A 52,830-nucleotide genomic window follows, 5' to 3' on the forward strand; every position below is an offset into this window, starting at 1 on the left:
TGGACGGTCGCGCCACAGAGGTAGATCGAGACACAGCCCGCTGTGAGCGGTACGAAGTCACGGATCTGCCGGGCGCTGGTGTCGTACAGGCGAATAGTCACGCCTCAAGGGTAGTGGGCGCGCACCAGTGCCCCGCGACCCCTTGGGGATCGCGGGGGAACAAGTTTGTCGCGGCGGGGTCCGTCAGATGCTTCCGACGACCTTGCGCGGGGTGATCCGGACGACCACGCGCTCGGCGTCGTCGACGGAGGCGGGGTTGAAGTCCGCGTACGCCTTGCCGGTGTACTTCCGGGACAGCTCGTCGATGAGTTCCTGGCCGCCCTCGGTGCTCAGAGCGGCGGTGCCGCGGATCTCGGCGTACGTGTACGGGGCGGCGAAGGGCTGCACGACGACGGTGACCCGCGGGTCGCGGCGCAGGTTCTTCTCCTTGCGGCGGCCGACCGTCGTCGAGATGAGCACGTCGTCGCCGTCGCGCCTGACCCAGACCGGGGAGACCTGGGGGCTGCCGTCGGGCTGGATGGTGGCGACGGTGACGAAGACGGGGGTGTCGAGAAGCGCCTTGAGTTCTTCGGAGAGTGCGGCGGTCATGGCGTACGTCCTCCAGTGGGATCGGTGGGTTCCTCTACCCGTACCCCAACCGCGTCCCGGCGCTCCCGCTTCCCGCCCCGATGTTGAAGGCGAACTGGGTGGCGGTGAGGAGGCGGAGGTGGGGGGTGCCTCTCGCGGTGGGGCCGGTGGCGGGTCCAGGGGCGGGGCCGGTGACGGGTCCGGTGGTCACGGGGTCACTGCGCCGGTCTTCCCGCGCGGCCGCGGACCGTCGCCGCCGTGAGGACGGCCAGCGCGCCCAGGGCGGCGAGCGCGGCGGCGGGGGGAAGCGGTCCGCGACCCACTGCGGATTGGGCGGCGCCTGGGGCCCGCGGTCGCGCACCGCGCCGGTGGCGACGATCTCGCCGTCGCCCTCGACGACCAGCAGGGTGCAGCGGTCCGGGCGCAGGTAGGCGGCCGCGGGGTCGATCATGTCGGCGTGCCAGCGCGGCACGTAACCGGACTTCAGGTCGCGGTAGACGGTGTCGAGCATCATGGCCCGCGCACCGCCGAGGTCGGCGGGAGTGGCGGTGCGCAGTACGTACCCGTCGGCTCCGGCCCGCACCGGCGCCACCGTCGTCGTGCTCATCGGCGAGCCCACCGTCCTCGTACGACGCATCGCTTGCCGCCCAGCGTACGTGCAATTGATGTGCAACAAGGTCGGGGCCCCGAAGGCCCCGGCAGGTCAGGGCCGTGCGGGCTCAGCCGGCGCGGTAGACCAGCGCGGTCGCGATCCCGGCGATGCCCTCGCCCCGGCCGGTGAAGCCGAGCCCGTCGGAGGTGGCCGCGGAGAGCGAGACGGGCGCTCCGACGGCGGCCGACAACACCTTCTGCGCCTCGTCGCGCCGCTTGCCGATCTTCGGCCGTACGCCGACGACCTGGACGGCGACATTGCCGATCTCGAAACCCCCGGCCCGCACGATCCGGGCCGCCTCGGTCAGCAGGGTCACCCCGGCGGCGCCGGACCACTCGGGCCGCCCGGTGCCGAAGTGCTGCCCGAGGTCGCCGAGCCCGGCGGCCGAGAAGAGCGCGTTGCACGCGGCGTGCGCGACGACATCGGCGTCGGAGTGCCCGGCCAGCCCCGGCCCCTCGCCCTCCCAGCGCAGCCCCGCGCACCACAGCTCGCGGCCCTCCTCGAAGGCGTGGATGTCGGTGCCGATCCCGACCTGCGGGATCACCGGCCCGGTCCGTTCCGCGGGAGCCGCCGCGGCTCCCGCGCGCCCCAACGTTTCCTCAGAAGCCATCGTTCGCCCTCCTGCGTGCGAGTACCGCCTCGGCCAGCACCAGATCCAGCGGCCGGGTCACCTTGAACGCCTCTTCGTGCCCGGGTACGACCACCACGGGCGCCCCGAGCTGCTCCACCATGCCCGCGTCGTCCGTCGCGCCCTCGCCGCTGACGGCGACGGTCCCGTGCGCCCGCACGAGCGTGTCGCGGTCGAAGCCCTGCGGGGTCTGCACGGCACGCAGCCTGGCCCGCACGGGCGTCCCGAGCACCGGCTCCGGCTCCCCCGGCGCACCGGGCTCGACCTCCTTGACGGTGTCGGCCAGCGGCAGCGCGGGGACGACGGCGGGCGCCCCGTCCCGTACCGCCTCGATCACCGCGTCCACCGTGTCGACGGGCACCAGCGGGCGCGCCGCGTCGTGGACCAGGACGACGGAGACGTCCTCGGGCAGCGCGTCCACGCCGAGCCGCACCGACTCCTGTCGGGTGCCGCCGCCGGGCACCACGAGGTAGTCGGTGCGCTCGGGCAGGGCGTGCTCGTCGAGCAGGTTCTTGACCTCGTGGGCGCCGTCCGGCGGCGCGACGACCACGACCAGGGAGACGGCACGGGACGCCGCCATGGCCCGTACCGCGTGGATGAGCATGGGTGTACCGCCCAGCGCGCGGAGCGCCTTGGGGGCGCCCGGACCGAGCCGTACGCCGCGGCCGGCTGCGGGAATCACGGCGGCCGTGCGGTACGGACGCGGTTGATCAGACATCGATTGCACTCCGGGGCTTCGGCATGTTTGTTTCCACAGCCGACGTGGGTATGGCCACAAGCGAGCCGGGCGCCGTGCCCTGACTCGACGGGGCCCTTTCCGTGACACCCGGTCGAAGTCGGACAAGCCGCACCGGCGCTCGGGGTCGGCTGCGCAAGATCGCGAGCAACGTATCGGGGGTATCACCGATGAAGCCAACGCATCGGTGCGTCGGGACGTAATCCGGACAGGTTGCGCCAGAAATTCGGCCACGCCGCGGCTGTATCCAGCCATGCGGTGGCTGAAACCGAACATGCCGCGGCGCCCGACGACATACCGTGAATACGGTTGTCAGCGGGCACCGCGGCACATTGATTACGACCGGCGCGAGCCGGTTCAGGACGCGAGAACCTCGTCGAGCAGAGCCTCGGCCTTGTCTTCGTTCGTGTTCTCCGCGAGAGCGAGCTCGCTCACCAGAATCTGGCGAGCCTTGGCGAGCATGCGCTTCTCACCTGCGGAGAGTCCACGCTCGCGCTCACGACGCCACAGGTCGCGGACCACTTCGGCGACCTTGATGACATCGCCGGAGGCGAGCTTCTCGAGATTTGCCTTGTAGCGCCGGGACCAGTTCGTCGGCTCTTCTGCGTACGGCGCGCGAAGCACCTCGAAGACCCGGTCCAGCCCCTCCTGCCCGACTACGTCGCGCACACCCACGAACTCCGCATTGTCCGCCGGCACACGAACCGTCAAGTCGCCCTGGGCGACCTTGAGCACCAAGTAGGTCTTGTCCACGCCTTTGATCTGGCGAGTTTCGATAGCCTCGATCAGCGCGGCCCCGTGATGGGGATAGACCACGGTGTCGCCAACCTTGAACGTCATGTGACAGGTACCCCTTCCGTGGCTATCAAGAGTAACACGAGAACTACTTCTCCTGAATGGCGTTTTCGCAGGTCAGGGCATATCTCGGGGCTTGACAACAGCGACACGCACGTGCTGCGGAAGGTTCACCGGGGGCGGAATTCGCAGGTCGGAGCCGTTGTGCGGGCGGGACGAAACACACACGACACGCACATCCGAACCACACTCCGAAGGTGACGAACATCCCGTTTTGTCGGGTTCCGGATGGTGAACTTTCCGTACTCCGTTCGGGGATCGATCACCCGTACGGAGGTAAGTGCCGTTGATCAATGGAATTGATCAACGGTGCGGCGTGATCGGTTATGCACACGGAATGCGCCACGCTCCATGAATTGATCACCGGCGATATGTGAACGGCATGTGACGGGCCGTTTCGGCGGCTGCCGGGCTCGCAAACCTTTGCCGGGACCGGGCCGCCGAACGGTATAGCCGCGGGAAGTGCCCGCGAGCGCCGGGGCCACCGGGATCGTCCTCAGGGGCGGGTCGGGTGCGGGGCCGGGCGGGCGGCTCGGTAGCCTAAGGCCGCTGACACACCCTTAGGGCGGCTTTACGTCGCTCCCCACCCGTCCGCAGTCCGAACGTTCAAGGAGTTGCCGCCGCCGTGAGCCGCAGCCTTCGACACGGCGCTCTCGCCGCCACAGCCATCGTGTTCTCGATCGCCTCGCTCGCCGCGTGCGGCGCGGGCAATGACGCCGCGACGCTCAAGGTCAGGCCGGACACTGCTGCCACCACCATCGGTGACATCAGCATCCAGAACGCGAACGTCGTCACCCAGCCCGAGCTCACCGCCCAGGGCCCGGCCGTCGTCGCCGCGACGCTGTTCAACAACGGCACGAAGCCGCAGACCCTGGAAGCCATCACGCTGCCTGGTTCGAGCGCCTCGGTCCAGCTGCACGCCGCCAAGGGCGCCGGCCCGGTCGTCGTCCCGGCCGGCGGCTCGGTGCTCCTGGGCGGCAAGGGCAACGCCTCCGCCGTCATCGAGAACGGCAGCGAGGCCGCCCAGGCGGGCAATGTGCAGCAGGTCGTCTTCAAGTTCAGCTCGGCGGGCGAGGTCCCGCTCGGCGCGTTCGTCGTGCCGGCGAAGAGCTACTTCACGGGCTACGGACCGAGCACGCTGCCCGAGACCCCGGAGAAGTCGGCGGGGGCCACGCCGACCGGTTCCGCCACGGCCCCCGCCGCCGGGTCGGAGGGCGACAGCGCCTCGGAGTCGGAGAACGGCGCGGACACGCAGACCGACTGACCTGCCGACCGCAGACCGACCGGCCTGTCGGCCACGTAACGACAGCGCCGCGCGGACACCCGCGAACGGAACGGCGGAGGGCGCCTCCCATCCGGGGGGCGCCCTCCGCCATCGGCGCATCAGGCGATCTACGGCTCGAACTTGTACCCCAGGCCGCGCACCGTCACCAGGAAGCGCGGGGCGCCCGGGTCCGGCTCGATCTTGGCGCGCAGGCGCTTGACGTGGACATCGAGGGTCTTGGTGTCCCCCACGTAGTCCGCGCCCCACACCCGGTCGATCAGCTGCATGCGGGTCAGCACCCGGCCCGCGTTGCGCAGCAGCATCTCCAGCAGGTCGAACTCCTTGAGCGGGAGGTCGACCTTGCCGCCGGCGACGGTGACGACGTGACGGTCCACGTCCATCCGCACCGGGCCTGCCTCCAGGGCGGCCGGGGTGACCTCCTCCGGCTCGCCGCGGCGGCGCAGCACCGCGCGGATGCGGGCGACCAGCTCCCGCGAGGAGAACGGCTTGGTCACGTAGTCGTCGGCTCCTATTTCCAGGCCGACCACCTTGTCGATCTCGCTGTCCTTCGCCGTGACCATGATCACGGGGACATTGGACCTGCTGCGCAGCTGACGGCAGACCTCCGTGCCGGGCAGGCCCGGCAGCATCAGGTCGAGCAGGACGAGGTCGGCGCCGTTGCGCTCGAACTCGTCAAGCCCGTCCGGGCCCGTGGCCGCGATGGCGACCTCGAAGCCTTCCTTGCGGAGCATGTAGGACAGGGCGTCGCTGAAGGATTCCTCATCCTCGACGACGAGCACTCGGGTCACGGAAGGACCTCCGGGGCAGGGAATGGTTCAAGGGTGTCGGCGTGGGCGGGTCCATGGGGGCCGCCCTCGTCGCCGTTGACGACGGGCGTTCCGCCCGAGCTGCGGTCCCGTTCCCGTACGGAGCCCGCTTCGGGCAGCCGCAGGGTGAAGGTGGAGCCCTGGCCCTCCGAGCTCCAGACCGTGACCTCCCCGCCGTGCGAGGCGGCCACGTGCTTGACGATGGCGAGGCCGAGGCCGGTGCCACCGGTGGCCCGTGAGCGGGCCGGGTCGACGCGGTAGAAGCGTTCGAAGACCCGCTCGCGGTCCTTCTCCGAGATGCCGATGCCCTGGTCGGTCACGGCTATCTCGATCTGGTCCCCGCCGGGCACGGACAGTCGCCTGGCGGCGATGCCCACTCGGGTGCGGGCGGGACTGTAGTTGACGGCGTTCTCGACGAGATTGCCGAGCGCCGCGGCGAGCTGGCCGCGGTTGCCCCAGATACGGAGCTCCGCGGTGCCGCCCGCCGCCATGGTGATCTGCTTGGAGCCGGCCTGCTGACGGCAGCGGTCGATGGCCTCGGCCACCAGCTCGTCCACCCGGACCGGTTCGGCGTCCTCCAGCGGGTCGTCGTTCTGCACCCGCGAGAGGTCGATGATCTCCTGGACGAGGTTGGTCAGCCGGGTCGCCTCGATCTGCATCCGGCCCGCGAATCGTTCCACCGCCTCCGGGTCGTCGGAGGCGTCCATCACGGCCTCGGAGAGCAGCGAGAGCGCGCCGACCGGGGTCTTGAGTTCATGGCTGACGTTGGCGACGAAGTCACGACGTACCGCCTCTATCCGGCGGGCCTCGGTGAGGTCCTCGACCAGCAGGAGCACCAGCCGGGAGCCGAGCGGGGCGACCCGGGCGGAGACCGCGAGGGCCTCGCCGCGGCCCGTACCGCGCCGCGGAAGGTCCAGTTCCACCTGCCGTATCTCGCCGTCGCGGCGGGTGTCCCTGGCCATGTTCAGCATCGCGTCGACGGCGAGCCGCCCGCCCCTGACCAGTCCCAGCGCATAGGCGGCGGAGCTGGCCTTGACCACGCTGTCGCTCTCGTCGAGCACGACCGCCGAGGAGCTGAGCACGGACAGGACCGTGTCCACTCCGGGCGGCAGGGGTGCGTTGCTGTCGGGCCGCATGGAGGTCCGCGTCGGCTTCTTCTGGTCGCGCTCGCTCCAGCGGAACGCAAGCATGGCGATCACGCCGGTACACGCACCGCCGATCGCCGCAGCTGCGGCGACTGCCGCGTTCACGTCCATACGTCAAGGTTATGCGGGTGTCGGAGCACTCTCCCAGCCATCCGAGTGCCTGTCCGAACACTCGTCGCCCAGAGTTCACCGAGGAGCAAGGGTTGGTTCACTTGGGCGGCCGGAAGCCGACGCGTACGCCACTCAGGGTGGCAGCGTGGGGTTCGAACCGTGCCCCGGCCTTACTCAGAGGACTGGAGAGGGACTTCCATGCGTGACGCGTACCACGAGGAACTCGACTCGATCGGAGAAGGGCTGGTCGAGATGGCCCGCCTCGTCGGGTCGGCGATCGGCCGGGCGACGACGTCCATGCTCGATGCCGATCTCAAGCTCGCGGAGAGCGTGATCGCCGCGGACCAGAAGGTCGACGACCTTCAGCACGACCTGGAGGCGCGGGCCATCGCCCTGCTCGCGCGGCAGCAGCCCGTGGCGACGGACCTGCGCATCGTGGTCACCTCCCTGCGGATGAGCGCCGACCTGGAGCGCTCCGGCGACCTCGCCCAGCACGTCGCCAAGCTGACCCGGCTGCGGTTCCCGCACTCGGCGGTCCCGAACGACCTGCACGCCACCATCCTGGAGATGGGGCAGCTGGCACAGCGCCTGATGGCCAAGGCCGCCGAGGTGATCATCACCAAGGACGTCGACCTCGCGCTCCAGCTGGAGCAGGACGACGACGAGATGGATCTGCTGCACCGCACGCTGTTCCAGCACCTGATGGACGACCGCTGGAAGCACGGCATCGAGACGGCCGTGGACGTGACGCTGCTCGGCCGCTACTACGAGCGCTTCGCGGACCACGCGGTGTCGGTCGCCAAGCGGGTCGTGTACCTGGTGACGGGCGAACACGCCGACGAGATCCAGCAGCAGACGCCGGTGGAAGGCGCGTGACGGAGGTGGCCGACCGAAGCGCGTGAGCGAGGCGCCTGACCGGAGCGCGCAGCCGGGGCGCGCACGGGCGTGCGCGGGCGCATCGGGTCGCACAAATGTTTCCGCGTGTGTGCGCCGTTGATGCGCCCGCCGGGTTGGGCATCCAATGGGGTGGGGCGGCACGCCTTGTCCGTACGCCCCGGTCGTACGCGCGCCTTCGCGCCGTACGGCCCTGTCGTACGCATTGAGGAGGAACCATGGCCGATTCCCCCACGACCGACCCTCAGCAGGAGGCGCCCGCCGAAGTGGTGCACCTGACCCTGCTCGGCGCCTGCGGCTGCGGCTCGGGCTGCGGCTGCGGCTGCCAGTCCGGGGCCCCGTGCCAGTGCGGTGGCTGCTGCGGCTGACCTGCTGCCACGCGATGCCGAGTACGCCCCGCGCGGAGACGGAACGCTCCGCGCGGGGTGCCGCGGTGCGCGGAGACGGAACGCTCCGCGCGGGGTGCCGCGGTGCGCGGCGTGAGACCGCCTCAGCCCATCCGCTCCACGGCGGGCTCGGTCTTCGTGCCCGTCGAGGAGCCCCCGCCGCTCCCTGCCACCCGGCTGCCGCCCTCGGGCGCAGGGGCCGCCCCTTCCGCCCCCGGCAGGTTCCGCATCAGCAGCCAGTAGCCCAGCGCGGCCCCGGTCCCCAGGACCGCGCACGCGCCCCACAGCCACTGCGCCCCGAAGCGGTCGATCACCAGGCCCGACATCAGCGGCGCGATCAGCGCGGCCGCTGACCACGACATCGTGTACATGCCCTGGTAGCGGCCCCGGCCCCGGGCGGGGGACAGCCGGACGACCAGGCTGCTCTGGATCGGCGAGTTGACGATCTCGGCGACCGTCCAGACGCAGATGGTCAGCGCGTAGACGGCCACCGACCCGGCGAACGCGGTCAGCCCGAATCCGTACCCCGCCAGCAGCGACGACACGACGAGCAGCCGGCGCGGGTCGCGGTGCTGGATGAAGCGGGTGACGGGGATCTGGAGCACCACGATCAGCACCCCGTTGACGGCGACCGCGGTACCGAAGTCGGAGCTGGAGAACCCGTCCGTCCCCATGGCCACCGGCAGCCCCACGTACCCCTGCTGAAAGATCAGCGCGATGACGAAGGACAGCCCGACGACGCTCATGAACCGGCCGTCGCGCAGCACGGTGGAGAGCCGGACCTCGTCCGCACCGTCGTCGACCGGGAGCCCGGCCACCACCGGCTTGTCCGGCCGTGACTCCGGCACCTTCAGGAAGACGACGACGGCGCAGAACAACGTCATCGCGGCCTCGCCGAGGAACCCGGCGAGATAGCTGTACTCGGCGACGAACCCGGCCCCGGCCGACGAGACGGCGAAGCCCATGTTGATGGCCCAGTAATTGAGCGAGAAGGCCCGCACCCGGTCCTCGGGCCGGACGATGTCGGCCATCATCGCCTGCACGGCGGGCCGCGACGCGTTGCTGGCCATGCCGACGAAGAAGGCGACCGCCGCGATCGCCACCGGGTGGACCATGAACCCGAGCACGGCCACGGACACGGCCGTCGAGGTCTGCGCGATGAGCATCGTGGGCCGGCGGCCGAGCCGGTCGGTCATCACCCCGGCCCCGAGCGAGGAGACCACCCCGCCGAGCCCGTGCAGCGCGGCGACCAGCCCGGCGTACGAGGCCGAGTAGCCCCGGTCCAGGGTCAGGTAGAGCGCCATGAACGTGGCGACGAACGCTCCGAGCCGGTTGACCAGCGTGCTCGTCCACAGCCACCAGAACTGCCTGGGGAGCCCGGACACGGATTCGTGTGCGGCCCGTCTGAGACCGGCGACAGACATGCGGCATCCCCCCAGGGACGTACGGAACGGACACCGCCGGTAAGAGTCCCGACGACTGTCCGAACATTACGAATCCCGGATTCCGGTACGCCAGTCAATTGACACCGACCGTCAATCGTCCCGCCCCACCCGCTGCCCTCTTCCCCTGCCGCCTCTCTGTCCGCCCACTGCCTGCCCCCTGTCCGCCCTGTGACCGGCCGCGCAGGGCTCGTACGGGTTCGATTACTCTCGGGCCCATGGCCGACGCACCGTACAAGCTGATCCTCCTCCGCCACGGCGAGAGCGAATGGAACGCGAAGAACCTGTTCACCGGCTGGGTGGACGTCAATCTCACGGAGAAGGGCGAGAAGGAGGCAGTCCGCGGCGGTGAGCTGCTCAAGGACGCCGGTCTGCTCCCCGATGTCCTGCACACCTCCCTCCAGAAGCGCGCCATCCGCACCGCGCAGCTCGCGCTGGAGTCCGCGGACCGCCACTGGATCCCGGTCCACCGCTCCTGGCGGCTGAACGAGCGCCACTACGGCGCGCTGCAGGGCAAGGACAAGGCCCAGACGCTCGCCGAGTTCGGCGAGGAGCAGTTCATGCTCTGGCGCCGCTCCTACGACACCCCGCCGCCCGCCCTCGAGGACGGCACCGAGTTCTCGCAGAGCGACGACCCGCGCTACGCGACGATCCCGCCGGAGCTGCGCCCGCGCACCGAGTGCCTCAAGGACGTCGTCACCCGCATGCTGCCGTACTGGTACGACGACATCGTGCCGGACCTGCTCGACGGCCGGACCGTCCTGATCGCCGCCCACGGCAACAGCCTCCGGGCCCTGGTCAAGCACCTCGACGGCATCTCCGACGCCGACATCGCGGGCCTGAACATCCCGACCGGCATCCCGCTCGTCTACGAGCTGGACGCCGATTTCCGCCCCGTGAAGCCGGGCGGCACGTACCTCGACCCGGACGCGGCGAAGGCCGCCATCGAGGCCGTGAAGAACCAGGGCAAGAAGAAGTAGGAAAAAGCGATCATGCCTCCCATCTGCACTTTCCGTGCTGGTGGGAGGCATTTTTCACGCCCCGGGTCCACTGTGGGCCCTCAGCGCGGCGGATGGCGGAGGCCACCTCCCCGTAAGGGAGTCACACACCCCACACCTCGATCACCTTCCGTAGTAGAGGCTATCGAGCGGCTACGCTCGGGAACCCCGCGATGCCGGGGCAGCGTCTACCGGGGAGCGAACTGCAAGGTGGCGACAGAGCTTTGGGGGCGGAGTGCAGCCGGACGGTGGACTAGGCGTTGGTCTCAGCCCGAGTGAGGCAGCCGCCCTCCTGTTGGACAAGATTCGGCAAGGTAACAGCTACGCCCGCGGTAAGAAGAAACGGTTCAGTCGAAGCGCCGCCGTCACCAAGGTGGCAACGCTTGTACTGTCCGCTGCGTCCACCGTCATCCTGGGCCTGCAGAATCTCAACGCGTGGGCTGGTCTGGCCTTGGCGTGTGTGGCGCTGGTGACGTTGCTAGGAGCCGTCGAACCGTTCTTCAATTGGCGCTCGCGGTGGGTTCTGATGGAGGAGGCGCAGTACCGGTTCCAGCGGCTTGCCGATGACCTCGAATACCTCGTGGCATCGACGGCCGCCGACGAGCTCACGTTCGATCAGCTGAGCGAGATCTTCGGTCGGTATCAGGTGATCTGGGACGACCTGAGCCGCACCTGGCTGGAGCATCGTCGGGAACCCACGCCGTCGGCCAATACCTAGAGGCACCTTCGAGCAAGCCGCGCCCGAAGCCGAGGCCCCCGTCCCGTCCCGTCCTTCCCCACGGAGACGGCCGGCGCGGCGGTCCGGAGCGGAAAAGCCCCCCGGCCGGGGCGCTGGGCCCTCTTTGGGACCTCCGAGAACGATCAACAGTGGCAGACCACGACAGGTAACGAGCACCCGGCGCTCACCCGCCCTGTTCGCCCCGGTCGCCGCACAGGCCGTCGAGCTCGGCGGCGAGGGCCGCGTCCCGCATGCCCGGCAGGGCGTAGCCCTCGTTCTCGTCCCAGGGGATGTCACTGTCGTCCATGTGGACGTGCCACTGCGCTCCCCCGACGGCGCGGCGCAACTCGGTGACGGAGTCGAGCACATGGGCTGTCACCGGCAGCCACCGGCCGGGGTCGCCCGACAGTTTCGTGGAGCCGGCGAGGATCTCGTCACCCTCGTCGTCGTCACCGCCGTACAGATACAGGCTCTCCTCGTCGTCGTACGGGAACGACTGAACGCGCGCGGCGACCACGCGCTCGACGGCGGCCGACTCGGTGGCCGTCAGCGGCTGTGCCCGGCGGGCGCTGTAGTAGATGGAAACGCTCATGGTCCGAGCGTAGGACAGGGGTGTGACAACACCGTCCCCGTCCTGCCGCCCCCCGACGCCTCCTCCACCCGCCCCGCGAGGCCGTCCCAGGGGCGGCACTCGACCACCGGAAGGCCGTGCCGGGCCGCCTGGCCGGCGAGCCAGTGCGAGTACGCGGCGCTGACCTGCGCGCGGTGGCGCTGTACACCGCTACCGGGCTCCCTGACCGCGTAGTTGGCGAGGATCTGTTCCGGATCCTGTTCGTGCAGGAACACCGCCCGCACCCGGCGGCCGGCCGACCGTCCCTCGCGGATCGCCTCCACCGCGGCGGCCGGGGTGAGGTAGTCGCCCTCGATCACGGCGGGGACGTCGACGGTCAGGCGGTTGCGGACCACGCCGAGCACCGCGGGTTCGAGGGCCCTGGCGGTGGCGATCTGGAGGTCCAGCACCTGGTCGACGGTGAGGCGCGCCGTTTCGGGGGCGGAGTCGAAGTGGTGGAGTGCAGGGTGGTGTTCGGGCGTCGTCATGGCCTCGACGGCGCTGACCACATCGTCGAACTCGACCAAGAACCCCTTCGACTCCGCCGATACACCGGCCAATTGGGCCGCCACCCGGCTCTTGCCGACGCCCGAAGCCCCACCGATCAGCAATATGTCCCATGTTGTCGCTGTCACGGGGCGACCGTATCGCGTGGGTTCCGTGTCCGCCGTCGGCGTCGGCGCTACCGTGACCCCGAGCACCGGCCCGCGCAAGGACGGAACCGACCGGACGGGCCGTGCGGAGGAAGCAAGGAGAGAGGGGAGAGCAACCATGGGCGAGCCCCTGAAAACCTTCGTCGGCGGTGCCGAGGTCGACGTGCCCAACAGCATTCCGGCCATCCGCGCCACGCTGCCCGAGGAGAGACGCGCGGAGTTCGACCGCGCCATCAACGAGGCGGGTGTGCACGAGATCCAGGCCGTGATGCGGCACTGGATGCTGGAGGCCGTACCCGATCCGGAGGCCGAGCGGATCCTGGACCGGCTGGCGCAGGACGAGGCCGAGAGGCGGAGCGTCGCTTGAGCTACCGCATCTCCTACGCACCGCCCGCCGACGACTCCCTGGCCAAGATGCGCGACGGGGAGACCTTCCGCACCGAGATGGCACGCACCCTGGGCCTCGACCCGTACGGACACGGGTCGTCGGCCGTCAAGAGCGAGCGCGACCGCCGCGAGGCGACGGTCGCCGGGGCGATCGTGCTCTATTACGTCTCCGGGACCGTCCTGATCGTCACCGTGGTGAGGCTCGTCCCGCTGCCCTGAACCGATGAGGGCCCGACTCCTAGGAACCGGCCGGGACTTCGATGATCCGGCCGTCCTTGTCCACGCTGTGGGTCCGCCAGTACACGTCCCACTTGTCGTCCACGTGCTCGGGGACCTTGCCCTTCGGGTACCGGACGTACCCCTTCGGCGGGTCCTCGTCCTCGGGCACGCAGGCCGATCCGGTGCCCCCGATCGTCATGACCGGGTACTCGCCGCCGCCGCAGATCGCGTCCTGCATCGAGCAGCCCGTGGTGAGCGCCGCCACGGTGGCGGCGGCCAGGGCGAGCCCGGCTGCGGAGCGGCTCAGGCGGCGCCCGCTCCTCGCGGACGCCACCCGGCCGAGTCTGCTGATCCCGTACATGTTCGCTCCTCGTTGCCGGACTGGTACTACCAGCCTGCCCGGGACACGAAACACCGATCATGAGTACGAATACTCACGCGTGGGGCAGCACGTACTCGTCAGCGCCAGGCCGCTACGCCAGCTTCGCGGCCTGCGCCTCGACCACCGCGGTCGGCAGCTCGAAGTCCTCGACCTCACCGGCGAGCACGGCCATGTTCATCGAGGAGAACGAGGCGAACGAGGTGCCCTGGCGCATGGCCACGAGCTTGACCTCGGCCTTCTCCCCGTCCTGTTCCAGCTGAACGGTCCAGGCCGCCGCCTCCTCGCCCCCCTTGACCTGCTCCTCGGTGATCTTGGTGACCTTCTGCTTCTCACCGGCTGCCGTGAACCCGAAGCCGCCGGCGCACTCGGTGGCAGCGGTGCGCAGCGCGGCCACCGACTCCTGCGCGCCCTTGCCGTCGTACGAACCGAGGGCCAGCTGCGTCGTCGTGATGTCGAACGCCGCCTTGAACGCATCCTCGGCGTCCCCGGCGTCCTGCTTCGCCAGGTCGCTCTTCTTCGGCTTGCTGACGACCGTGCGCTTGGTGAACGCGGCCGGTTCGCCGACCTGCGCGCCCATCAGCGCGTTGGTGAGCGGGGCACAGACCTCCTTCTCGGTCTTGATGTCGTCGACGGAGATCGTGTCCTTGGCCGCGGCCTTGGAGATCTCGTGCTCCTTGACGTCGCCCTGGGCCAGCGCGGCCTTCTCCAGCTCGGCGGCGCTCAGCGCCTTGACCGCGGGTGCGGCGGACGCGGACTCCTTGCCCTTGGCGTCCGCCCCCTTGTCACCGGAACCGGAGTCCGAGCCGCCACATGCGGTGGCGAACAGGGCCAGGGACACCGCGGTGGCGGCAACAGCGGTACGGCGTATGGCGGTGGAACGCATGGTCCAGTCCGTCTCTATGAGCAGGGTGTTCGGTTTTGCTCACTCTATGAGCGAAAAATGGTTTGATGATCAATCAAGTCGGGCAAGGGATGTGATCGTGACAGCGCTGTGATCATCCTGTGAATGCGCTGTCCTGCGAGGCGAGTTCACACCGGAACCGGAATCCGACACAGAGGTGCGATCACCCCATGCAGGCTGAGGGAACGACCCACGCCGTCCTCCGCTCCGTCGGCCTGACGGAGGACCGGATCGCCGCGTGCGAACCGCTCACCGGAGGCACGTTCAACACGGTCTCCCGGGTGACGCTCACGGACGGCAGCGACTGGGTGGTGAAGATACCGCCGCCCGCGACGCCCGGAACGCTGATGGGCTACGAGCGCGATCTGCTGGTCAACGAGGCCACGTTCCATGCCGTGGCGGACGGTTCGGCTCCAGTTCCCCGCGTCCTGCACAGCGAGCTCGACCCGGCCGCCCCCACCGGCCCGTACGTGATCATGTCGGCCTGTCCGGGCCGTCCCTGGAGCGAGTTCGCTCCCGGCTCGCTGTCCACCGCGGAGGAGCGCCGGCTCCGCGGCGACCTCGGGCGGATCGTCGCCCGGCTGCACGAGGTCACCCGCCCGGACGGATTCGGCTATCCCTCCCTGGCCCTGGGGCCGTTGGCCCCGACCTGGCGGCAGGCGTTCACCACGATGACCGACGCCGTCCTGGCCGACGCGGACACCTACCGGGCCCGGCTGCCACGTCCGACGTCCGCGATCCGTGCCCTGCTCGCCGCCGCGTCGCCGGTGCTCGACGACGTCGCACGGCCCGCCCTGGTCCACTTCGACCTGTGGCAGGGCAACCTACTCGTCGACGGTGGGCCGGAGGCGCGGCGCATCGGCGGGATCGTGGACGGCGAGCGGATGTTCTGGGGCGACCCGGTCGCCGACTTCGTATCGCTCGCCCTGTTCGAGGACATGGAGAAGGACGAGGACTTCCTCACCGGGTACGCGGAGGGCAGCGGGCGGCCGGTGGTGTTCGACGCGTCGGTACGGCTGCGGCTCGCGCTGTACCGCTGCTGTCTCTACCTGATCATGCTGGTGGAGACCGTCCCGCGCCGTGCTCCCCGGGTGGACCTGGACTGGGCGTGGACGCATGTCGCCCCGCAGCTCGAATCGGCCCTGGCGGACGTGGAGTCGGCGCTGCGGACCGGGGACTGAGCCACAACGCCGACCACCCCCCTTTGCCCGAGTCGGTCCTCAGCCGTCCAGGGCCCGCCGCGCCTCGTACAGATTGGGCGGCCACACCGCCTCCGGGGCGCCGTACGCCTCCAGCCAGGGGTGCAGGTCGCCGGTGAAGTCGGGCGACGTCGATCTGGTCGAACTCCGTCACCCCGCTGATGCCGACCGTCGCGCTGTACGGGGCGAGACCGTCGATCCGCATCAGGCCCGCCCGTCCGTTGGTGACCCGGATGCTCCAGTGCGTGAAGCGGGCGCCGAAGAGCGGCCCGGCGCCGGCGTCGCCGCCGTGCCGTCCGTTGTTCTCGACCGTGATGTCGGTGCGGACGTCGGCGAACGGCATCCCCCGGCGCGAGTCGAAGGTGCCCATCTCCATCACGCCGCGCGACCAGACGTTGTGGCGGACCCGCGCCTGCCGATGTTCCCCTTGCTCCCCCTTGTTCTCGATGAATCCGAGCGCCTTTCATTCATGTGAACGACGCTCATATCTGCGTCGGCGGTGAGCATGCCGTGCCGCTCCGGCGCACCGAAAGGGGCATGCACCGGAGGATCTTCAGGCATGTTCAGTGGGGATCTTCAGGCGGAGCAGGTCAGTTGGAGCCGGGGTGGCCGGAGCCCGGCCCACGGGTCATCCAGCCGGGCGCTGGGTCAGATGAGTGAACGCGTCCAGGTTCCGCGTCGATTCGCCGCGCGACACCCGCCACTCGTACTCCTTGCGGATCGCGCTCGCGAAACCCAGCTCCAGCAGCGTGTTGAAGGAACCGTCGGCAGCTTCGAGGACCGTGCCGAGCAGCCGGTCCAGCTCCTGCGGGGTGACCACGGAGAGCGGCAGCTTGCCGACCAGATAGATGTCGCCGAGCCCGTCGATCGCGTAACTCACGCCGAAGAGGCGGAGATTGCGCTCCAGCAGCCAGCGGTGGACAGCGGCGTCGTTCTCGTCCGGGTGGCGGACGACGAAGGCGTTGAGGGAGAGCGAGTGCCTGCCCACCCGCAGCGAGCAGGTGGTGGACAGTTTGCGCGTGCCGGGCAGCTTGACCACGTAATCGCCCGGCGCGGGGCTCTCCCATTCGAGCCCGGCGTCCTTCAGAGTCGCCTCGATGACCTGCGCGGCCCGTGCTGTCGCCGCTTGGGCCGGTGCCACTCCATCGGGTGCGTCGTCGGGTGCGTCAGCCATGGTGCGAGCGTACGCGACGGCGGTGTTCGTGCATCGCGGCCGTGTAGACGTCGGCCGTCGCGGACGCGGCGGTGTCCCAGCCGAAGCCCTGGGCGTGCGCGGCGGCCGCGGCGCCCATCCGGGCGACGAGTTCCGGCGCGTCGGCGAACCTGGCCAGCGCCTGCGCGTACGCCTGCGGGTCGTGCCCGGGTATCAGGAAGCCGCTGACCCCGTCCCGCACCGCCACCGGGAGACCGCCCACGGCCGCCGCGACGACGGGAGTGCCCGCCGCCTGCGCCTCTATGGCGACCAGGCCGAAGGACTCGCTGTGCGAGGGCATGACCAGCACGGAGGCGGCCCGGAACCAGTCGGCGAGCTGCTCCTGGCCGACCGGAGGCTGGAACCGTACGACGTCGGCGATGCCCAGCCGCGCCGCCAGCTTCTGCAGCCCCTCCGGCTTGGCGAGGCCGCTGCCGCTCGGGCCGCCGACGACCGGTACGACCATCCGGGAGCGCAGCGTCGGATCGCGGTCCAGCAGGACGGCGACCGCCCGCAGCAGCACGTCCGGGGCCTTCAGCGGCTGGATGCGCCCCGCGAAGAGCGGGATCAGGGCGTCCCTGGGCAGCCCGAGGCGCGCCCGTGCCGCGGCCCGCCCGTCGGCGGGGCTGAAGCGGCCCAGGTTGACCCCGGGATGGACGACGGCGACGGACCCGGGATCGGCGTCGTAGAAGCGGACCAGCTCGTCCGCCTCCCCGGTGGTGTTGGCGATCAGCCGGTCGGCCGCGCTGACGATCTGGGTCTCACCGATGACGCGGGCCGCCGGCTCGGGGGTGTCGCCCTCCGCGAGCGCCGCGTTCTTGACCTTCGCCATGGTGTGCATGGCGTGGACGAGCGGGACGCCCCAGCGCTGGGCGGCGAGCCAGCCGACATGGCCGGAGAGCCAGTAGTGGGAGTGGACGAGGTCGTAGTAGCCGGGGCGCTGACCGGCCCACGCCTGCATCACGCCGTGCGTGAAGGCGCAGAGCTGGGCGGGCAGTTCCTCCTTGGCCAGCCCCTCGTACGGTCCGGCGTCGACGTGCCGGACCAGGACGCCGGGGGCCAGTTCGACCACCGGGGGCAGCCCGCCGGTGGTGGACCGGGTGAAGATCTCGACCTCGACGCCGATCTCGGCGAGCCGCCTGGCCAGCTCCACGATGTAGACGTTCATGCCGCCCGCGTCGCCGGTGCCCGGCTGGTGCAGCGGTGAGGTGTGCACGGAGAGCATCGCGATGCGGCGGGGTTTGCGGTGGCCGCCGGGGAACGCGGCGGGGAACCTGAGGCGCGGTGCGACCCGGCTGCTGCCGAGCCGGGAGACGTACTGGCTCACGTCGTCCGGTCCTCCTCACTCAGGGCATGACGGCTGAGGGACCCGAGCCCCTGCGAACGGCTGCAACAGCGGAATCTCTCCTTTCATTTCCGCTTTACCAAATCATTACGGTGCGTGCGTCGCACCCGGGGCGCGTGCACCGGCGCGCGCCACCCGCCCGCCGGACCGCCACCGGACCGACCCCCGCGCCGCCTGCCGCCCCCCGCGAGATCGTTACGCTCGCTTCATGCGCCCCATCGGCACCGCGACCCGCGGGACCACCAACCCGAACCGGCTCCGCCGCATGGACCGCTGGATCGCCGCCACCCACGGCCCGGCCCTGCGCCGCGCCGCCCACCCCACCGCCGTCGACCTCGGATACGGCGCCGCACCCTGGACCGCCGTCGAACTGCTGCACCGGCTGCGCACCGCCGAGCCGCGCACGGCCGTGGTCGGCGTCGAGATCGATCCGGAGCGGGTCGCGGCGGCGAAACCGTACGAACGCGAGGGCCTGACCTTCCTGCACGGCGGGTTCGAGATCCCGCTCCCCGAGCGCCCCGACCTGATCCGCGCGGCGAACGTGCTGCGCCAGTACGACGAGGGCGAGGTCGCCGCGGTCTGGCGCCGGCTGTGCGCCCGTCTCGCGCCGGGCGGGCTCCTGGTGGAGGGCACCTGCGACGAGATCGGGCGACGGCACGTGTGGGTGGCGCTCGGCCCGGAGGGGCCGCGCACGGTCACGTTCGCGACCCGGCTCGCCTCCCTGGACCGCCCCTCCGACCTGGCGGAGCGCCTGCCCAAGGCCCTGATCCACCGCAATGTGCCGGGCGAACCGGTCCACGCGTTCCTGCGGGACTTCGACCGGGCTTGGGCCGCGGCGGCCCCGTACGCCTCGCTGGGCGTCCGGCAGCGCTGGATCACGGCGGTGCGGTCGCTGTCCGGCGACTGGCCGCTGGCCGACGGGGTGCGGCGGTGGCGCCAGGGCGAAGTCACGGTGAAATGGGCCGCCCTGCAGCCCAACCCGTGAGCCGACTCCCGCTGAACGGACGCGGCGGGGCCGGATCCGGGGAGGCGGACGGGAACGCGGACGGGGCATCGTTCGTCCAGAGAGAGGGGAGAGCGACCGTCGGACTGCGACCGTGCGCCTCTGTTGCTTTTCGGTACGGCATGGCACGATCTCGACATCGGCTAAAAGTTACTGACGGTAAATCAGATTCATTCGGGGGGATCTCGTGAACCGACGTCACTGTGCCTCAGCCGCGATCACTCTGGTCTGCGCGCTGTCCGTACTCATCACGCCGATCCAGGCCTTCGCCAAGCCCGTGCCACCATCCTCCTCCGATTCCGGTTCCGGGGCGCCGAAGAAGAGCCTCGAAGAGGTGCGCAAGGAGATCGACGCCCTCTACCGCAAGGCGGGGGCGGCCACCGACGCGTACAACCTCGCCGAGGAGAAGGCCGAGAAGCAGTCCGGCGAGATCGTGAAACTGGCCCGCGCCATAGTGGTGGGCCAGTCGAAGATCGCCGAGCTCAAGAGCCAGGCGGGCGCCCAGGCCCGCGAGCAGTACCGCACCGGCGGGCTGCCGCCCGGCGCCCAGTTCATGCTCAGCGACGACCCGCAGCTGTTCCTGGACGGGGTGAGCCGGGTCAGGGAGGGCCAGCAGGCCGCCCAGGGCGTGCTCGGCGAACTGACCAGGACCCAGCAGGACCTGGAGACGTACACCAAGGACGCGAGCACCAACTGGCAGAAGCTCGAAGCCAACCGGGTCAAGCAGGCCAAGGCCAAGAAGAAGATCAACGCGCAGATCGCCGCGGCGAAGAAGCTGGAGTCACAGCTCAAGAAGGAGGAGCGGGCCCGCCTGCTCAAGCTGGAGCAGGAGGCCGAGTACAAGCAGCAGACGGCCTGGCTCAGCTCCGGCGCCCTCAAGGAGATCAACCGCGAGGCGAGCGCGCGCGGCAAGAAGGCGGTGGCCTTCGCGACCGACCAGATCGGCAAGCCGTACGTCTGGGGCGCCGAGGGTCCCAAGTCGTACGACTGCTCGGGGCTCACGTCCCAGGCCTGGCTTGCGGCGGGCCGGCCGATCCCGCGCACCTCGCAGGAGCAATGGCGGCTGCTGCCGCACATAGCGATCAAGGACATGCGCCCCGGCGACCTGATCATCTACCACAGTGACGCCAGTCACGTGGGCATGTACATCGGCGACGGCGCGATCGTCCACGCCCCCCGCCCCGGCCGCAATGTCACGCTGGCGGGCGCGGGCTCGATGCAGATACTCGGGGTCGTACGCCCGGACAAGTAGGCGCGTGCCCCTCCGCACGGCATCCGCCCGGCAGCCACCCGGCATCCGCGCGGAGGGCTCCACGTCGCGTCCGCGGAGGCGCCGCCCGGAGCGCCTGAGCGCCTCCGTGGAGGTGCCCAGTGCCTTCGCGCGAGCGGCCCGGATCGCCCGTGCCCGCACGGGCGTGACCCGCGCCACCCGCCGCCCACCACCCGCGTGACCTTTGTCATGTCCCGATACCCACCCCGGGTCCGGCACATCTCGCCGGATCCGTGACCTGACGCGGCTTATGACTGTGCATATGCCGGAGGCCGATCGCGGAACGCCATTCCGTTCCACCGCCACAGCCCGCTATCGTCCCCGTCTGGCGGATCGTCGATCGTCGGTCCGCCGCGCCCTCGGGGGGAGGGAAGGAAACCGAACCGATGCCCGTACCCGTACCGCAGCAACGCTCCGATGCCGCTGCGGAGACCTCCCACGACGCCGTCCTCACACTCCTGGTGATCGAGGACGACCCGGCGGGCACCTTCACCGTCCCCGAGCTCCCGGCCGCGGCCGGCACGAGGGTGCGTATCCGCACCGCCCGCAACCTGACCGAGGCGGGCCGACTCCTCACGGACGACGTCGACTGCATACTGCTGGACCTGGCCCTGCCCACCGGCAGCGAGACCCGCACCTCCGGGGCCGGCGACACGGCCGGACCCGACGGGCTCGTCACCCTCGAACACGTCCTGCGGATCGCCCCGCGCCACGCCGTCCTCGCCCTCACGGCACAGGACGACACCGCGCTGGCCGTCGAGGCGGTACGGGTCGGCGCCCAGGACTACCTCTTCCGCGACGAACTCGACGGCCGGCTGCTCAGCCGCGCCATCCGGTACGCCGTCGAGCGCAAGCGCGCCGACGTCGCCCAGCGCCGGCTCACCGAGTCCACGCTGCGCGCCCAGGAGAACGCCCGCCTCGAACGCGGCCTGCTCCCGACGCCACTGCTCGAAGGCTCCGATCTGCGCTTCGCGGCCCGCTACCGCCCCGGCCGCAGCCGCGCGCTGCTCGGCGGGGACTTCTACGACACGGTCCGTACGCCCGACGGCACCGTCCACGCGATGATCGGCGACGTCTGCGGGCACGGCCCCGACGAGGCGGCGCTCGGCGTGGAACTGCGCATCGCGTGGCGGGCGTTGACCCTGGCCGGGCTCTGCGGCGACGAACTGCTCTCCACCCTCCAGCAGGTCCTGGAGCACGAGCGGGAGAGCGAGGAGATCTTCGCGACGCTCTGCACCGTAGACATCGCCCCCGACGGCCGGCGCGCCGGACTCTGCCTGGCCGGCCACCCCGCCCCGCTGATCGCCCGGCAGGGACAGGCCGCGCGCCTGCTCCCGTACGAGGACGGCGGTCCCGCCCTGGGGCTGCTGCCGCGCGCACGATGGCCGCGCCGGCACGTGGATCTCGGCTCCACCTGGAGCCTGATGATGTACACGGACGGGCTGATCGAGGGGCGCGTGGGCCCGGTCGGCTCTCAGCGGCTGGGCCAGGACGGCATGGTCGCGATGATCAACCAGCAACTGGCGCAGGGGCTCATCGGCGAGAACCTCCTGGAGGCCGCGGTCGCCCAGGTGCGGGAGCTGAACGGCGGCGAACTGACCGACGACGTCGCGGTCCTCCTGCTCGACCGCGACCAGGAGAGCGTCCGCCGCCGGACCCCGGACGGCGAACGGGGCCGGAGAATCCCCCGGCCCCGCAACGCGAACCCCGCGAGCGCTCAGCGCCCGCCGTTGTAGGGCCCGTACGGCCCGTCGCTGCTGGATCCGCCACGCCGGCCTCCGCCCGAGACCGCCCGCAGCGCGGGCCTCACGTCCACCAGGAAGACGATGGACGCGACCACGCCCGCGAGCTGCAGGAACAGCACCGACATGTAGAGGCTCAACAGGTTCACGGCGACAGCGATGCCGAGGATGATCAGCCAGAAGGACTTCTTCTGCTTGTCCGCGGCCGGGTAGGCGTCCTCACGGGCCAACGCCGCCATGACCAGCGCGACCACCGCCAGCACCATCATGGCCACGTAGAGCAGCAGGACGAATGTGCTGAAGCCTGTGAGCAACATGGTGTGCACCGCCTAATAAATGGATGAGCGCCTCGCGGCCAAGGTACCGGGACAACGGGCCGGGCTCCCCTGATGGTGCCCGGCCCGCGCCCCGTCACACACTTCGGCGCCACAGCGCCGCCGCAGGCGCCGCGGCACGCGCGGGGATCCCCCCGCTCCGCTACTTCGCGCTCGGCGGAGTCGTCTTCTTGGCGACGGGCTTGCGCACGGGCGCCTTCTTGGCGGGCGCGGCCGGGGCCTTGCTCTCCGGCCTGACAGCCTTCGGCGCGGGCTTCGGCGCGGGCTTCGGCGCGGGTTTGGCGGGACCGGGCTTGGCGGGACCGGGCTTGGCGACCGGCGTGGTCCTCGCGGTGCCCGTCGGCTTGGACTCCTTGCGCGGCTCGACGACGACGGCGATCTCGACGATCTCGTCGGCCGTCTCGCCCCGCCAGTTCCGCACGGTCTGCTCGCCGCGCTCGGCGACCTTCTCGTACGTCTCCCGGGCCCGCACCGCGTACTCCGCGGCCACGCCCAGGCTCCGCAGCGCCAGGTCCTGCGCGCTCTCGCCCAGCTTCCGCAGATCGCTGTCGAACGACCCGATCACCTCGGTGACCTTGGCCTGCACGGTGGCCTGCGCCTCCTTGGCCTGCGAGGTCACCTTCTCCTGCACGACCTTGGGGTCGGTGTTGCGCACGGCCTCGATACGCTCCGGCGCCTCGGCACGCAGCTGCTCGATCAGCGCGGGGACCTTGCGCGCCTGCTCGACGGCGAGATCGGCCGTACCGGCGGCGAAGTAGAGGGGGGTCGGGTCGGTGAGGGTCTTGCGCAGGTCATCGGTGATGGCCATGACTGTGGTCCTCCCGGATCATCAGACTCAGTGTGAAGGTTTCTCAGGCTTTGAATGCGCGGAGGGCGCTGACTCGTCGCCGGTCTCGGATCCGGCAGCGACGCCGGATTCCGGTCCGGGCTCGAATCCGTTCTCCTTGCGGAAGGAGTCGTAGATCTGCAGCAGAACACTCTTCTGCCGCTCGTTTATGGACGGATCGGCCAGAATCACCGCCCGCGTCTCCAGCTCCTCCCGCTCCCGCTCGTCCAGAATCCCGGCCCGTACGTAGAGGGTCTCGGCGGAGATCCGCAGCGCCTTGGCGACCTGCTGCAACACCTCGGCGCTCGGCTTGCGCAGCCCGCGCTCGATCTGGCTGAGGTAGGGATTGGACACCCCGGCGGCATCGGCGAGCTGCCGCAGGGACAGCTGCGCGTTGCGCCGCTGCTCGCGCAGGTACTCACCGAGACTGCCGACGTTGAGGGATGCCATACCCCGATGGTGCGCCACCCCTGCTAACTTTTGCAAGCAGTCGCTTGCAAAAGTGCGCCAAACCACTCGTCCGGCCCCGTGAAGCCGTGGCGAGCCATTGATGCCGGCGCTCTGGCGCCAGGCAGTCACGATGGCTGGACTTGATCGAAGAGGGCGAGGGCTTCGGAGGGGTCCGGGCTCACGAGGCGGTCCAGACCGGCCGTCGTGATCTTCGCCCATCTGCCGGCCCGTGCCCACATCCGTTCCTCGAAGGCGCGGACGATCTCGTCCAGATCTCCAGGGTCGGTGGCGATGGACTCGGCGAGTTCGGCGCCCTCCAGCATCGCGAGGTTCGCGCCCGCCCCCAATGGGGGCATCAGATGGGCGGCGTCGCCCATCAGCGTCACCCCGAAGACATGGGTCCAGGTGTGGGACACGGGCAGGGCATAGAGGGGGCGGTGGACGAAAGCGGTGCTGCGGCGGAGGAGGTCGAGTACGGGAGCGGCCCAGCCGTCGAACAGAGCCAGCAGGCTCGATCGCGCGACCTCGACGTCGGCCAGGTCCAGTTCCGCGTGCCAGTCCAGCGGCCCGCGGAACTGGACGTACACCTTGACGTGGCCACCGCTGTTGCGCTGGGCGACGAGAGCTCGGTTCACGCCGTACACAGCCACGGAACCGTCGCCGACCAGCCGGGCGAGGTCAGGGTGGCGGTTGTCGACGTCGTCCAGGGAGGCCTCGACCGAGGTGACGCCGGTGTAGTGCGGCGTCACCGACGAGACTGCCGGGCGGATCCGGGACCAGGCACCGTCCGCGCCGACCACTAGGTCGAACGCTTCCTGTCGCCCGTCCGCGAAATGGACCAGCACCCCATCCTGGGTTCCCGGCACCACCTGCGTCACGCTCCGCCCCCACCGCACGTCGACAGGGCCGAGCAGCAGGTCACGGAGTTGCCCACGATCGATCTCGGGGTTGGACTGTTCATCCGGACGGGGTCGCCAGTCACGCAGGACGGTCCCGTCCACGTCCAGGATGCGCATGGCCTGTCCCTCGGGACGGGACAGCGCCTGGAACTCCGCCAGCAGCCCCGCCTTGTCCAGTGCGAGCTGACCCAGCCCTTCACGCAGGTCCAGCGTGCCGCCCGGGGGGCGGGCGTCGGGGGCGGGATCGCGTTCGAGGACGGCGACGGGGTGGCCATGGCGGTGCAGGACACGGGCGAAGGTAAGGCCGGCAGGACCGCTCCCGACCACTGCGATGCGACGTCTCATGTCGATACACCGTATTAGGTCAATACGATGTATCGCAACGGTACGATGTCGCCATGACTGTGTGGGACCGGCCGGAGCCGCCGACTCAACCCGTGCCGCTCGACCGGGAGCGGATCGTCGCCGCCGCCATCGCGCTGGCCGACGAGGGCGGGCTGGAGGCGGTGTCCTTGCGCAAGATCGCCGCCCGCCTGGACGCCGGCCCCATGCGCCTGTACAGATACATCTCCACCAAGGAGGAGCTGTTCGACCTCATGGTGGACGAGGTCCACGCCGAGATCCGCGCCGAGGAGCCGCCCGGTGACTGGCGGGAGGCGTTGCGCGTCCTCGCCCAGCGCACCAGGCAGGCCACCCTCCGTCACGAATGGCTGGCCGACCTCCTCGGCGGTCGCCCGGCCCTGGGTCCGAACCGCCTCGCCGTCACCGAGGCCACGCTGGCCGCCTTCGACGGCCTCACGGACATCGACACCGTCATGCGCGCCGTGGAGACTGTCAGCGCGTACTTCATCGGTGCGATCAGGCGCGAGATCACGAACCTGCGGGCCGAGCGCGCAACGGGCCTGTCCAAGCACGACTGGCAGCGGGCCTCCGGCCCGCATCTGACGAGCATGCTGGCCACCGGCCGCTTCCCGGCGCTGGCCAAGGCCGTGTACGAGGGGACGGACGTGGACGCCGAGACATCCTTCGCGACCGGCCTGGACTGGGTCCTCGACGCCGTGGCCGCCAAACTCGCCCGGCCGCCGGCGTGACGCTCGGCTCCTGCCGAATGGGAGCGAGGCAGGCCGCCGGGGCGAACGCCTCCACGGCCCGGTCACCCGGCGACGGTGCGTTCATGGGCTCGATGGTGGCGTGGTCCGTCCTGTCGGCGAGTCACGGGACCTGAGCTCGGCCGCTCAGCCTGCTGCCCGGTGAGCGGAGATCGTCCGACCGAACCGGCGCGGGACTGCGGTTGACCTTCACCTTGGGGGAAGCCACAGCATCGGTGGTGCCGGGCGACGTGCCCGGCACAAGGAGGAGAACGGGCATGGAACTGCTGACCATCGGGGCGTTCGCGAAGGTGTCCCGGCTGTCACCGAAGGCGCTGCGTCTTTATGACGAGCTCGGTCTGCTGACTCCCACCCGCGTCGACCCGGTGACCGGCTACCGCCTCTACGCACCGGAACTGCTGGAGCAGGCCCGAATGGTCGCCTGGCTCCGGCGCCTGGGGATGCCCCTGGCCCGGATCCGGCAGGTCCGCACGCTGGAGCCGGCCGCGGCGGCGCAGGAGATCCGCGCGTTCTGGGCGCAGGTCGAGGCCGACACCGCCGCACGGCGGGACCTCGCTTCCTTCCTCATCGACCACCTTTCCTGGAAGGACCCCGCCATGTCCTCGACCACCGGCCCCCTGGGGATCCGTTACGCCGCCCTGTCCGACACGGGCCTCGTCCGCGAAAGCAACCAGGACACCGCCTACGCCGGGTCCCGTCTGCTCGCCGTCGCCGACGGCTACGGCAGCACGGGAGCCCCGGCCAGTGCGGCCGCCGTCGACGCGCTCAAGCACCTGGAGACCGGCAGCGTCCCGGCGGGCGATCTCCTCAACGTCCTCGAAGACGCCGTGGAGCAGGCGAAACAGGCCGTCAACGGCGTCTTTGGGCCCGGCTCGTCGTCCGAAGAGGCCGGCACCACGCTCACCGCGATGCTCTGGACCGGATCACAACTGGCCCTCGTCCACATCGGCGACTCCCGTGCCCATCTCCTGCGGGACGGAGAGCTGTTCCAGATCACCCACGACCACACCCTGGTGCAGTCGATGGTCGACGAGGGACGCATCAGCGCGGAAGAAGCCGTCTCCCACCCCCAGCGGTCGCTGCTGATAAGGGCCTTGGGCCAAGGAACCGACGGCACCCCCGACATGCGCCTCCACGACGCTCGGCGGGGAGACCGGTACCTGCTCTGCTCCGACGGCCTGTCGGCCGTCGTGCGGAGCGAGGAGATCAGCCGGGTGCTCCGCGAGGTCCCGGAGCCCGAGCGGGCGGTACGCGAACTCATCGCCCTCGCCAACGGATCCGGCGGCCCGGACAACGTCAGCTGCGTCGTCGCCGACGTCGTGGAGTTCCAGCAGTAGGAGCGGGCGGCATGCATTTCGAGTTGCACCGGATCCGCTCCCAGGAACTCATCCGCGAGGCGGACGCATACCGGCTCGCCCACCAAGTCAGAAAGGCCGGATCGGCTCCCCGGCCCAGGCCGGCCGGCACATGGCGCCCGACGCCACGGCGCCTGCTGGCCCGGCTCTGCCGGTGACGCGAACCTCCTGGGAAACCCCGTGCTGGACTGAGGAGTTACGGTGGGCGGCGGGGTGGGGTGGTCACGAAGAGTTCGTCACGAAGCGCCCGCATCGTGATCGATGAGGGACATGCCGGACACCAGAGCGCGGGCGGTGTCGGCGAAGTACTGCTCGTCGGCGCCGGGGGCGAGGCCGAGGGCAACGCCCTGGGCGAGGCCGACGAACAGCGCCCTGAGCGCGGTGGTCAGGCGTTGCGCCTGATCCGGGGTCACGACGCCCCCGTCGTAGGGCCGCCCGGCGAACAGTGCGATCAGGTGCTCCTCCTGCGACCGGACGGAGGTGGCGAGCCGGGCCCCCAGCTCCGGGTCGTGCAGGGCCATGTCCAGCAGGGTGATCTGGAGCGACAGGCCTGACCGCGCGTCCGGGGCGTCACAACCGCACCGGTAGTGCCGGGCGAAGGCGTCGACCGCTTCGAGCAGATCCAGTTCAGCGGGCACCGCCCGCTCGATCTCTTCGTAGTACGGCCGCAGATGGTCGGCGACCAGGGCCACCACCAGGCCGCTCTTGCTCCCGAACAGCGAGTAGATCGCGCCGGTGGTCAGGTCGGCCCGGTCGGCGATCTCGTCGAGCCTGGCGCGGTACCCGTCCCGGGAGACGACCTGGAACGCGGCATCCAGCAGGGCGCGGCGGTTGCGCTCCTTGGTCTCCGCTCTCGTCATTCTCATAATTTCATTATTACCGTAATCTCATTACGGAACCAGCCGGTACGAGCTTCGGCACCGGTTTCGGTACGAGGTACGAGCTCCGGTACGAGGTACGAGTTTTGGGGAGGAACGCTCATGCTCACGACCCAGGTCGCGACACCGCCGTGGACCCGTTGGACGGTGGGGATCGTCGCCGATGGCGTCTTCAAGGTGCTGCTCGCCGCCGTCTGCATCGCCGGCGCCGCCCCGCTCGGCCGGCTGCTCGGCGTGCCCGGCTGGCTGATGGCCGCATCCGGCCTGGCCCTGCTGGTCGGCGGTGGGATCGAGATCCGGTACGCACGCCGGCGACCGTTGCGCACCTACCTGCGGCTCATGGCCGCCTACGACACCGGCTGGGCGCTGACGGGCGCAGTCGGCCTCCTGTTGGCGTGGCAGGGAAACGGCGCCGGGGGTGAGGTGTGGATCGGGTACCAGACGGCCGCGCCCCTCGCGTTCGCCGCGCTGCTGGGGCCTGCCCGGCCCTGATCCGCCGGAATGGCCCCGGCCCCGCCGAAACCGCCGGTCAGGCTTGGCAGATGCAGAAGGGGTGACCGGCCGGATCGGTGAGGACCCGCGCCCTGCCGGCCTCATGAGGCTGGTGATCCGGTCTGCCCGCACCCAGCTCAGGACGCGCTGGGCGGCACCCATACCCACCTCGGCAAGGCGATCGGCCGGGCAGCCGCGTACGACATCGCACTGCTCGACATCTTCTGGACCGCGATGGCGGGGTACGCCCATGCCCTGGCGGTCGCACGGGCGGAGGGAATCACCGCGCGGGAGCCGGCCCCGTTCGCCAAGGGCATCGGCGCCATCCTCCCGCCGATCTTCGAGGAGACCGCGGCGGACGTGGACGGCGGAAGGTTCCCCGGCGACGACAACCCGCTCACCTCGGCGGCGCCCTCCATCACCCATATCGTCCACGCCTCCGAGGCCCACGGCATCGACGCCGCTCTGATGCGCACGGCCGATGACCTGGCCCGCCAGGCCATCAGCCGTGGTCACGGCACCGACGGGTTCCTCCGGATCACCGAGTTGCTGAGCCGCCGCTGAGCGAACGCCTGGGGGAGAATGCCGCGGGGGTTCCCCCTGTCGGCGGCCCGATCACGCCTGGGAAGAGGCCCGGCTCTGGGTAACGTATCCGGAAATATCCCCATGCCGGAGACGGATCCTCATGGCTGACGACAGGGACGACGAGAACACGGCCACTGGCCCCGCAGCACGGGGACAAAGGCACGGGCACGGGCGGGGAGACGGGCACGGGCGGGGACACGGCCTCGGGAGCGGGCGCGGGCGCGGCCTCAGGAGCGGGCTCGCTCGCGACGGTGCCTCAGTAGTGCCGAGGACCGCCGTCATCGCGGGCGGCGGAGCACTGGCCGTCTGGGAGCCCGCGTTCACACTCGGGGCCTACAACGTCATCTTCTACTACCAGATGCTCACCCTCTGGGCGGTGTCGACGGCGGTGCTGCTGGCCGGCTTCGCGATGCGCGAGCGCGGGCCGCGGCACGGCTGGCTGTACTGGTCCTGCCTGGCGCTGCCCAGCGCCTGGATCGTCCTCGCCGCCGTCGTGCCGCGGCACAGCGGCAACTGGCAGGGCGAGGCGCTCTACCTGATCGGCGGCATCATCAGCGTCATCGGCACCCCGCTGTTGACCTGGGTGCTCCTCCAGCTCCTGCTGTTCGGGGAGTCGGAACTCTCCGTGCACCAGCGCCGGACAGTCATCGGCGCCGTCGCGCTCGTCGGCGTACTGGCCTTCCTGCTCGGGGAGTTCAACGATGTCTTCCTCACCTGCGGGGACTTCGACATCAGCGGCAACAGCGTCCCCTCCGGCTGCAGGCCGGGCCACGCCTCGCCGCTCGGCTGACCCACGAGCACGGCACGGAGACACGGCTGTACGGCACGGAGGCACGGCTGTACGGAGGTGACGGGACGGCCCTCAAGGCGCGATGCTGCCCCCATGACCTCCTCAGAGATCTTTCCGACCCCCGATTCCGGTTCCCTGTCCACCACCGGCGCCACCCCGGGCCCCGGCGTCTTCGAACTGGGTGGCACCGTCACCATCCCGCGGCTCGGCTTCGGCGCGATGCAGCTCCCGGGACGGTGGAGCGGACCGGCCGGAGACACGGCGAAGGCCGTCGCCGTGGCGCGGCGCGCCGTCGAGCTCGGGGCGCGGTACATCGACACCGCCGCCTTCTACTTCTCCCCCACCCACCGGGCCAACGACCTGCTGCGCGAGGCGCTGTTCCCGTACCCCCCGGACGTCACCATCGCCACCAAGGTCGGCCCGCTGCGGAACGAGACCGGTGAGATGTACGCCGAGGCCCGCCCCGATCAGCTGCGCGGGGAGGTGGAGCGGAATCTGGAGGACCTCGGGGTCGACACCCTCGACCTGGTGCATCTGCGGGTCGGACGGCTGAGCGGCGGCGTCGTGGAGCCGATCGGTGAACGGTTCGCCGTGCTTGCCGCGCTGCGCGAGGAAGGGCTGATCCGGCAGCTGGGCGTCAGCAACGTGACGAGCGGGCAGCTCGCGGAGGCCCGGTCGATCGCGCCGGTCGCCGCCGTCCAGAACCGTTTCGGTGTGCTCGACCAGGCCGACGCCGCGCTCGTCGACGAGTGCGCGGACGCCGGTATCGCCTACATGCCGTTCTTCGCGCTCGGCGGCGGTCACACCGATCTCTGCGAACAGAACCTCCGGAAGGTGAGCGAGCGGCACGGCGCGACGGTGCACCAGGTGGCCATCGCATGGGGCCTGGCCCGCTCGCCCTCGATCGTGCAGATCCCGGGCACCGCCTCGCTCGCCCACCTGGAGGAGAACATGGCCGCCGGACACCTGGTCCTCGACGAGGACGACATGGCGCTGCTCGGCCGCCTGGGCTGACCGCACACGCGGACGCGACCGACACGGCCCCCGGTCCACCGCGTCCGGGCAGCGCGGTCGCGTCCGCCTGCGAGGACGCCGGGATCACTCCCGTCGTCCTCCACGCGACGGCCGACAGTGACGGCAAGCGGCGGACAGCGGCCCGGCCGCAGGACCTAGGATCCGCCCATGGCTATCGACCCCGGCTACATCTGCTCCCGCTGCGGCGAACACCACGCGGAACTCCCGATGGGGTACTCGACCATGGCACCCGACGTCTGGGACGCGGGTCTGGAAAGCGACCCCGACAGCATGCTCTCCTCCGACCAGTGCATCGTCAGACACGAGCACTACTTCATCAAGGGCCTGATCGAGATACCCGTGTTCGGCAGCGAGGAGCCCTTCTCCTGGGGCGTCTGGGTCTCGCTCAGCCGGGAGAACTTCGCCCGCGCCCTCGATGTGTGGGAGACCCCGGGCCGCGAGTCCGAGCAGCCGTACTTCGGCTGGCTGAGCACCGAGCTGGGGCTGTACACGCCCCGCACGACCAACCTCAGGACCAACGCCCACACCCGTCCGATCGGCCGGCGCCCCAGCATCGAGCTGGAGCCCACCGATCACCCGCTCGCCGTGGAACAGCGCACCGGCATCACCCGGGACCGGGTGCGGGAGATCGCCGAAGCGGTGCTGCACGCCGAGGACGAGCGGCCCTCCTGAGCTACCGCTTCTCCCCGAGCCCCGACCGCAGCTGCGCGAAGGCGAGCTCGGCCGCCTCGACCGCGTCCGCGTACACCTGCCGCGCGCTCTCCCCCGCGTCGATCCGCCGCCAGTTCTCCAGGGCGAGGATGCGCTGTACGGCGATGATCTGGCCCGCCGCGAGCCGGTCCGCCACCCGGTCGCCCAGCGCACGGGCGAGTGCCGCCTCCGAGCGGCTCTGGTAGCCGTACAGGCGGGCCACCAGGGACGGCGTCCCGTACAGCAGCCGCTGGTACGCCAGCACCTGCGGCACATCGCAGAGCCCTGTCACCGGGTCGCCCCGCTCCAGCCCGTCCAGGAAGTTGCGGCGCAGCGCGTCCAGCGGGGATTCGGTCTCCGCACGGGTGGCGACCACGCGGGCCGCCTCGTCCTCGTGGTCGGCGAACCGGTGCAGGACCAGGTCCTCCTTGGCCGGGAAGTACCGGAACAGGGTCGGCTTCGAGATGTCGGCCGCCGCCGCCACCTCCGCCACCGAGACCTTGTCGAAGCCCCGCTCCAGGAACATCGCGATCGCGGCCTCGGAGACCGCCTGGTAGGTCAGCTGCTTCTTCCGCTCCCGCAGGCTCATCTGCTCGTGGGCCGCTCCCGCCGTCCCGGGTCCGGGCTTCTCTCCGTCCATGACTCCGAAGCGTACGCCCTTGACCTCAAGCGGACTTGACGTCCGAGGGCGCCCGCGAGCGGCCGCACGGGCCCGTGACGGGGCTGCCCGGCCCGGCGGCGGGTCCGCCCGGGTCCGGGTGAGGTGGTGACCGGGGCGAGTCACGTTGACACCGGCCTCACGGAGCCCCGATCCGCGCGTGTACGCCCACGAAGCCCCCGCACGCCACCCACCGTCAGGCCCGGGACCTCGCCCGCGCCTCCACCAGCGCCTCGATCCCGTCCAGCACCCGCGCCAGCCCGAACGTGAATTCCTCGTCGGGCCCGCGCGGCACCTCCAGCACCTCGGATTCCAGCACCCTGGAGAGCGACGGATGGTGTACGGGGTCGACGAGCCGGTTCAGGGTGCGGGTGTACCCGTCCGCCACCTCCTGCGCCGGGATGCCGCGCGCTTCCACGGCGGCCGCGAGATCACCCATCAGCAGCGCCTCGTTCCGTACGAACCCGTTGACGAGCAGGATGACGGAGACCTCGTCGCGCGGGTCCAGACCGGTGCCTTCGAGAGCCCGCAGGCCCTGCTCCCACCAGGCGACGGAGTTCGGGCTTGCGGGCGGGCCCGCGACCGGGATGCGGAGCATCCACAGATTGCGGTGGAACACCCGGCGCTGCGCCCAGGCCCACTGCGTGAGCGCCTCCCGCCAGCCGGCCCCGCTCTCCAGCGAGGGCAGCGGGGGCGGCGGGCCCATCGCCGCCTCCTGCATCAGGACGTAAAGCTCCGCCTTGGCGGACACGTACCGGTAGAGCGACATCGTCGAGGCCCCCAGGTCCTTGGCGACCCGCCCCATCGACACCCCGCCGAGCCCCTCGGACGCCGCCACCGCCACCGCGGCGTCCACGATGCGCGCCAGACTCAGCCCCGGCTTCGGCCCCTTGACCGGCCGCGCCCGCAGCCCCCAGGCGGCTTCGATACTGGCCGGCAGGCCCGTGCCGCCCGGCGAGCCCTTCTCCTCAGTCACCTGAACCCCACCTTCCCTCGATCCCATCCTAGATTTGCGTAGCGCATACACATTCCTGCGTATAGCGCACGCAGAGGAGCGGATCAGGAGGCTGCGGCGGTGCGCGGGTGCGACTCGAATCGCCTTCCCGGACGCCCCTGGCGGAGGAGGGAGACATGGCGGCGCCAGGGCGACCGACGACAACGCGGAGGGGGCCCCTGGCCCTTGAGGCCTTGGGGGAGTGCGTGCCAGACCCCGCGAGCCCGGCCTGATCCAAACGAAAGACCCTGGCCGCAGGCGGGTGCGGGGCGCTCAGAACACATCCGGGCACCAAGCCCGCCGCCCCGCCCGGAACATCGCCTCCGCCGTCGCCACCGCACCAGGCGTGAGTTCCTCGACGCGGCCCAGGGCTGCCAGCCGGTTCGGTGATTCGTCGCCCAGGTAGAGGGTGCCCAATTCCCGTACGTCCAGGGCGAGATCGGCGTCAGCCGTGGTGCGGGTGCAGTTCGTGCCGGAGGTGGTGGCCTCCAGGCGGTAGCGGCCGGGGGTCAGACCCGAGGTGTCGTGGACGTCGAGGGTGAGCGCGCCGGGTGTTGCGTAGGTGCGGGCCTCCAAGGCGCGTACGACGTCCAGCAGCCGTACCCACAGCCAGTCCGCCTGAGTGACGATGCGGGCCGCGCGCGGGTCCGGGAGGAGCAGCGGCAGCAGGTCGTCGGGGGCGCGGTAGCCGGAGCGGACCGTGGTGATCCAGTCGACCGAGCAGACGAAGTGCCAGAGCGCGCGCTCGGCGGCCGGGGTGACGGCGATCTGTCCGAGCACCGTGGCCCGGTTCAACGGCTGCTTGGCGTCGCCCCAGTTGTCGTCGGCCCGGTAGGCGATCAGGCCGTCCAGCTCGCCGGCGGCGTTGCTGTAGACCGCGTAGAAGGGCTCCGTCCAGGTCCCGGGACCCAGGTGGGCCTCCCCGGTGTTCACGGACCACCAGCGCGCGTCGCGGTCGACCACGCCGTGCTGCCGGGCGCGCAGCCGGTCGTGGAGGGCCGGGCCCAGCTTGCGTACGTCCGTGGCGCTCACCAGGTCGATCCGGCCGCCGTCCCGCTCGGACGGGCCCGACCAGCGCGGGTCGAGGCCCGCCCTCGGTACGTCGATCTCCCACTCGGTGGTCCAGGTCGCCGGGCCGAAGCCGTACCGCCCGTAGATCGGGTACTCGGCGGCGATCAGTGTGGCGACCACCTCGCCGCGCTCCTTCGCCGCCGCCAGGTCCGTGCCCATCATCCGGCTGAGCAGACCGCGACGGCGGTGCGTGGGCGACACCGTGACGTTGGAGATCGCGTCGGCCGGCACCCCGGCGCCGCCGACCGCCGTGAGTTCCTGCGCGAACGAACGGAACGTGGCCACGCACCGTCCGTCGTCGAACGCGCCCTGCGTACGGGAGAGATCCGTGTACGGAAGGCGCCTTTCCGCCTCCTCTTCCGTGGCCGTGTCCGTCGTCGGTTGCAGGAAACCGGTGTGCTTGGCGCGCAGCCAGTCGGGGAATTCGGCGGCGGTGACCGTGCGGATGTCGAGAGCCATGCGAGCCACGCTAGGCACAGGGCTCACGGGATGTCGCCCGGTTTTCCGCCGATGTGGAGACGGGCCGGGTCAGAAGGCTGCCCGGATCTCGCCGACCTCCCCGCCGCCGCCCAGCAGCGGCGCGTGTCCGATCCTGGCGACCACCGGGGCGTCGATGCCGAGCAGCCGCAGCGAACGGGCCAGCACCGGCCCGAGCGCCCGCGTCGCACCGTCGTCGACCTTGAAGGCCAGCGCCCGGCCGTCCGCCAGCGCCACCGCCTGCACCGCCTCGGCACCCATCTTGGAGAGCGAGCCCGGCACCTCCCGCATCAGCCAGGTGTCGGGGCGGCGGGTCCCGGCCACGTACTCGGGGTGGGCCCGCATCGCGTCACCGACCCGGCGCTCCGCCGTCCCCGGCTCCGCCATCACGAACGTACGGAAGGCCCGCGCCAGGCCCACCAGGCTGATCGCCATCAGCGGCGCCCCGCACCCGTCCGTGCCGACCGCCGTGACCGGCTCGCCGGCCGCCTCCTCGACGACCCGGAGGACCAGTTGCTGGAGCGGGTGCGCCGGGTCCAGGTAGGACGCCCGGTCCCAGCCGTTCAGCGCGCACACCGCGAGCATCGCCGCGTGCTTGCCGGAGCAGTTCATGGTGATCCGCTCCCGGACGTGGCCGGCGGCGAGATACGTCTCCGCCTCGACCGGGTCCAGCGGCAGATCGGGCGGGGTCTGCAGATCGGCGGGCGTCAGTCCGTGCTCGGCGAGCATCGTGCGGACGAGTTCGAGGTGGAAGTCCTCGCCGGAGTGGCTCGCGGCGGCCAGGGCCAGCCGCTCCCCGGACAGGTCCAGCCCGGCCCGCAGCACGGCCGCGGCCTGCATCGGCTTGTTGGAGGAGCGCGGGAAGACCGGCACCGTCGGATCGCCCAGGACCCGTTCCACGCTGCCGTCGGCGGCCAGCACGACCAGCGAGCCCCGATGGTGGCCCTCCACGAAGCCGGACCGTACGACCTCGGCCAGGACGGGGAGAGCGGGGGATATGACGGACGGTGCAGCGGTGGCAGCGCTGGAGGTCATGGTGGCCTTCCGGGGACGAGCGGGGCCCGCCCCCGGAAGGATCGCTTCAGGCGAGCAGGTCGTCTACTTGTGCTTCACCATCACGGTACCTGCGGGCGATCTCCGCGCTGCAATCGTCAGTGGTGCGTTGCAGCTGGTGACGGCGGCGGGAGACCTGTTGCTCGTAGCGGACCAGGCGCCCCATCGCGGTGTGCAGCTCCTCGTCCGTACGGGCGTCGAGATCGGACAGCTCGACCTCGGCGAGCGTCTCGGCGGCCAGCCGGCGGTACTCGTCGCTGCGGGGCGTGGTCAGCGTGACGTGCCGGGCGGAGGAGCGGTGCCGGGACGGAGTGTCGGCGAGGATCTCCGAGAGCCGGTCCACCACCGGTTTCTCCGGATCCAGCCGCCGGGCCAGCTCGGCCCGCAGGATGTCGATCCGGCCCTGGACGAGCCGGCGCACATAGCTGAGGTCGGCCTCGTCGCGCTGCGCGTCGCGGCGCAGCGTGCGCAGCTCCGGCAGCCGCAGGGTGCCCAGCTCGGGCTGCGGCCCGGCCGACAGTCCGTCCTCCAGACCGCGACCGGTTCGCTGAACGGGTGGCCGCATGGTGCTGGTGCTGGTACTGGCGCCGGTTCGTGTGACCGGTACGGCGCCGGGGGACTGCCCGGTTCCATAGGTACTCATGCTTGTGTCCATCCCCTCGACCGGTGCGTCGGCACACCGCCTCCCGAGCATGGTGCCACTTGGGTGGGGCCTATGTGGATGCTCTGTACCCGTTCAGCCCAAGATAGGTTGGTCTGTATGCGTGCAGTGATACAGCGGGTGGACGGCGCGAGCGTCACGGTGGCCGACGGCGCGGACGGGGCCGGCGGGCCCGAGGTGGTCGGCGAAATCGTCGGCGAAGGGCTGTGCGTGCTGGTGGGAGTCACCCACGGGGACACCGCGGAGAAGGCGGCGCAGCTCGCCCGCAAGCTCTGGTCGCTGCGCATCCTGGAGGGCGAGAAGTCCTGCTCCGATGTGAATGCACCACTTCTGGTGATTTCGCAGTTCACTCTCTACGGGGACGCCCGGAAGGGCCGCAGGCCCACGTGGAACGCGGCGGCGCCCGGCGAGGTCGCCGAACCGCTGGTCGACGAGGTGGTGAAGCAGCTGCGGGCGCTGGGCGCGCAGGTGGAGACGGGCCGGTTCGGGGCGGACATGCGGGTCTCGCTCACGAACCACGGCCCGTTCACCGTCGTCGTCGAGGTCTGAGCCTTCGAGGTCTGAACCGGGGCCCTACGGCTCGACGACCGTCTCCTGGGCCGCTGCGGTGTCCCCGGCGAGCAGCTCGGCGTCCACCGCGACGTTCCGCTTGACCAGGGCCAGCGCGATCGGCCCCAGCTCGTGGTGGCGGGCGGACGTGGTGATGAAGCCCAGCTGGCGCCCCTCGGCGCCGTCCGCGGCGAGCCGTACGGGGGTGCCGTGTCCGGGCAGCAGCACCTCGCTGCCGTCGAGGTGCAGGAAGACCAGCCGACGCGGCGGCTTGCCCAGGTTCTGCACCCGGGCCACGGTCTCCTGGCCGCGGTAGCAGCCCTTCTGGAGGTGTACGGCGGTGCCGATCCAGCCCAGCTCGTGCGGGATGGTGCGGTGGTCGGTCTCGAAGCCGAGGCGCGGGCGGTGCGCCTCCACGCGCAGCGCCTCGTACGCCAGGATGCCGGCGACCGGGCCGTGCGCCGCCGCGTACTCCTCCAGGTCGGCGCGCGGCAGGAACAGGTCCCGGCCGTACGCCGTCTCCCGTACCGTCACGCCATCCGGAACCTCCGCGATGGAGCCGGCCGGCAGGTAGACCACGGCGAAGTCCTCGGTGCGGTCGGCGACTTCGACCCGGTAGAAGAACTTCATGGACTCCAGGTAGGCGATGAGATCGCCCTGGGTGCCCGGTTCGGCGTGCATCCACACGGTCTCGCCGTCGTCGACGAGGTAGAGGGCGTGCTCGATGTGCCCGTTGGCGGTGAGGATCAGGGCCTCGGTGGCCTGGCCCGGGGCGAGTTCGCTGACGTGCTGGGTGAGCAGCAGGTGCAGCCAGGCCAGCCGGTCGCTGCCGGTGACCGTGACGACGGCGCGGTGCGAGAGGTCGACGAGGCCGGAACCGTCGGCGAGGGCGCGCTGCTCGCGGAACAGGTCCCCGTAGTGCGCGGCAACGCCTTCGTCGCGGCCTTCGGCGGGGACGGCGCCGGGCAGGGACAACAGGGGGCTCTTCATGCGACCAGCGTACGACGCGGTATGAGACGCGGTATGAACGGTACGACCGGAGAGAGGCCGCTGCCCTAGGCAGCGCCCTCGGGGTTCTCCGCCGCTTTCGCCGTGCACCCGGCGCAGCGGCCGAAGATCGCGAAGTGCTTCATGTCCGTCTCGAACCCGAAGCCGTCCCGGAGTTTCGCGGTGAACTCGGCGACGACGGCGACATCGGCCTCGATGACATCGGTGCAGTCGCGGCAGACCAGATGGATGTGGTGGTGACGGTCGGCCAGGTGGTACGTGGGCGCCCCGTGCCCCAGATGGGCATGGCTGACCAGCCCGAGCTCCTCCAGGAGTTCGAGCGTCCGGTAGACGGTGGAGATGTTCACGCCGGACGCGGTCCTGCGCACCTCGGAGAGGATGTCGTCGGGTGTCGCGTGTTCCAGCGTGTCGACGGCTTCCAGGACAAGCTGCCGCTGCGGCGTCAGCCGATAGCCGCGCTGCCGGAGATCGGTCTTCCAGTCGGTGCTCACCACACGCCCAGTGTAGGACCGGGTGAGCACCTGCCTGCGGACTGTTCGAGGACGGACTGCTCGAAGACGGGCTACTTGAAGAAGGCGATGCCGTCGTCCGGGAGGTCGCCGAGGCTCTTCGCCATCGCCTCGACCTCTTCGGGGGTGACGACCTTCTTCAGGTGCGCCGACATGTACGGGCGCAGCTCCACCTCGGGGGTGGCCTTCTCGCCGACCCACATCAGGTCGCTCTTCACATAACCGTACAGACGCTTGCCACCGCTGTACGGGCCGGAGGCCGCGGTGCGGGCCACCGCGTCGGTGACCAGGTCGATCTGCGGCTTCTTGTCGGCCAGCTCGCCGTACCAGATCTCGATGACGCCCTGGTCGCGGGACATGACGACCTCGACCTTGCGGTCCTTGTCGATGCGCCAGTAGCCGGACTCGGTCTCCAGCGGCCGGACCTTCTCGCCCTCGGCGTCGAGCACCCAGGTGTGCGAGACGTACTCCAGGAAGTCCCGGCCGTCGTGGCTGAAGGAGACCTCCTGGCCGAAGTTGCACTGCTCGGCGCCGGGGAAGTCGGAAACACCGGCGCCCGCCCAGTTGCCGAGGAGGAAGGCCAGCGGGACGAGGTCCGGGTGGAGGTCGGACGGAATCTCGATCATGAGCGGCTCAGACGATCTGTGAGGTGGGGGTGACTGCGGACGTGACACATCGGGTGCGAGGTGTCACGTTGTCGTGACGGGTACCCGCGCGGACGGAGGCTGCGCGCAGGGTCAGCGCTGACCCTGGTACAGCTTCTTCACGGTCAGCCCGGCGAAGGCGAGCACGCCGACGCAGACCAGGACCAGCAGGGCGGAGAAGAATGCCTCAAGCACGGGAACTCCTTGCAACGAGCGTTATGGCAGCAGTACGGGGCCGGGCCCCAGCCTAATGGGTTGGGGCCCGGCCCGCCGGTTCGGGGTTTGCCCGGGGACCGCCCGGGGGCAGGTCAGCCCAGCAGCTGGTTCTGCAGGATCACCGTCTGGTGGAACGGAACGCTCCGGGTGCTCTCCTCGCCCTTGCGGGACTGGACGACGAGGGCGAGCGTGTCCCCGGCCACCACGTAGCCGTGGCGGACCCGCGCCTCGCCGTACGGCTTCGCCTCGTCGTACGCGTAGGACGCGGTGCCCGCCACCTTGCCGGCGCCGCTCCAGCCCTCGTCGAGAACCGTCTCGGGCGCCCCGACGAGCGGCACCTCGGATCCGCTGCTGACGATCGAGTCCATGAAGGCCTGGGCGAAAGCCGTCGAGTTGAACCGGACGAGATAGATCCGGGTCGACGTGCCGTCCGGCATGGCCCAGCCGCGGGCGGCGACGTGGCGCGGAGCCGAGTCCTTCAGCGTCTGCGCGAGATCGGAGCGACTGCTCTTCGCGTACTCGGAGAGGTACTGCTCCGTGCTCACCCAGCCGCCGTCGAGCTTCTTGTCCACGACGGCCCCGGCCGGGGCGGGCAGCAGCAGACGCCGCAGGTCGGCATGGTGGATCTCGGCGACGTTGCCGTCGCTGTACGGGCGGGGCGAGCCGGCCGGGAGCGCGGGCAGGCTGAGTTCGGGATAGTCCCAACGGCCGTCGCTCTCGGTGGCCAGACCGGGCACGTCGGTGCGCTCCATCGAGGTGATACCGAAGGCCGTACCGGCTCCGAGCCCCCCGAGGACCAGCGCGGCCGCGGTCCACCGGGCGACGGCCCGCAGCACCCGCCGCGGCGGTTTCGGCGCCGGGGCCGGGGCCGGGAAGGGCTCGGGCGACTGCGCGGAGGTGGCCTCGGCGAGCACGGAGGGCTCGGCGGGCTCGGTTCCGTCGGGCGTCGCCGTCGTCTGCTCGGTCATATGTACTCCCCCGGGGACGCGATGTGGTCGAGCTGGTCCTTCAGGAGTTCGGCGACGGCCGACCGGTCGAACGGCTTGGTGCCGGACGCGGAGAGGCTGATACTCAGCTCGCCGTCGTACGCCAGGCAGTTCATCGACTGGATGGAGTCCTCGCCCTTGCGCAGGACGTAGCACCTGGCGTTCCTCGTATGCCCCTTGATCTTCGGCTCCGTGCGGAAGATGCCGATGGACTCGAAGAGGCCCGTCTTGAAGGCGTAGAAGTTCCGGACGGTCTTCTTGTCCTTCATCCGCATGATCTCGGTGCTGATCGCCAGGGTGTTGTCGCCCCCGGTGTAGGAACGGGTGGCGATGCCCTCGATACGGAGCTTGTCGATCCGCTTCTCGTGGGCCCGGCGCTCCTTGCCCGCCAGACCGCGGGCGTTCAGCTTCATGGCTGCGGTCGCCTTCTTGCCGCTCAGCTCGCCGTCGTTGCCCAGCTCCCCGTTGTCGGGGCCGAGCCGGTAGCCGGCTGGGACCGGGAGCAGCAGCTTGCTGAGCTCGGTGGAGACCCGGCCCCGGGCCACGTCACCCGCCGGGTCCTTGCCCGGCTTGTGCGCGGGCTCCTCCCAGAGGCGGGTCCGGGCGCTGCGGTCGGCGGCATCCACGGAGTTCTCGGTGTACACGGCCGCGCCCGCGACCGCGGCGGCCACCAGCACGGCGGGAAGTGCCATGAGAATCACCCGGCGTGGGCGGCCGGACGGAACGGTCCCGGGAACGCCACCGTTCTCGCCGGCGTTCTCGTCGCTCTCGTCGGGCGTGGTCGCCTGTGCGGTCACGTCGTTCACAGGCGCTCCAGCTGTCTCTCGGCCAACGTCCGGATGTCCTTCTTGCTGATCGGTGCGGTGTCGTAGATGTGGATGTCGGCCGCGATGTCACCCCGGTACACGGTGGCCCTGGCGTGGTAGGACGGCAGATAGCCCGGCTTCCGGTCGACCTCGTAGAGGTAGTAGCGGCCGTTGCCGCTGCCCTTGATCGCATCGCCGCTGTTGCCCGCGCCGTTCGCGGATCCGGGCATGTAGTCGAGCTGGCCCTCGGCGAAGTCCTGGGCCCCCTGGACGGTCCCCGAGCCGAACTGCACGAGATGGATCTCAGCGGTGCGGTACTGCCCGCGCTTCCAGGCGGCGGCCGCGATCCGGCGTACGTCGTACTCCAGGAAGTACTCGTACATGGAGCCCTCCTCCTTGTAGGAGGTGCGGGCGTAGACGTCCGGGTCCAGGTAGCCGTCGCTCAGGCCCGGCACCGAGTTGTCGTCGTCGCTCCAGCCCGCGGGCCTGTCCACGATCAGCTTGCGCAGGTCGCCGTCCGTCCTGACCCGGCGGTCCTGGGACGCGGGCAGCGGATCGGGGACCTTGCCCGGGGACAGTGCCTTCGCCGGGTACACCAGATCGGGCTGCGACAGGGCGGGCAGCGGGGTCGGGGCGCGTCCGGCCTGCACGTCGTAGCCCACGGCGGTGCCGCCCGCGATGCCGAGCACCGCGGCAGCGGCGAGAAGCAGCGCCGTACGCCCGCGCGGGCGCTTCGCGACGGGAGCGGCGACCGGTGGCGCCGACCCATCGGAAATAGTGTCTTTCGGTTCCAATCGGGATCCCCCCACGAGACCTGAGGCGCTGATTCCGTTATCCGCGCACACACCTGACCGCCGCCGGGGAGATGAGGTTGCCCGCTCTCCGATTACAGTTCGGCATATGCAGAAGAAGCTCGTGATCAAGGTGACCGCAGGTGCCGACTCCGCCGAGCGCTGCTCGCAGGCGTTCACGGTGGCCGCGGTCGCCGTCGCCAGCGGCGTGGAGGTCTCGCTCTGGCTGACCGGGGAGTCCTCGTGGTTCGCGCTGCCGGGGCGCGCCGCCGAGTTCGAACTGCCGCATGCCGCGCCGCTGCCCGACCTGATCGAGTCGATCCAGGCGGGTGGCCGGATCACCCTGTGCACGCAGTGCGCGGCCCGTCGTGACATCACCGAGCAGGACGTCCTGGAGGGCGTACGGATCGCCGGTGCCCAGGTCTTCGTCAGCGAGATCATGGCCGACGGCGTGGAGGCCCTCGTCTACTGACGCGAGAACGCCGGGGAGTGTCAGCGCCGCTTCTTGCCGTCGAGTTCGTCCCACCACTCGTCGGACTTCGGGTCGCCGGACGGGTCGTCCCACCAGCGGTCGTCCGGCCCCCGCCGGTTGGCGACCATGGCCGCGATGGGCGGGATCACCATCGCGACGAGGCACATCGCTATCGCGGCGGGCATCGACCACAGCCGGACAAAGGCCCAGGACGATACGAACAGGACGATGCAGCCGCCCATCATCAGGAAATAGCCGCGACGGCGTCGGGCGTACATATGTCCAGCGTAGGCCCGCCCCCGCCAGGTGGGGCAGGCGCCGGCCGGTGGGGCAAGCCCTGGTTCATGCCTGTACGGAATGGCTCGAAGGGCCGTACCCCGTTTCAGGAAGGCGTCCAACCCCCTGGGGTACGGCCCTTCGGCCGATCTTTGTCGCGGCGCGGGGCGCCCCAGAGCCTCTCGTTTGGATCATGCCGGGCTCGCGGGGGCCTGGCCTGATCCAAACGAAAGACCCTAGACGGCGATCGCGACCTCGGAGAGGCCACCGGTCTGCGCGACGACCGTGCGGTCGGCGCTGCCGCCGGGGACGAGGGCGCGCAGCGTCCACGTGCCCTCGGCCGCGTAGAAGCGGAACTGTCCGGTCGCCGAGGTCGGGACCTCGGCGGTGAACTCGCCGGTCGAGTCCAGCAGACGGACGTAGCCGGTGACGGGCTCGCCGTCGCGGGTCACGCTGCCCTGGATGGTGGTCTCACCGGGCTTGATGGTCGAAGCGTCGGGGCCTCCGGCCTTTGCTCCACACATGTGTTTCGTCCTTCTGGGTCGGGGGTCGTGCTGGTCCGGGTCGTGCGGAGTTACTTGTTGGCGCCGAGCTCGATCGGCACGCCCACGAGGGAGCCGTACTCGGTCCACGAACCGTCGTAGTTCTTGACGTTCTCCTGGCCGAGCAGCTCGTGCAGCACGAACCAGGTGAGCGCGGAGCGCTCACCGATGCGGCAGTACGCGATGGTGTCCTTCGCCAGGTCGACCTGCTCGGCCTCGTACAGGGCCTTGAGCTCGTCGTCCGACTTGAAGGTGCCGTCGTCGTTGGCGTTCTTCGACCACGGGATGTTGCGGGCGCTCGGCACGTGGCCGGGGCGCTGGGACTGCTCCTGCGGGAGGTGCGCCGGGGCGAGCAGCTTGCCGCTGAACTCGTCGGGCGAACGCACGTCGACCAGGTTCTGGCTGCCGATCGCCTTCACGACGTCGTCGCGGTAGGCGCGGATCGACTCGTCCTGCGGCTGGGCCTTGTACTCGGTGGCCGGGCGGGACGGGATGTCGTCGCCGTCGACCAGGTCGCGGGAGTCGAGCTCCCACTTCTTGCGGCCGCCGTCGAGCAGGCGGACGTCCTGGTGGCCGTAGAGCTTGAAGTACCAGAACGCGTAGGACGCGAACCAGTTGTTGTTGCCGCCGTACAGGACGACCGTGGTGTCGTTGCCGATGCCCTTCTCGGACAGCAGCTTCTCGAACCCGGCCTGGTCGATGAAGTCACGACGGACCGGGTCCTGGAGGTCCTTGGTCCAGTCGATCCGGATCGCGTTCTTGATGTGGTTCTTCTCGTACGCCGAGGTGTCCTCGTCGACCTCTACGAGAGCGACCTTTGGGTCGTCGATGTGGGCCTCGACCCAGTCGGCGTCTACCAGGACGTCACTGCGGCTCATTCTGTTCTCCTCCGGGGCAGTCTGCGGCGAGATGATGCGAGACGGTGCGAGATGCGGGTGTACGGCGGCGCGGCGTGCGGCACACATACAACGGCGATCGGGATGGGCCCTGACTTCGGTCGAAGAGCCGGGGAATGCAGGGTGCCGAAGGCTCCCGCTCAGACAGTGCGACAGAGCATGGCGGCGACGCGGCACAGGTCCACTGCCCGCCGCTTCGTGAGATCCGCCCGTCCCCGCTGCGGGAGACCGCCAATAGAGCACTGCATGGCACCGATCGTAGGGATGTATCGACGGCCATGTCACCGCTGTTTCATATTTTGATACGCGATCGTCCGCGATGTGGAACGGGGTCGAGAGTGGAGCGGCCCTCGCACCGCTCCCGCATCGCCGTCGGGTCTTGGTCATCTACGGATCGGACAGGGGCGTCTCAGCATGTGGCGCACTGCTGCGCATCCGGGCGTGCGGGAGCGCCGGGCCGGACAGGGAGGGCGACACGCGGCCCGGGCGGGGCGGGCTCCGGGCCCGAGCCCTGGCCAGGGCCTCTCGTGTGGATCATGCCGGGCTCGCGGGGCCTGGCACGCACCAGGTCCCGCTCCCTGATCCGGCCTGATCCAAACGACGCCCTAGCCGGCGAGCTGTACGTCCGTGCCGGTGACCGAGATCTCCAGGCCGTCCGCGGTCGGCTGGATCTTCTGGAGCTTCAGGCCGCTCGGCAGGCCGCCGACCTCGCGGTCGAAGTCGGTCTTCTTGCGCACCAGCCCTTCCAGTCCGGGGATGTCCTCACCCGGTACCTGGTCCGCACGCACCCGGACGGTGTGGCCGTCGACCAGGGTGACGGTGGAGAGCACGCTGCGCGAGATCGGGCGGCCGAGGACGTCGACCGTGCCGGTCACCTTCACCTTGTTCTTGCCGCCGTACTCGACGACGACGCCGTCGCTGGCAGCCTTGGTGAGGTCCTCGTACGAGATGACGGCGGTGCCCGTGGCGCGGGCGGCGGTGGCGCTGGAGTAGCCCTCGGACAGCTTCACCTCGTGCAGCGCGGCGTCCATCCGGCTGATCCGGAGCCTGCGGCCGTTGGCGTCGGTCTCGATGCCGGTGATCTCCACGTCGACCTCGTCGAGCTGATCCCCGGCGACCTGCGTCAGGAACGGGAATCCCTTGATGGAGACGTCCGCCGAACCGATCGTGGCACCGGTGACCTGGATCCGTCCCTCGACCTCCGACTCGGCGAAGTACACCGCTGCCCGGTCCACGGCGACGAAGATCCCGCCCAGAACCACCACGATGACCAGCAGTATTCGCAGTGCACGCATGCCCGCTCTTCCCCCCACCCTGCTATCCGGCCGGACCCCTGGCGCCCCGCACGTCCATCGGACATGCACGGCGCCCCGGGTGATCGACGAGCGGGCACCCCTCTTCGGTTCCCGGGGCGGCCCGGTCCGGCGCTACGAGAGCGCGCGGCCGAGCAGGTACACGGCGGGCGCGGCGGCGGTGAGCGGCAGCGCCACACCGGCAGTCATGTGGACGAAGCGCGACGGATAGTCGTAGCTCGCCACCCGCAGCCCGATCAGGGCGCAGACTCCCGCCGCGAGGCCGAGCAGCGCACCCTTCGCGCCCAGGTCGGTCAGGAGCCCGGCCACGGCGCCACCGCCCGCGGCGGCCGGCAGCGCCACCACGACCGAGGCCGGTCCGGGCAGCGGCAGCGCGCGGACGAGCGCGGCGACCGCGACGGCCACCGCGCCCACCGTCACCGCGTCCGGGACCGCCGCGAGGTGTCCGGCGGCCAGGACCGAGAGCGCGGCCGAGGCGACGGTGGCCATCAGGCCCTGCATCCGCTCGTCGGCGCTCGCGTGACTGCGCAGCTGGAGGACCACGGTGAGCAGCACCCAGACGCCGAGGGTGCCGAGGATCGCGGCCGGTCCGTTCTCCCGGCCCGCGGCGAGCAGCGCGATGTCGGCGACCAGGCCGCCCGCGAACGCGAGCGCGATGCCCTGCCGGGCCGGCCACATGCCGTTGAGCCGGAACCAGCCGGCCGCGGTCACGGCCTGGAGCAGCACCAGCGGTACGACCAGGGCGTACTGCCCGATCGCGGCGCCCAGGGCGAGCAGCAGCCCCAGACCGGCGGTGAGCGCGGCCGGCTGCATGCCCGGCGCGATGATGGGCGAGCGGCCCTCGGCGCGGGCTCGCTGGGCATCGGTGACGCGGCTGTTGCCCAGGGTGGTGGGGGCGCTGTAGCCGGCCGCGTCGTGCCCGGCGGCGGGAGCGGAAGCGGGCGCGGAAGCGGGAGCGGCTTCGGCCGGTGCCTCGGGCGGGAGCGGATGCCCGCCCGTGGCGCCCAGCGGCGGCAGATAGGTGGTCTCGGCGGCGGCCGGAGCAGGCTGCTGAACGGGCTCCTGCACAGGCTGCGTCGGCTGGGCGGACTGGATCACCGGCTGGTACTGGGTGTCCCAGGTCTGGCCCTCCCACGTCTGCGCGACGCCGGGGTCCTGCGGACCGTGCGCGGCGGGTGCGGCGGGCTCCTGCGGATACCCGGCCGGCCACGCCTGCTGCCCGGGGTTCGCCTGGGGCGCCTGGTTCGAGTCGTAATGGCCCTGCGGCTGCGCCTGCCCGCCGTACGACTGCTGCGCACCGTAGGAGTGGTGGCCGTAGCCCTGATCACCGTACGACTGACCGCCGTACGCCTGATCACCATAGGACTGACCGCCGTACGACTGATCGCCGTAGGACTGACCGCCGTACCCCTGGTCACCGTAGGACTGACCGCCGTACGACTGCGGCTGTGGGTGCCGGCCGTGCGACGGGTCGTGGCCGGGGACGTGCCCCTGGTCCTGTCCGTACGGATGCTGCTGATCGTTGCTGCTCATGTTCTGCGGTTCACCCTCCTGCGAACGGCGGGAGCACCTCGACCGTGCCGCCCTCGGCAAGGCGTACGGTCTCATGGCCGCGGGTGCCCACGGGGTCACCGTCGATGAGGAACGAGCACCTTTGAAGCACTCGGGTGAGCTCTCCGGGGTGCCGTTCACGCACCGCGTCGAGCGCCTCGGCGAGGGTCGCAGCCGTGTACGGCTCCTCCGCGGTCCCGGCCGCGGCCTTGGCGGCGGCCCAGTAGCGGATGATTACCGCAGGCATGGCGCCACTCCTCTCGTCTCTCGTCAGCTGTCCATCATCGGTCACGGCGCCACCGCCCAGTCGGCGATGCGGGTGAGCAAGGTCTCGTCCGCGGCGTTCTCCGCGTGCCCCATCCCGCGTTCCAGCCACAGTTCCGCGCCGTCACCCGCCGCGTCGGCCAGCGAGCGCGGGTGGTCCAGCGGAAAGTACGGGTCCTGGTCGCCGTGCACGATCAGCAGCGGCGCCGGGGCGATCAGGGCGGCGGCCTCGACCGGCGGGAGCGGCACGGGGTCCCATTCCTCGCGGTCGATCCGGGTGTGCAGGCCGTAGCGGCCGACCAGTCGGCCCAGCGGCCGGGTGACCACCCAGTGCAGCCGGCGCATCGGGGCCGTGCCCCGGTAGTACCAGCGGGCGGGGGCGCTCACGGCCACCACCGCATCCGCATGCGCCTCCGCGCGCGCTCCGGTGCGCCCCCCGCGCTCCAGGACCTCACCGGCTCCCGCGTCGCCGTCCGGCCGGCCCGCGTACAGCGCGCCGTGCCGCAGCACCACCGAACCGCCCATCGAGAACCCGACGGTCACCACCCGGCGGTGTCCGAGCGACCGCGCCCACTCCACCGCCGCCGCCAGGTCCAGCACCTCGCGGTCACCCACCGTCGACCGCCCGCCGGAGCCGCCGTGCCCCCGGAACGAGAAGGTGACCACGGCCGCACGCCCGGCGAACACCTCGGCGGCACGCCGCACCGCGGGCCGGTCCACCGAACCGGTGAAGCCGTGCGCGAGCACGATCGCAGTACCGTCGAAGGATGATTGCGCACCGGCCCCGGCACCTGCCGTGCACGGCTCGTACACCGCCTCGATACGCACCCCGTCTTCGGCACGCAATGTGGTGCGCAGGGGACCGGGCGTGATCGAGGGAACAGCGGAACTCCGAATTCCCCCCTCGGACACAGAACTCATGTGGGCTATTGTGCTGGGAAGAGGATCCGGGCAGAGCAGCCCCCGGGTCCTTTTGTGCTTTTCAGGCGTTGTTACGGCGACGTTTCCACAAGCTCAGCGGCCCCGGGGCGCGGGACCGCAGCCGTGGGACCAGCACGAAAACGTACGAAGAAGTGCCGCATACTCCCCCGGGCCCGGCCCGGGAGTGCCCCTCTCGCAGGGAACGAGGAGGACCGACGTAATGGGCGAGCGAACCGTGCACGATCATCGACCGACGACCCAGGCAGGTGGGCGGCGATGAGTTCACTGCTGCTCCTGACGAATGCCCTTCAACCGTCGACGGAGGTGCTCCCCGCCCTCGGACTCCTGCTCCACAGCGTGCGGGTGGCGCCGGCCGAAGGCCCCGCTCTCGTCGACACCCCCGGTGCCGACGTCATCCTGATCGACGGCCGCCGCGACCTCCCCCAGGTGCGGTCGCTGTGCCAGCTGCTGCGGTCCACCGGACCGGGCTGTCCGCTGATCCTCGTCGTGACGGAGGGCGGCCTCGCGGCCGTCACCGCCGACTGGGGCATCGACGACGTGCTGCTGGACACGGCGGGACCGGCCGAGGTGGAGGCCCGGCTGCGGCTGGCCACCGGACGGCAGCAGATCAGCTCCGACGACTCCCCGATGGAGATCCGCAACGGCGACCTCTCGGTCGACGAGGCCACGTACAGCGCGAAGCTGAAGGGCCGGGTCCTGGACCTGACCTTCAAGGAATTCGAACTGCTCAAGTACCTGGCGCAGCACCCGGGACGGGTCTTCACCCGCGCCCAGCTGCTCCAGGAGGTCTGGGGATACGACTACTTCGGCGGCACGCGGACGGTCGACGTCCATGTGCGGCGGCTGCGCGCCAAGCTCGGCCCCGAGCACGAGTCGCTGATCGGCACGGTCCGCAATGTCGGCTACCGCTTCGTGGTGCCCGAGAAGGTGGAGCGCGCAGCCGAGGAGGCCAAGGACCGGGCCGCGACGAAGGCGGCCGCAGAACCCCAGACCCGTTCGGAGCAGTCGCGGGCTGCCGCGATGAGGGAAGAAGCCCCGGTCCGGCCTGCCGGGAGGTAGGTATATCCGCGTAGACTGCCGCGCGTGGCCAAGGTGACGCGGGACGATGTGGCGAGACTGGCGGGGACGTCGACCGCGGTCGTCAGCTACGTCATCAACAACGGACCGAGGCCGGTCGCCCCGGCCACGCGCGAGCGGGTGCTCGCCGCGATCAAGGAGCTGGGCTACCGGCCGGACCGGGTTGCCCAGGCGATGGCGTCGCGGCGGACCGATCTCATAGGGATGATCGTGCCGGACGCCCGGCAGCCGTTCTTCGCCGAGATGGCGCACGCGGTCGAACAGGCCGCCGCCGAGCGCGGGAAAATGGTGCTCGTCGGCAACTCCGACTACCGCGACGAGCGCGAGGTCCACTATCTGCGGGCCTTCCTCGGCATGCGGGTCTCCGGCCTGATCCTGGTCAGCCAGGGCCCCAGTGAGCGGGCGGCGGCCGAGATAGAGGCGTGGGACGCGCGGGTCGTGCTGCTGCACGAGCGGCCGGAGGCGATCGACGACGTCGCGGTCGTCACCGACGACGTCGGCGGCGCCCAGCTCGCCACCCGGCACCTGCTGGAGCACGGCAACGAGTACGTGGCGTGTCTGGGCGGCGTGGAGTCCACCCCGGCGGTCGGTGATCCGGTCGCCGACCACGTCGAGGGCTGGCGCCGGGCGATGCACGAGTCGGGGCGCTCGACGGAGGGCCGGCTCTTCCAGGCCCCGTACAACCGTTACGACGCCTATCAGGTGGCGCTGAAGCTGCTCGCCGGGCCGGACCGGCCGCCGGCGATCTTCTGCTCGACGGACGACCAGGCGATCGGGGTGCTGCGGGCCGCGCGCGAGCTGCGCATCGACGTGCCCGGGGAGCTCGCGGTGGCGGGCTTCGACGACGTGAAGGAAGCCGGGCTGACCGATCCGCCGCTGACGACGGTCTCCTCCGACCGCCCGGCGATGGCGCGGGCCGCGGTGGATCTGGTGCTCGACGACTCGTTGCGGGTGTCGGGTTCGCGGCGGGAGCGGCTGAAGCAGTTCCCGTCGGCCCTGGTGGTCCGGCGCTCGTGCGGCTGCGGGGAGCCGACGGTTCAGTAGCGGAAGGCCGGACAGCAGGGCGGCCCCTGGGCGGTCCGTCGCAGGACCGGCCCCCGGGCGGGCCGTTCCCTGTCCGGCCAGGGCCGCGCTCCTCATCGGGCCGGGGTCGCGCCCCCACCGCACCGGGACCGCCTCCTTGTACCGGGGCCGCCTCCTTATATCGGGCATACGAGCTTCTGCCGGGCTTCTCAGCGCGTGCTCAGGCTTCTCTCATCTTCGCCCGACACGCTCATATGCATGACAGAGAGCCAGCGCCCGAGCGGCGAGTACCCGATGTACCCCTCGTACGGCAACGGCGACGCGGCCTACCCGCCGCCGCCGTCATACCAGCCCGCGCAGCCATTCGCGACGGGCCCCGGAACCACCGTGTGGCCCAGCGGGAACGGCGGCAGCGACGGCAACGGGGGCAACGGCGTCGGCGGACCGGACTTCCCGCCACCCGCACCCCAGGAACCGGCCGCGCCCCGGAACCGGGCCAGGCGGCCGGTCGCCCTCCTCGCGGCCGTGGCGATCGCGGCGGCGATCGTCGGCGGCGGCACCGCCACCGTCGTCGAGCAGCTCACCGGCAACAGCTCGAACAGCGCGAGCAGCGTCATCCCCGGCACCACCGTCTCGCAGAGCAGCAAGGGCACCGTCTCCGGTGTCGCCGAGGCCGTCTCGCCGATGATCGTCGAGATCAACGCGACCTCGACGGCGGGTGAGTCCACCGGCTCCGGCGTGGTCATCACGTCCGACGGCGAGGTCGTCACCAACAACCACGTCATCTCCGGCGCCTCGTCGATCAAGGTGACGCTCAGCACCGGCAAGACGTACACCGCCGATGTCGTCGGCACCGACCCCGACAAGGACCTCGCGCTGATCAAGCTCCGGGGCGCGAGCGGGCTGAAGACGGCCACGCTGGGCGACTCCTCGCAGGTCGCGGTCGGCGACCAGGTCGTGGCGATCGGCTCGCCCGAGGGCCTCACCGGCACCGTCACCAGCGGCATCGTCTCCGCCCTCGACCGCGATGTCACCGTCGCCAAGGAGGACGGCAGCGGCCAGGGCCGGGGCGGACAGAGCGGCGGCGAGCAGTGGCCGTTCGAGTTCGGCGGCCGGCAGTTCAACGGCGACACCGGTGAATCCACCACCACGTACAAGGCCATCCAGACCGACGCCTCGCTCAACCCCGGCAACTCCGGCGGCGCACTCATCAACATGAACGGCGAGATCATCGGCATCAACTCCGCGATGTACTCGGCGAGTTCGTCCGGATCCAGCAGTTCGAGCGCCGGCAGCGTGGGCCTCGGCTTCGCCATCCCGGTCAACACGCTCAAGGCCGACCTCGACACCCTGCGGGCCGGCAACAGCTCCTGAGACTCCTGAAGCCCCCGAGGAGACCGAAACATGCACCGCCCCTCACACCCCGCCCACACCCCCACCGGTCCGGCCGACCTGGCCCTGCCCCTCGCACTGCTCGCGACACTCGCGACGACCTCCGGGGCGGGCCGCGCCCCGGAGGTCCGTGCCGCCGCCGCCCGCAAGCGCCGGGCCGCACGACGACGCGCCACGGCCGTGCGAGGCTGAGAGCACCACGCCCCGGAACGCCCGGGGACGCACGGCACGAGAAGAGGACGACGAGCGATGAGCCCCGCCGAAGACGATCCGCAGCGCATCCTGATCGTCGACGACGAGCCCGCCGTGCGCGAGGCCCTGCAGCGCAGCCTCGCGTTCGAGGGCTACGGCACCGAGGTGGCCGCCGACGGCCTCGACGCCCTCGCCAAGGCGGATTCGTACGCCCCCGACCTCATCGTCCTCGACATCCAGATGCCCCGGATGGACGGCCTGACCGCCGCCAGGCGGCTCCGTTCCACGGGCACCACCACCCCGATCCTGATGCTCACCGCCCGCGACACCGTCGGCGACCGGGTCACCGGTCTCGACGCGGGCGCCGACGACTACCTGGTCAAGCCCTTCGAGCTGGACGAGCTGTTCGCCCGCATCCGGGCCCTGCTGCGCCGCAGCTCGTACGCGGCCTCGGCGGGCGGCGCGGTCCCCGCCGACGACGAGCTGGCCTTCGCGGACCTGCGGATGAACCTCGCCACCCGCGAGGTCACCCGGGGCACCCGCCGGGTCGAGCTGACCCGTACCGAGTTCACCCTGCTGGAGATGTTCCTGGCCCACCCGCGCCAGGTGCTGACCCGCGAGCAGATCCTCAAGGCGGTGTGGGGCTTCGACTTCGAGCCGAGCTCCAACTCCCTGGACGTGTACGTGATGTACCTGCGCCGGAAGACTGAGGCGGGCGGCGAGCCGCGCCTCGTGCACACGGTGCGGGGTGTCGGCTACGCGCTCCGCTCCGGCGGCGGTGACGGATGACCGGCATCCTGCATCGGCTCCGCGCCCTGCCGCTGCGCTCCCGGCTCGCGCTGCTGGTGGCGACGGCGGTGGCTGCGGCCGTCGCGGTGGTGGCGGCGGCCTGCTGGT

The 52,830-nt window shown here is 70.9% G+C and carries 63 protein-coding genes and 3 pseudogenes (1 of these 66 only partly in view); 26 read left to right on the plus strand and 40 right to left on the minus strand.

Annotated features, from left to right (window positions below):
* Positions 1-183: 183 nt before the first annotated feature.
* The 5 genes from ACIRJP_RS28275 to ACIRJP_RS28295 all read right to left on the minus strand — a co-directional run bounded on the left by ACIRJP_RS28275 (position 184) and on the right by ACIRJP_RS28295 (position 3,423).
* Positions 184-588, minus strand: coding sequence for a PPOX class F420-dependent oxidoreductase (locus ACIRJP_RS28275; RefSeq protein ID WP_404179847.1), 405 nt, complete (start codon positions 586-588; stop codon positions 184-186).
* Positions 589-622: 34 nt separating this feature from the next.
* A complete protein-coding gene (locus ACIRJP_RS28280; RefSeq protein WP_404179850.1) occupies positions 623-1,174 on the minus strand; it encodes a hypothetical protein in 552 nt (183 codons plus the stop codon).
* 112 nt (positions 1,175-1,286) lie between these two features.
* Entirely contained in the window at positions 1,287-1,829 is a 543-nt protein-coding gene (gene ispF / locus ACIRJP_RS28285; RefSeq protein ID WP_404179853.1) for a 2-C-methyl-D-erythritol 2,4-cyclodiphosphate synthase, read from the minus strand.
* Positions 1,819-2,565, minus strand: coding sequence for a 2-C-methyl-D-erythritol 4-phosphate cytidylyltransferase (gene ispD, locus ACIRJP_RS28290; RefSeq protein ID WP_404179856.1), 747 nt, complete (start codon positions 2,563-2,565; stop codon positions 1,819-1,821). The genes ispF and ispD overlap by 11 nt, the downstream gene beginning before the upstream one ends.
* A gap of 375 nt (positions 2,566-2,940) precedes the next feature.
* Complete coding sequence (locus ACIRJP_RS28295) at positions 2,941-3,423, minus strand: CarD family transcriptional regulator (protein ID WP_006380568.1); 483 nt, start codon at positions 3,421-3,423, stop codon at positions 2,941-2,943.
* A gap of 640 nt (positions 3,424-4,063) precedes the next feature.
* On the opposite strand from ACIRJP_RS28295, the gene ACIRJP_RS28300 reads away from it, so the two are divergent.
* Positions 4,064-4,702 carry a DUF461 domain-containing protein gene (locus ACIRJP_RS28300; RefSeq protein ID WP_404179859.1) on the plus strand — a complete coding sequence of 213 codons (639 nt, stop codon included), beginning with the start codon at positions 4,064-4,066 and terminating at the stop codon, positions 4,700-4,702.
* A 128-nt stretch (positions 4,703-4,830) separates the two neighbouring features.
* Here ACIRJP_RS28300 and ACIRJP_RS28305 read toward each other — a convergent pair whose 3' ends face one another.
* Entirely contained in the window at positions 4,831-5,511 is a 681-nt protein-coding gene (locus tag ACIRJP_RS28305) for a response regulator transcription factor (protein WP_072487966.1), read from the minus strand.
* Positions 5,508-6,785 carry a sensor histidine kinase gene (locus ACIRJP_RS28310; protein WP_404179862.1) on the minus strand — a complete coding sequence of 426 codons (1,278 nt, stop codon included), beginning with the start codon at positions 6,783-6,785 and terminating at the stop codon, positions 5,508-5,510. The genes ACIRJP_RS28305 and ACIRJP_RS28310 overlap by 4 nt, the downstream gene beginning before the upstream one ends.
* 198 nt (positions 6,786-6,983) lie before the next feature.
* Between ACIRJP_RS28310 and phoU the strand changes: the two genes are divergently transcribed.
* A complete protein-coding gene (gene phoU / locus ACIRJP_RS28315; RefSeq protein WP_404179865.1) occupies positions 6,984-7,661 on the plus strand; it encodes a phosphate signaling complex protein PhoU in 678 nt (225 codons plus the stop codon).
* A gap of 236 nt (positions 7,662-7,897) precedes the next feature.
* Positions 7,898-8,047 carry a hypothetical protein gene (locus ACIRJP_RS28320; RefSeq protein ID WP_177328251.1) on the plus strand — a complete coding sequence of 50 codons (150 nt, stop codon included), beginning with the start codon at positions 7,898-7,900 and terminating at the stop codon, positions 8,045-8,047.
* A gap of 122 nt (positions 8,048-8,169) precedes the next feature.
* Here the strand turns inward: ACIRJP_RS28320 and ACIRJP_RS28325 are convergent, their stop codons facing one another.
* Positions 8,170-9,489, minus strand: coding sequence for an MDR family MFS transporter (locus ACIRJP_RS28325; RefSeq protein ID WP_404179868.1), 1,320 nt, complete (start codon positions 9,487-9,489; stop codon positions 8,170-8,172).
* 236 nt (positions 9,490-9,725) lie between these two features.
* Here ACIRJP_RS28325 and ACIRJP_RS28330 point away from each other — a divergent pair, with 236 nt between their 5' ends.
* Positions 9,726-10,487 carry a phosphoglyceromutase gene (locus ACIRJP_RS28330; protein WP_404179871.1) on the plus strand — a complete coding sequence of 254 codons (762 nt, stop codon included), beginning with the start codon at positions 9,726-9,728 and terminating at the stop codon, positions 10,485-10,487.
* Between the two features lie 313 nt (positions 10,488-10,800).
* On the plus strand, positions 10,801-11,223 hold the full coding sequence (locus ACIRJP_RS28335; protein WP_404179874.1) for a DUF4231 domain-containing protein: 423 nt from the start codon (positions 10,801-10,803) through the stop codon (positions 11,221-11,223).
* Positions 11,224-11,407: 184 nt separating this feature from the next.
* On the opposite strand, the gene ACIRJP_RS28340 is transcribed toward ACIRJP_RS28335, so the two are convergent.
* The gene (locus ACIRJP_RS28340) at positions 11,408-11,815 is read right to left on the minus strand and encodes a hypothetical protein (protein WP_404179877.1); all 408 of its coding nucleotides are present in this window, start codon (positions 11,813-11,815) and stop codon (positions 11,408-11,410) included.
* Entirely contained in the window at positions 11,812-12,468 is a 657-nt protein-coding gene (locus ACIRJP_RS28345; protein ID WP_404179880.1) for a hypothetical protein, read from the minus strand. The genes ACIRJP_RS28340 and ACIRJP_RS28345 overlap by 4 nt, the downstream gene beginning before the upstream one ends.
* Positions 12,469-12,604: 136 nt before the next feature.
* Between ACIRJP_RS28345 and ACIRJP_RS28350 the strand changes: the two genes are divergently transcribed.
* Together ACIRJP_RS28350 and ACIRJP_RS28355 are read left to right on the plus strand one after the other, a co-directional pair.
* A complete protein-coding gene (locus ACIRJP_RS28350) occupies positions 12,605-12,853 on the plus strand; it encodes a hypothetical protein (protein ID WP_093540260.1) in 249 nt (82 codons plus the stop codon).
* Complete coding sequence (locus tag ACIRJP_RS28355) at positions 12,850-13,092, plus strand: hypothetical protein (protein WP_351258437.1); 243 nt, start codon at positions 12,850-12,852, stop codon at positions 13,090-13,092. The genes ACIRJP_RS28350 and ACIRJP_RS28355 overlap by 4 nt, the downstream gene beginning before the upstream one ends.
* Positions 13,093-13,111: 19 nt before the next feature.
* Here ACIRJP_RS28355 and ACIRJP_RS28360 read toward each other — a convergent pair whose 3' ends face one another.
* Positions 13,112-13,453, minus strand: coding sequence for an SCO0607 family lipoprotein (locus ACIRJP_RS28360; protein WP_404179884.1), 342 nt, complete (start codon positions 13,451-13,453; stop codon positions 13,112-13,114).
* 112 nt (positions 13,454-13,565) lie between these two features.
* Entirely contained in the window at positions 13,566-14,357 is a 792-nt protein-coding gene (locus ACIRJP_RS28365; RefSeq protein ID WP_404179887.1) for a hypothetical protein, read from the minus strand.
* A 188-nt stretch (positions 14,358-14,545) separates the two neighbouring features.
* Here ACIRJP_RS28365 and ACIRJP_RS28370 point away from each other — a divergent pair, with 188 nt between their 5' ends.
* The gene (locus ACIRJP_RS28370) at positions 14,546-15,556 is read left to right on the plus strand and encodes a phosphotransferase family protein (protein ID WP_404179890.1); all 1,011 of its coding nucleotides are present in this window, start codon (positions 14,546-14,548) and stop codon (positions 15,554-15,556) included.
* A gap of 39 nt (positions 15,557-15,595) precedes the next feature.
* Here the strand turns inward: ACIRJP_RS28370 and ACIRJP_RS28375 are convergent.
* From ACIRJP_RS28375 to mshA, 3 genes and pseudogenes are all read right to left on the minus strand, one after another.
* Positions 15,596-15,974: pseudogene (locus tag ACIRJP_RS28375) on the minus strand (hypothetical protein); the annotation flags it as partial.
* A gap of 228 nt (positions 15,975-16,202) precedes the next feature.
* Positions 16,203-16,748 carry a YbjN domain-containing protein gene (locus ACIRJP_RS28380; protein ID WP_404179893.1) on the minus strand — a complete coding sequence of 182 codons (546 nt, stop codon included), beginning with the start codon at positions 16,746-16,748 and terminating at the stop codon, positions 16,203-16,205.
* Entirely contained in the window at positions 16,741-18,093 is a 1,353-nt protein-coding gene (gene mshA / locus ACIRJP_RS28385) for a D-inositol-3-phosphate glycosyltransferase (protein WP_404179896.1), read from the minus strand. Before mshA ends, ACIRJP_RS28380 begins: the two co-directional genes overlap by 8 nt.
* A 226-nt stretch (positions 18,094-18,319) precedes the next feature.
* Between mshA and ACIRJP_RS28390 the strand changes: the two genes are divergently transcribed.
* The 3 genes from ACIRJP_RS28390 to ACIRJP_RS28400 all read left to right on the plus strand — a co-directional run bounded on the left by ACIRJP_RS28390 (position 18,320) and on the right by ACIRJP_RS28400 (position 22,120).
* The gene (locus ACIRJP_RS28390) at positions 18,320-19,096 is read left to right on the plus strand and encodes a class I SAM-dependent methyltransferase (RefSeq protein WP_404179899.1); all 777 of its coding nucleotides are present in this window, start codon (positions 18,320-18,322) and stop codon (positions 19,094-19,096) included.
* A 205-nt stretch (positions 19,097-19,301) separates the two neighbouring features.
* Positions 19,302-20,366: a C40 family peptidase gene (locus ACIRJP_RS28395; protein WP_404179901.1), complete on the plus strand. Its 1,065-nt coding sequence runs from the start codon at positions 19,302-19,304 to the stop codon at positions 20,364-20,366.
* A gap of 404 nt (positions 20,367-20,770) precedes the next feature.
* Positions 20,771-22,120 (plus strand): PP2C family protein-serine/threonine phosphatase, encoded by a 1,350-nt coding sequence (locus ACIRJP_RS28400; RefSeq protein ID WP_404179904.1) that lies wholly within the window; start codon positions 20,771-20,773, stop codon positions 22,118-22,120.
* On the opposite strand, the gene ACIRJP_RS28405 is transcribed toward ACIRJP_RS28400, so the two are convergent.
* From ACIRJP_RS28405 to ACIRJP_RS28420, 4 genes are all read right to left on the minus strand, one after another.
* On the minus strand, positions 22,102-22,443 hold the full coding sequence (locus ACIRJP_RS28405) for a DUF2516 family protein (protein WP_404179907.1): 342 nt from the start codon (positions 22,441-22,443) through the stop codon (positions 22,102-22,104). The two genes, ACIRJP_RS28400 and ACIRJP_RS28405, sit on opposite strands and share 19 nt — an antisense overlap.
* 160 nt (positions 22,444-22,603) lie before the next feature.
* Positions 22,604-23,269 (minus strand): hypothetical protein, encoded by a 666-nt coding sequence (locus tag ACIRJP_RS28410; protein WP_404179910.1) that lies wholly within the window; start codon positions 23,267-23,269, stop codon positions 22,604-22,606.
* Between the two features lie 27 nt (positions 23,270-23,296).
* A complete protein-coding gene (locus tag ACIRJP_RS28415; protein ID WP_404179913.1) occupies positions 23,297-23,737 on the minus strand; it encodes a helix-turn-helix domain-containing protein in 441 nt (146 codons plus the stop codon).
* Positions 23,738-23,862: 125 nt separating this feature from the next.
* Complete coding sequence (locus ACIRJP_RS28420; RefSeq protein ID WP_404179916.1) at positions 23,863-24,981, minus strand: FAD-dependent oxidoreductase; 1,119 nt, start codon at positions 24,979-24,981, stop codon at positions 23,863-23,865.
* Between the two features lie 53 nt (positions 24,982-25,034).
* On the opposite strand from ACIRJP_RS28420, the gene ACIRJP_RS28425 reads away from it, so the two are divergent.
* Together ACIRJP_RS28425 and ACIRJP_RS28430 are read left to right on the plus strand one after the other, a co-directional pair.
* Positions 25,035-25,727: a TetR/AcrR family transcriptional regulator gene (locus tag ACIRJP_RS28425; protein ID WP_404179919.1), complete on the plus strand. Its 693-nt coding sequence runs from the start codon at positions 25,035-25,037 to the stop codon at positions 25,725-25,727.
* A 275-nt stretch (positions 25,728-26,002) separates the two neighbouring features.
* Positions 26,003-27,082 carry a protein phosphatase 2C domain-containing protein gene (locus tag ACIRJP_RS28430; protein WP_404179922.1) on the plus strand — a complete coding sequence of 360 codons (1,080 nt, stop codon included), beginning with the start codon at positions 26,003-26,005 and terminating at the stop codon, positions 27,080-27,082.
* 254 nt (positions 27,083-27,336) lie between these two features.
* On the opposite strand, the gene ACIRJP_RS28435 is transcribed toward ACIRJP_RS28430, so the two are convergent.
* On the minus strand, positions 27,337-27,960 hold the full coding sequence (locus tag ACIRJP_RS28435) for a TetR/AcrR family transcriptional regulator (RefSeq protein ID WP_404180145.1): 624 nt from the start codon (positions 27,958-27,960) through the stop codon (positions 27,337-27,339).
* A 120-nt stretch (positions 27,961-28,080) separates the two neighbouring features.
* Here ACIRJP_RS28435 and ACIRJP_RS28440 point away from each other — a divergent pair, with 120 nt between their 5' ends.
* Complete coding sequence (locus ACIRJP_RS28440; RefSeq protein ID WP_404179925.1) at positions 28,081-28,470, plus strand: hypothetical protein; 390 nt, start codon at positions 28,081-28,083, stop codon at positions 28,468-28,470.
* Positions 28,471-28,507: 37 nt separating this feature from the next.
* Here ACIRJP_RS28440 and ACIRJP_RS28445 read toward each other — a convergent pair.
* Positions 28,508-28,609, minus strand: a pseudogene (locus ACIRJP_RS28445) (VOC family protein); the annotation flags it as partial.
* Between ACIRJP_RS28445 and ACIRJP_RS28450 the strand changes: the two are divergent.
* The 4 genes and pseudogenes from ACIRJP_RS28450 to ACIRJP_RS28465 form a co-directional block, all read left to right on the plus strand.
* Positions 28,603-29,034 (plus strand): annotated as a pseudogene (locus tag ACIRJP_RS28450) (NAD(P)-dependent oxidoreductase); the annotation flags it as partial. The pseudogenes ACIRJP_RS28445 and ACIRJP_RS28450 overlap by 7 nt on opposite strands.
* 283 nt (positions 29,035-29,317) lie before the next feature.
* Positions 29,318-29,845, plus strand: coding sequence for a hypothetical protein (locus tag ACIRJP_RS28455; RefSeq protein WP_404179928.1), 528 nt, complete (start codon positions 29,318-29,320; stop codon positions 29,843-29,845).
* A gap of 93 nt (positions 29,846-29,938) precedes the next feature.
* On the plus strand, positions 29,939-30,859 hold the full coding sequence (locus ACIRJP_RS28460) for an oxidoreductase (protein ID WP_404179931.1): 921 nt from the start codon (positions 29,939-29,941) through the stop codon (positions 30,857-30,859).
* A 168-nt stretch (positions 30,860-31,027) separates the two neighbouring features.
* The gene (locus ACIRJP_RS28465) at positions 31,028-31,552 is read left to right on the plus strand and encodes a DUF2199 domain-containing protein (protein ID WP_383716857.1); all 525 of its coding nucleotides are present in this window, start codon (positions 31,028-31,030) and stop codon (positions 31,550-31,552) included.
* Position 31,553: 1 nt separating this feature from the next.
* Here the strand turns inward: ACIRJP_RS28465 and ACIRJP_RS28470 are convergent, their stop codons facing one another.
* The 5 genes from ACIRJP_RS28470 to ACIRJP_RS28490 all read right to left on the minus strand — a co-directional run bounded on the left by ACIRJP_RS28470 (position 31,554) and on the right by ACIRJP_RS28490 (position 36,466).
* Positions 31,554-32,210 (minus strand): TetR family transcriptional regulator, encoded by a 657-nt coding sequence (locus ACIRJP_RS28470; RefSeq protein ID WP_404179935.1) that lies wholly within the window; start codon positions 32,208-32,210, stop codon positions 31,554-31,556.
* A gap of 214 nt (positions 32,211-32,424) precedes the next feature.
* Positions 32,425-33,231, minus strand: coding sequence for a TetR/AcrR family transcriptional regulator (locus tag ACIRJP_RS28475; protein ID WP_404179937.1), 807 nt, complete (start codon positions 33,229-33,231; stop codon positions 32,425-32,427).
* 264 nt (positions 33,232-33,495) lie between these two features.
* Complete coding sequence (locus ACIRJP_RS28480) at positions 33,496-34,752, minus strand: GNAT family N-acetyltransferase (protein ID WP_404179940.1); 1,257 nt, start codon at positions 34,750-34,752, stop codon at positions 33,496-33,498.
* Between the two features lie 69 nt (positions 34,753-34,821).
* Positions 34,822-35,805, minus strand: a complete 984-nt coding sequence (locus tag ACIRJP_RS28485) for an asparaginase (RefSeq protein WP_404179943.1) — start codon at positions 35,803-35,805, stop codon at positions 34,822-34,824.
* 46 nt (positions 35,806-35,851) lie between these two features.
* Positions 35,852-36,466, minus strand: a complete 615-nt coding sequence (locus ACIRJP_RS28490; protein ID WP_404179946.1) for an ABC transporter substrate-binding protein — start codon at positions 36,464-36,466, stop codon at positions 35,852-35,854.
* A 117-nt stretch (positions 36,467-36,583) separates the two neighbouring features.
* On the opposite strand from ACIRJP_RS28490, the gene dtd reads away from it, so the two are divergent.
* Complete coding sequence (gene dtd, locus ACIRJP_RS28495) at positions 36,584-37,033, plus strand: D-aminoacyl-tRNA deacylase (RefSeq protein WP_404179949.1); 450 nt, start codon at positions 36,584-36,586, stop codon at positions 37,031-37,033.
* A 24-nt stretch (positions 37,034-37,057) separates the two neighbouring features.
* Here the strand turns inward: dtd and ACIRJP_RS28500 are convergent, their stop codons facing one another.
* The 6 genes from ACIRJP_RS28500 to ACIRJP_RS28525 all read right to left on the minus strand — a co-directional run bounded on the left by ACIRJP_RS28500 (position 37,058) and on the right by ACIRJP_RS28525 (position 41,996).
* A complete protein-coding gene (locus tag ACIRJP_RS28500) occupies positions 37,058-38,023 on the minus strand; it encodes a folate-binding protein YgfZ (protein ID WP_266730933.1) in 966 nt (321 codons plus the stop codon).
* A 65-nt stretch (positions 38,024-38,088) separates the two neighbouring features.
* Positions 38,089-38,535 (minus strand): Fur family transcriptional regulator, encoded by a 447-nt coding sequence (locus tag ACIRJP_RS28505; RefSeq protein WP_404179952.1) that lies wholly within the window; start codon positions 38,533-38,535, stop codon positions 38,089-38,091.
* Positions 38,536-38,603: 68 nt separating this feature from the next.
* Entirely contained in the window at positions 38,604-39,176 is a 573-nt protein-coding gene (locus tag ACIRJP_RS28510; RefSeq protein ID WP_356083680.1) for an FABP family protein, read from the minus strand.
* A 326-nt stretch (positions 39,177-39,502) separates the two neighbouring features.
* Positions 39,503-40,378, minus strand: coding sequence for a hypothetical protein (locus ACIRJP_RS28515; RefSeq protein WP_404179956.1), 876 nt, complete (start codon positions 40,376-40,378; stop codon positions 39,503-39,505).
* The gene (locus ACIRJP_RS28520) at positions 40,375-41,202 is read right to left on the minus strand and encodes a hypothetical protein (protein ID WP_404179959.1); all 828 of its coding nucleotides are present in this window, start codon (positions 41,200-41,202) and stop codon (positions 40,375-40,377) included. Before ACIRJP_RS28520 ends, ACIRJP_RS28515 begins: the two co-directional genes overlap by 4 nt.
* Positions 41,199-41,996, minus strand: a complete 798-nt coding sequence (locus ACIRJP_RS28525) for a hypothetical protein (RefSeq protein ID WP_404179962.1) — start codon at positions 41,994-41,996, stop codon at positions 41,199-41,201. The genes ACIRJP_RS28520 and ACIRJP_RS28525 overlap by 4 nt, the downstream gene beginning before the upstream one ends.
* Before the next feature lie 106 nt (positions 41,997-42,102).
* On the opposite strand from ACIRJP_RS28525, the gene ACIRJP_RS28530 reads away from it, so the two are divergent.
* Entirely contained in the window at positions 42,103-42,465 is a 363-nt protein-coding gene (locus ACIRJP_RS28530) for a DsrE family protein (protein WP_404179965.1), read from the plus strand.
* A 20-nt stretch (positions 42,466-42,485) separates the two neighbouring features.
* On the opposite strand, the gene ACIRJP_RS28535 is transcribed toward ACIRJP_RS28530, so the two are convergent.
* The 8 genes from ACIRJP_RS28535 to ACIRJP_RS28570 all read right to left on the minus strand — a co-directional run bounded on the left by ACIRJP_RS28535 (position 42,486) and on the right by ACIRJP_RS28570 (position 48,228).
* Positions 42,486-42,743, minus strand: coding sequence for a DUF3099 domain-containing protein (locus ACIRJP_RS28535; RefSeq protein ID WP_404179968.1), 258 nt, complete (start codon positions 42,741-42,743; stop codon positions 42,486-42,488).
* 234 nt (positions 42,744-42,977) lie between these two features.
* Positions 42,978-43,265, minus strand: a complete 288-nt coding sequence (locus ACIRJP_RS28540; RefSeq protein WP_018490348.1) for a DUF1416 domain-containing protein — start codon at positions 43,263-43,265, stop codon at positions 42,978-42,980.
* Between the two features lie 50 nt (positions 43,266-43,315).
* Positions 43,316-44,161, minus strand: a complete 846-nt coding sequence (locus ACIRJP_RS28545) for a sulfurtransferase (protein WP_358941205.1) — start codon at positions 44,159-44,161, stop codon at positions 43,316-43,318.
* A 158-nt stretch (positions 44,162-44,319) separates the two neighbouring features.
* The gene (locus ACIRJP_RS28550; RefSeq protein ID WP_350983699.1) at positions 44,320-44,427 is read right to left on the minus strand and encodes a putative leader peptide; all 108 of its coding nucleotides are present in this window, start codon (positions 44,425-44,427) and stop codon (positions 44,320-44,322) included.
* 357 nt (positions 44,428-44,784) lie between these two features.
* Positions 44,785-45,474 (minus strand): DUF2993 domain-containing protein, encoded by a 690-nt coding sequence (locus ACIRJP_RS28555; protein WP_404179973.1) that lies wholly within the window; start codon positions 45,472-45,474, stop codon positions 44,785-44,787.
* Positions 45,475-45,606: 132 nt separating this feature from the next.
* Positions 45,607-47,025 (minus strand): hypothetical protein, encoded by a 1,419-nt coding sequence (locus ACIRJP_RS28560; RefSeq protein WP_404179976.1) that lies wholly within the window; start codon positions 47,023-47,025, stop codon positions 45,607-45,609.
* A gap of 10 nt (positions 47,026-47,035) precedes the next feature.
* A complete protein-coding gene (locus tag ACIRJP_RS28565; RefSeq protein WP_404179979.1) occupies positions 47,036-47,290 on the minus strand; it encodes a MoaD/ThiS family protein in 255 nt (84 codons plus the stop codon).
* A 41-nt stretch (positions 47,291-47,331) separates the two neighbouring features.
* A complete protein-coding gene (locus tag ACIRJP_RS28570) occupies positions 47,332-48,228 on the minus strand; it encodes an alpha/beta hydrolase family protein (protein WP_404179982.1) in 897 nt (298 codons plus the stop codon).
* Positions 48,229-48,504: 276 nt separating this feature from the next.
* Between ACIRJP_RS28570 and ACIRJP_RS28575 the strand changes: the two genes are divergently transcribed.
* From ACIRJP_RS28575 to ACIRJP_RS28600, 6 genes are all read left to right on the plus strand, one after another.
* Complete coding sequence (locus ACIRJP_RS28575) at positions 48,505-49,308, plus strand: winged-helix domain-containing protein (RefSeq protein WP_404179985.1); 804 nt, start codon at positions 48,505-48,507, stop codon at positions 49,306-49,308.
* A 24-nt stretch (positions 49,309-49,332) separates the two neighbouring features.
* The gene (locus ACIRJP_RS28580; RefSeq protein ID WP_383716800.1) at positions 49,333-50,370 is read left to right on the plus strand and encodes a LacI family DNA-binding transcriptional regulator; all 1,038 of its coding nucleotides are present in this window, start codon (positions 49,333-49,335) and stop codon (positions 50,368-50,370) included.
* Positions 50,371-50,607: 237 nt separating this feature from the next.
* Positions 50,608-51,723, plus strand: coding sequence for a S1C family serine protease (locus ACIRJP_RS28585; RefSeq protein WP_404179989.1), 1,116 nt, complete (start codon positions 50,608-50,610; stop codon positions 51,721-51,723).
* Positions 51,724-51,753: 30 nt separating this feature from the next.
* On the plus strand, positions 51,754-51,933 hold the full coding sequence (locus ACIRJP_RS28590; RefSeq protein WP_404179992.1) for a hypothetical protein: 180 nt from the start codon (positions 51,754-51,756) through the stop codon (positions 51,931-51,933).
* 57 nt (positions 51,934-51,990) lie between these two features.
* Positions 51,991-52,722: a response regulator transcription factor gene (locus tag ACIRJP_RS28595; protein ID WP_404179995.1), complete on the plus strand. Its 732-nt coding sequence runs from the start codon at positions 51,991-51,993 to the stop codon at positions 52,720-52,722.
* A protein-coding gene (locus tag ACIRJP_RS28600; protein ID WP_404179998.1) for a sensor histidine kinase crosses the window boundary here: on the plus strand, positions 52,719-52,830 show its 5' end (the start). 1,316 nt of this gene lie beyond the right edge of the window; the window shows 112 of its 1,428 coding nt (coding positions 1-112); the start codon lies at positions 52,719-52,721; its stop codon lies beyond the right edge, outside the window. The genes ACIRJP_RS28595 and ACIRJP_RS28600 overlap by 4 nt, the downstream gene beginning before the upstream one ends.

The organism is Streptomyces sp. NPDC102437 (genome assembly GCF_044765565.1).
Classification (GTDB): domain Bacteria; phylum Actinomycetota; class Actinomycetes; order Streptomycetales; family Streptomycetaceae; genus Streptomyces.

Bases quoted from the DNA above. Each gene is read 5' to 3' on its own strand.
- ACIRJP_RS28275 (WP_404179847.1), bottom strand. From the start codon at position 588: ATGACCGCCGCACTCTCCGAAGAACTCAAGGCGCTTCTCGACACCCCC.
- ACIRJP_RS28280 (WP_404179850.1), bottom strand. From the start codon at position 1,174: ATGAGCACGACGACGGTGGCGCCGGTGCGGGCCGGAGCCGACGGGTAC.
- ispF (WP_404179853.1), bottom strand. From the start codon at position 1,829: ATGGCTTCTGAGGAAACGTTGGGGCGCGCGGGAGCCGCGGCGGCTCCC.
- ispD (WP_404179856.1), bottom strand. From the start codon at position 2,565: ATGTCTGATCAACCGCGTCCGTACCGCACGGCCGCCGTGATTCCCGCA.
- ACIRJP_RS28295 (WP_006380568.1), bottom strand. From the start codon at position 3,423: ATGACGTTCAAGGTTGGCGACACCGTGGTCTATCCCCATCACGGGGCC.
- ACIRJP_RS28310 (WP_404179862.1), bottom strand. From the start codon at position 6,785: ATGGACGTGAACGCGGCAGTCGCCGCAGCTGCGGCGATCGGCGGTGCG.
- phoU (WP_404179865.1), top strand. From the start codon at position 6,984: ATGCGTGACGCGTACCACGAGGAACTCGACTCGATCGGAGAAGGGCTG.
- ACIRJP_RS28320 (WP_177328251.1), top strand. From the start codon at position 7,898: ATGGCCGATTCCCCCACGACCGACCCTCAGCAGGAGGCGCCCGCCGAA.
- ACIRJP_RS28325 (WP_404179868.1), bottom strand. From the start codon at position 9,489: ATGTCTGTCGCCGGTCTCAGACGGGCCGCACACGAATCCGTGTCCGGG.
- ACIRJP_RS28330 (WP_404179871.1), top strand. From the start codon at position 9,726: ATGGCCGACGCACCGTACAAGCTGATCCTCCTCCGCCACGGCGAGAGC.
- ACIRJP_RS28340 (WP_404179877.1), bottom strand. From the start codon at position 11,815: ATGAGCGTTTCCATCTACTACAGCGCCCGCCGGGCACAGCCGCTGACG.
- ACIRJP_RS28350 (WP_093540260.1), top strand. From the start codon at position 12,605: ATGGGCGAGCCCCTGAAAACCTTCGTCGGCGGTGCCGAGGTCGACGTG.
- ACIRJP_RS28360 (WP_404179884.1), bottom strand. From the start codon at position 13,453: ATGTACGGGATCAGCAGACTCGGCCGGGTGGCGTCCGCGAGGAGCGGG.
- ACIRJP_RS28365 (WP_404179887.1), bottom strand. From the start codon at position 14,357: ATGCGTTCCACCGCCATACGCCGTACCGCTGTTGCCGCCACCGCGGTG.
- ACIRJP_RS28370 (WP_404179890.1), top strand. From the start codon at position 14,546: ATGCAGGCTGAGGGAACGACCCACGCCGTCCTCCGCTCCGTCGGCCTG.
- ACIRJP_RS28380 (WP_404179893.1), bottom strand. From the start codon at position 16,748: ATGGCTGACGCACCCGACGACGCACCCGATGGAGTGGCACCGGCCCAA.
- ACIRJP_RS28390 (WP_404179899.1), top strand. From the start codon at position 18,320: ATGCGCCCCATCGGCACCGCGACCCGCGGGACCACCAACCCGAACCGG.
- ACIRJP_RS28400 (WP_404179904.1), top strand. From the start codon at position 20,771: ATGCCCGTACCCGTACCGCAGCAACGCTCCGATGCCGCTGCGGAGACC.
- ACIRJP_RS28405 (WP_404179907.1), bottom strand. From the start codon at position 22,443: ATGTTGCTCACAGGCTTCAGCACATTCGTCCTGCTGCTCTACGTGGCC.
- ACIRJP_RS28410 (WP_404179910.1), bottom strand. From the start codon at position 23,269: ATGGCCATCACCGATGACCTGCGCAAGACCCTCACCGACCCGACCCCC.
- ACIRJP_RS28415 (WP_404179913.1), bottom strand. From the start codon at position 23,737: ATGGCATCCCTCAACGTCGGCAGTCTCGGTGAGTACCTGCGCGAGCAG.
- ACIRJP_RS28420 (WP_404179916.1), bottom strand. From the start codon at position 24,981: ATGAGACGTCGCATCGCAGTGGTCGGGAGCGGTCCTGCCGGCCTTACC.
- ACIRJP_RS28425 (WP_404179919.1), top strand. From the start codon at position 25,035: ATGACTGTGTGGGACCGGCCGGAGCCGCCGACTCAACCCGTGCCGCTC.
- ACIRJP_RS28430 (WP_404179922.1), top strand. From the start codon at position 26,003: ATGGAACTGCTGACCATCGGGGCGTTCGCGAAGGTGTCCCGGCTGTCA.
- ACIRJP_RS28435 (WP_404180145.1), bottom strand. From the start codon at position 27,960: ATGACGAGAGCGGAGACCAAGGAGCGCAACCGCCGCGCCCTGCTGGAT.
- ACIRJP_RS28440 (WP_404179925.1), top strand. From the start codon at position 28,081: ATGCTCACGACCCAGGTCGCGACACCGCCGTGGACCCGTTGGACGGTG.
- ACIRJP_RS28460 (WP_404179931.1), top strand. From the start codon at position 29,939: ATGACCTCCTCAGAGATCTTTCCGACCCCCGATTCCGGTTCCCTGTCC.
- ACIRJP_RS28465 (WP_383716857.1), top strand. From the start codon at position 31,028: ATGGCTATCGACCCCGGCTACATCTGCTCCCGCTGCGGCGAACACCAC.
- ACIRJP_RS28470 (WP_404179935.1), bottom strand. From the start codon at position 32,210: ATGGACGGAGAGAAGCCCGGACCCGGGACGGCGGGAGCGGCCCACGAG.
- ACIRJP_RS28475 (WP_404179937.1), bottom strand. From the start codon at position 33,231: ATGGGATCGAGGGAAGGTGGGGTTCAGGTGACTGAGGAGAAGGGCTCG.
- ACIRJP_RS28480 (WP_404179940.1), bottom strand. From the start codon at position 34,752: ATGGCTCTCGACATCCGCACGGTCACCGCCGCCGAATTCCCCGACTGG.
- ACIRJP_RS28485 (WP_404179943.1), bottom strand. From the start codon at position 35,805: ATGACCTCCAGCGCTGCCACCGCTGCACCGTCCGTCATATCCCCCGCT.
- ACIRJP_RS28490 (WP_404179946.1), bottom strand. From the start codon at position 36,466: ATGAGTACCTATGGAACCGGGCAGTCCCCCGGCGCCGTACCGGTCACA.
- dtd (WP_404179949.1), top strand. From the start codon at position 36,584: ATGCGTGCAGTGATACAGCGGGTGGACGGCGCGAGCGTCACGGTGGCC.
- ACIRJP_RS28500 (WP_266730933.1), bottom strand. From the start codon at position 38,023: ATGAAGAGCCCCCTGTTGTCCCTGCCCGGCGCCGTCCCCGCCGAAGGC.
- ACIRJP_RS28510 (WP_356083680.1), bottom strand. From the start codon at position 39,176: ATGATCGAGATTCCGTCCGACCTCCACCCGGACCTCGTCCCGCTGGCC.
- ACIRJP_RS28515 (WP_404179956.1), bottom strand. From the start codon at position 40,378: ATGACCGAGCAGACGACGGCGACGCCCGACGGAACCGAGCCCGCCGAG.
- ACIRJP_RS28530 (WP_404179965.1), top strand. From the start codon at position 42,103: ATGCAGAAGAAGCTCGTGATCAAGGTGACCGCAGGTGCCGACTCCGCC.
- ACIRJP_RS28535 (WP_404179968.1), bottom strand. From the start codon at position 42,743: ATGTACGCCCGACGCCGTCGCGGCTATTTCCTGATGATGGGCGGCTGC.
- ACIRJP_RS28540 (WP_018490348.1), bottom strand. From the start codon at position 43,265: ATGTGTGGAGCAAAGGCCGGAGGCCCCGACGCTTCGACCATCAAGCCC.
- ACIRJP_RS28545 (WP_358941205.1), bottom strand. From the start codon at position 44,161: ATGAGCCGCAGTGACGTCCTGGTAGACGCCGACTGGGTCGAGGCCCAC.
- ACIRJP_RS28550 (WP_350983699.1), bottom strand. From the start codon at position 44,427: ATGCAGTGCTCTATTGGCGGTCTCCCGCAGCGGGGACGGGCGGATCTC.
- ACIRJP_RS28555 (WP_404179973.1), bottom strand. From the start codon at position 45,474: ATGCGTGCACTGCGAATACTGCTGGTCATCGTGGTGGTTCTGGGCGGG.
- ACIRJP_RS28560 (WP_404179976.1), bottom strand. From the start codon at position 47,025: ATGAGCAGCAACGATCAGCAGCATCCGTACGGACAGGACCAGGGGCAC.
- ACIRJP_RS28565 (WP_404179979.1), bottom strand. From the start codon at position 47,290: ATGCCTGCGGTAATCATCCGCTACTGGGCCGCCGCCAAGGCCGCGGCC.
- ACIRJP_RS28570 (WP_404179982.1), bottom strand. From the start codon at position 48,228: ATGAGTTCTGTGTCCGAGGGGGGAATTCGGAGTTCCGCTGTTCCCTCG.
- ACIRJP_RS28575 (WP_404179985.1), top strand. From the start codon at position 48,505: ATGAGTTCACTGCTGCTCCTGACGAATGCCCTTCAACCGTCGACGGAG.
- ACIRJP_RS28585 (WP_404179989.1), top strand. From the start codon at position 50,608: ATGACAGAGAGCCAGCGCCCGAGCGGCGAGTACCCGATGTACCCCTCG.
- ACIRJP_RS28590 (WP_404179992.1), top strand. From the start codon at position 51,754: ATGCACCGCCCCTCACACCCCGCCCACACCCCCACCGGTCCGGCCGAC.
- ACIRJP_RS28595 (WP_404179995.1), top strand. From the start codon at position 51,991: ATGAGCCCCGCCGAAGACGATCCGCAGCGCATCCTGATCGTCGACGAC.